This window comes from Streptomyces sp. NPDC001985 (genome assembly GCF_040296845.1).
Classification (GTDB): domain Bacteria; phylum Actinomycetota; class Actinomycetes; order Streptomycetales; family Streptomycetaceae; genus Streptomyces.
Genome location: NZ_JBEOYB010000057.1, coordinates 1 through 55,633, shown reverse-complemented (window position 1 = coordinate 55,633; position 55,633 = coordinate 1). Strand labels below are relative to the sequence as shown.

The window sequence follows — 55,633 nt, the reverse complement described above, 5'->3', positions numbered from 1 at the left end:
GGTGGCCGCGGCCGGCGCGCCACCCGTGGCCTGGGGCGAGCGGCACCGGCTCGCCCCCTGGCGGGCGGCCGGACGCGGAGCCGGAGAGCATGCCCGGGCTCGCCGGCGACCGGCGGGGCGGGCGCCCGCACGGCCGCGAGGCGGCGTGAGGGCTGCGGGGTGGCCGCACCCGGGCGGCGCGCTCCGTCCTGGTGCGGGCGATGACGGCAGTGGCGCCGTGGAGCCGTGGGGCAATGAGGCAGTGGCGCCGCACGCGCTGGACGCCCTCGGGGAGTCGGGTGGGCGGCGCCGCGTGGCATCCTGGACCGGTGTTCTCCTCCGGCCCTGTGGGCGCTGTGTTCTTCGACGTCGACGGAACTCTCGTCCCCGGGACGAGTTCGTCGGTCTTTCTCGCCGGATTCCTCGGCCACCGGGACGAGTTGGCCCGGGCCGAGGACGCCTACGCCCGCGGCGACCTGGACAACCGGCAGGTGTCCGAACGGGATGCCCGGGGCTGGGCGGGCGTGTCCGAGGAGCAGATCCTCGGCCGGCTCGACGGGCTTCCCCTGGTCCCGGGCATCACGGAGACCGTGCGCTGGTGCCGGGGGAACGGGCTGGTGCCCGTGCTGGCGACGCTGGCCTGGTCGCCGGTCGGCGGATATCTGGCCGGCCGCTTCGGCTTCCACGCCTTCAGCGGACCCCGCCTGGAGAGGGCCGGCGGCCGGTTCACGGGCCGTGTCGCCCGCCACCTCGACGAGTACGGCAAACGGGACTTCGCCCTCGCGCTGGCCCGGGAGCTGGGGTTGCCACCCGGCGTGTGCGGGGCCGTCGGGGACAGCCGTTCCGATCTGCCCCTGTTCGCCTCCGTCGGGCTGAGTGTGGCGTTCAACGCCTCGGCGGCGGCACGGGAGGCGGCGACCGTCACGGTGGACGGCGGCGATCTGCGAGACGTACTGCCCGCCCTCAGCGGCCTGGTCGCGGCGGCGCGCTGACGGCCTCGCGCCGACGGCCGGAAGGGACCGGCCCGCGGCGCTCGCCGCGGGCCGGCCCCTCTTCGGGACGGCGCGCCGGTCAGACCCCGGCGAGGGACTGAATCCACGAACGGTACGCGGTCACGTTCGTGTAGGCGGTGATGGTCTGCCGGTCGCTGGTGGAGGCGACACCGACCTGGATGCCGTTGGCCATCATCGGACCGCCCGAGTCGCCGCCCGCAGTGATGCCGTCGCCGCGGCGGGCGCAGATCGCGGTGCCGTTGTAGGCGTCGCGGCAGGCTCCGCTCACGATGACGTTGGCGACCTTCAGATAGCGGGACTGGCAGTTGATCTCGGAGCCGCACTGGGAGGTGGCGCCCCAGCCGTACACCTGCACGGTCTGGTTCACGGAGACCGAGCCGGGCTGTCCGAGGCGGGCATAGGTCGCCGTGACCGAGCGGTCGAGCTTGACCAGGGACAGGTCGGAGGAGGAGTGGTTGTGGACAGCCGAGGCGTTGGCCGAGATGCCGCCGCTGGTCTGGTCGAGGCTGCCGATACGGAACGACAGCCCGCCGCCGGTGACACAGTGCTTGGCGGTGAGTATCCAGGTGGGCGCGATGATCGAGGCGCTGCACGTCTGCCGGCCGTTGGAGAACAGCCGTGCCGCCCAGGGGGCGTTGCTCGCGTAGCCCCCGCCGATGATCGGCAGGGCGGCCCGGCCTTCCGCGGCGCCGGAGGCTCTCTCCGCGGCCGGGGCGGCGGCCGGGGCCGGCGCGGGCGCCGGTGTCTGGGCCGTGGCGGTGGGGGCGAGGGCGACTACGGAGAGCGCGGCGGTCGCGAGGGCGGGTATGAGACGGGTGATACGCACGTGGTCTTCTCCATCGTGTGGGGGTGGAGCCCTGCCGGGATGCGCAGGAAGGGCAGGACGCACCAGAGGGTGTCTTGTTGCGTCCATGACACAAGTGGCTGCGGAGAATCTGGCAGACGCCGTGTCGCCGGCACAAGGGGTTGACGGAGGCGACTTGGACGCGGAGAGCCGGACCGTGCCCGAACTGTCCGGACAAGGTCCCGTACGGCACGGCGCCGCTCCTCACCGGTACCGGAGCAGCGCCCCGCCCGCGCCACCGCCCGTCGTGCCCCGCGCCACCGCCCGTCGTGCCCCGCCCTGCCCCGCCCCCGCGCCGCCCGCCGCGTCGGGCGCCGCGCCCCACCCGCGTACCCCCTTCCCGCGCGGTCCCCTCGGCCCGGCCGGCCCCGCGCCCCGCGGCGCGGTCCGTGCCCTCAGGCGCCCGGCGCGGTCGCCCTGTCCCACCGGGTGCGGAGCGCGGCCAGCCGGGCCCTGAGTCCTTGCAGCGGTGTGGGCGGCAGCGCGCGGGCGGAGCCGCGCGCGTAGTGCCGTTCGACGTAGAACTGTCCCGTGCTGAGCACCGTCGTGACGGCGATGTACCAGACGGTGGCGACCAGCAGCAGCGGGATGACCTGATAGGTCTGGTTGTAGACCAGCTGCACCGAGTACAGCAGATCGTGCACGGCCAGCACACTGACGATGCTGGTGCCCTTCAACGTGCCGATCAGCATGTTCCCCGCCGTCGGGACGATGGAGCGCATCGCCTGCGGGATGACGATCCGGCGCAGGGTGCGCGCTCTGCCGATACCGAGGGCCTGGGCCGCCTCCGTCTGGCCCGACTCGACGGAGAGGATGCCGCCGCGCACCACCTCGGCCGCGTAGGCGGCTTCGTGCAGGGTCAGTCCGATGACGGCGGTGAGGGTGGGCCCGAGCAGATGCACCGTCTCGACGGTGACGAACTGCGGTCCGAAGGGGATGCCGAGACCGAGCGTCGGGTAGAGGGCGCCGATGTTGAACCAGAACAGCAGCTGCACCAGCAGGGGAGTGGACCGGAAGATCCAGACGTAGCCCCAGCTGAGGGTGCGCAGCACCGGATTGACGGAGAGCCGCATCACGGCGAGCGGAATGCCGAGCAGAAAGCCGAGCACCATCACCGCACCGGTCAGCCAGAGGGTGAGCAGCAGCCCGTCGAGCACGGCGGCGGTGGTGAAGTACCGGCCCACGACATCCCACTGGAACGCGGGGTTGCGGACGACGGAGTTGACCGCCATCGCGAGCAGCAGCAGCGCCACGACGGCCGTCAGCCGCCGGCCGGTGTGCCGGCGCGGCACGATCCTCGGCAGCTCCCCGCCGGGGGCCGCGCGGTGGACCGGCCTTTCCGGGCTGTCCGGGCTGTCCGGGCCGGGGGCGCGCGCGGGGCCGGGGGCGGAGGAGAGGGGCGGCGGGACGGAACCGTTGACGCGGGAGGGATCGGTGAGATCGGACGGCGGGACCATCAGAAGGCACTCCAGGGGAGGGACGCGCGGGCGCCGGTGACCCACCCGGCGGCGCGTGTGCGTGGACGCCGCGCGGGCACAGCGGCGCGGCGGGCGGTGGAATGGCGGCCGGCTCACGGGCGTCGTCGTGATCACCGCGTCCCTCAACGCGGCCGGCGCGGCTGCCGTGCCCGGCGGAGCCCGTCCGGCCCCGATCGTATGTATCCAACGCCCTTGTGTGTCAACCTCGGTGGCGGACCGTTCATTGGTGTTACATCACCTGGAACACAGTTGACGAGCGGCGAGTTGTACTGCTCAATTGGTCGCATGATTGCCGGTCTGCGCCTGGTTACGCGTGATCACATCGACTTCGGTCGGGTGTGGTCCGCGGCGTGTTGCGCCTGACGCGACAGCGGGCGGCCCGACCGGCCCCTCCCTCCCTCGGCGACCCCGTCGCGGGCCGGAATCCCTCTCCGCACACCGTCGTCCTCCCGCGCTGAGCACCCGCTGAGTCCGCGCGCGGACACCGCTGCGAGAGCCGGCACACCGCTGCCGCCGCCCGACCGTGCCCCTGGCCCGTGCCCGGCGTCGTCCCATCCGCTCACCATCTCGTTCCCCGCCTCCTGACGCGCCGTCCTCCGACGGCCGCAGGCTGCCGCACCGCCGTGCCCGGATACCGACCGGGGCACGGTCCCATGGACTTGAGGAAGGTCATCTCCCGTGCCGGTTGAGTTCCTTGGTATCGCCGCGACCAACAACGGCTCCGAAACCACCCCGCGCTCCGGCGCCGCGTTCGACAAGGAGTACACACTCCGGCTCGCCCGGGCACACGAGGACCACGACTGGGACCGGGTGCTCTTCGCGTACGGCTCCGGATCGCCCGATCCCGCACCGGCCGCCGCCTACATCGCGAGCAGGCTGGACCGCCTCCAGCTCCTGCTCGCCCACCGGCCCAACGTCTCGTACCCGACCTACGCCGCCAAGACCTTCGCCACCCTCGACCGCATCAGCGAGGGCCGGCTGGCCGTGCACTTCATCACCGGCGGCAACGACCGGGAGCAGGGCCGCGAGGGCGACACCCTCACCAAGGACGAGCGCTACACCCGCACCCGTGAGTACATCCGGATCGTCAAGAGGATCTGGACCACCCACGAGCCCTTCGACCACGAGGGGGAGCACTACCGCTTCCACGACTTCGTCAGCGATGTCTTCCCGGTCCAGCAGCCGCGCCCGGACGTGTCGTTCGGCGGCTCCTCGCCCGCGGCGTACGCGGCCGGGGGAGCCGAGGCCGACATCTACTGCCTGTGGGGGGAGCCGCTGGCCAGGACCGCCGAGCAGATCGAGGCCGTGAAGGCCGCCGCGAAGGCGGCGGGCCGCGCCGACGTGCCCCGTATCCAGGTGGCGTTCCGGCCCATCATCGCCCCCACGGAGGAGCTGGCGTGGGAGAAGGCCCACCGCACCGTGGGCGCGATCAAGGACCGCAAGGAGCGCGGCGATCTGGTCACCCGGCGGCACAACGGACACCATCAGCCCGAGAACACCGGTTCGCAGCGGCTGATCGCCATCGCCGAGGCGGGGGAGCGCTACGACCGCGCCCTGTGGACCCCGACAGCCGCCGCCACCGGTGGCGCGGGCAACTCCAACGCCCTGGTCGGCACGCCGGAGACGGTCGCCCAGGCGCTGCTGGACTACTACGACCTCGGCGTTGACATCCTCTCCGCCCGGGGCTACGACCTGCTGGGCGACGCGATCGACTTCGGCCGGCACGTCATTCCGATCGTCCGCAAGGAGGTCGCCAAGCGCGACGCCGAACGCCGGAACCAGCATGCCGCCGGGTCCGCCGGGTCCGCCGGGTCCGCCGGGTCCGCCGAGCCCGCCGGGTCCGCCGGGTCCGCCGAGCCCGGCGCCGAGCCGGCGGCGGCGCACGGCGGCTCCCGGACCGCCGCGGCGGTGAACAGATGACCTCCTCCACCCGGCCCCGGCTCCGGCCCCGGCACGCCCCGGCCGACCGGGCCATCGTCCATGTCACCGTCTCCGACCCGAGGACCGGACCCCTGCTGCGCGAACTCGGCGACGAGTACTCGGCGCGCTACGGCAAGGACGCCCACGCCGAGCTCGCCCGCTACCCCGACGAGGAGTTCACCCCGTCCCACGGCGGTGTCCTGCTCCTCCTCGTCGAGGACGGCGAGCCCGTCGCGGGCGGCGCGTTCCGCCGGTACGACGAGACCACGGCCGAGCTGAAGCGGATCTGGACGCACTCCGCGCACCGGCGGCGCGGTCTGGCCCGGCGGATCGTCGCCGAGCTGGAACGCGAGGCCGCCGCCCGCGGCTACCGGCGCATCCGTCTGACCACGGGGCCGCGCCAGCCCGAGGCCCGCGGACTGTATCTGACCACCGGCTACACGCCGTTGTTCGACACCGGCGCGGACCCCGAGACCATCGGCCTCCTGGCGTTCGAGAAGCGCCTGCCCACCCCCGCGCATCACGGAGAGGCGGCGGTCCTGTGACCATCCGCGGCATCGGAACGCGACTGCGCGCCGGCACCGGCATCGCGCTGCTGTCCGCACTGGCGCTGACCGCGTGCGGCTCCGGCGACACCCCCGGCGCCGCCCCGGCGGGAGCCGGGGCGTCCCGCGCGCCGGCCGACGACCCGGTGGCCGCCGTGCGCACCGTGGCGTCCGCCGCCGCCCTGCTCCCCGCGGACGTCCGGGCGTCGGGGAAGCTGCGGGTCGGCAGCTCGATCGGCGCCCCGCCCGGGGCGTACTACCCGAACGGGTCGAACCAGCCGCCCGCGGGTCTGGACATCGACCTCGCGAACGCGGTGGCCAAGGTCCTCGGTGTCGAACTGGAGCGGCAGGACGCCTCCTTCGAGACGATCCTGCCCGCCCTCGGCAGCGGCAAGTACGACTTCGGCACCGGGAACTTCGGTGTCACCGCCGAGCGGCTGAAGACCATCGACTTCGTCACCTACATCAACGACGGCCAGGGCTTCGCGGTGAAGAAGGGCAACACCGAGCTGACCACGAAGGTCACGGACCTCACCCAGCTCTGCGGACTGACCATCGGCACCGGGGCGGGCACCACCTTCGAGGCGACCCTCGCCGCCCAGCGGGGCGTCTGCGCCAAGGCGGGGAAGAAGCCGTACGAGGTCAAGGTCTACTCCGAGAACGGGGCCACCCTCACCGCGCTCCAGCAGGGCCGGACCGACGTGATCATGTCGACCATCAACGGGCTGCGCCACCAGGCGTCCCGGTCCGCCTCGGGGACCACCTTCCTCGGGGAGTACCACCGTCTCGATGTCGGCTTCGCCTTCGACAAGGGCTCACCTCTCACCAAGGCGTTCCGGGCCGCGGTCAACGAGCTGATCGCCGGTGGCACCTACGCCCGGATTCTCAAGAAATGGGGCACATCCGCCTCCGCGATCGAGACATCGCGCATCAACCCGCCCGAGCACGGCTGACGAGTGAGCAGGAACGCCACGATGGGACTCACCACCGATTCCACCGCCGCGCCACCGGGCGCGGCCTCCCCGGGCCCCGGCCCCGGCACCCCGCCGGGCCCCGGTGATCCGGCCCGCCTCCGGGTCGTCCCCGCCCGCCACTACGCCCGCTGGGCGGCGGGTGCGGCCGTGACCGTGCTGGTCGTCCAGTTCGCGCACGGGATGGCCACCAACCCGGTCTGGGAGTGGGGTGTCTTCAGCGACTACATCCTCTCCGAGACGATCGTGGACGCGGTGTGGGTGACCCTCCAGCTCACCGCCTACGCGACGGTGCTGGGCTTTCTCCTCGGCACCGTCCTGGCCTTCATGCGCCTCTCGCGCAGCCCGGTGCTCCAGACCGTCGCCTGGACCTATGTCTGGATCTTCCGCTCCATTCCGATGATCGTCCAGCTGGTGTTCTGGTTCAACCTCAGCGCCCTGTACGCGAGTCTGGGCGTCGGCATCCCCTTCGGCCCGGTCTTCTGGTCCGTCGACAGCAACAGTCTGATCGGCACCATGGGCGCCGCCGTCATCGGGCTGACGCTGCACCAGGCCGCGTACGCCGCCGAGATCGTCCGCGGCGGCGTCATCGCCGTCGACCACGGCCAGTCCGAGGCCGCCGCGGCGCTGGGCATCCCCCGGCTGCGCCAGATCCGCCGGATCGTGCTGCCGCAGGCGATGCGCGCCATTCTGCCGACCGCCGGGAACGAGATCATCGGACTGCTCAAGGGCACGTCGGTGGTGTACGTGATGGCCATCGGCGAGCTGTTCTACCAGGTCCAGGTGATCTACGGCCGCAACGGCCGGGTGATCCCGCTGCTCCTGGTCGCGACCGCCTGGTACGTGGTCCTCACCTCGGTGCTGTCGGTCGGCCAGTACTACGTGGAGCGGCACTTCGCCCGGGGCGCCAACCGCACCCCGCCGCCCTCCCCGATCCAGCGCGCCCGCCGTTTCGTACGGAATCTGCGCGCGGCGGCCTCCCGGCCCGACCGGCCCGTCATCCCCCTGAAGACCCTCGGAGGCAGCCGATGAGCGAGGTGACGGTGGACGCCGGCAGAACGGCGGCCCGGGCCGCCGAGGCGACGCCCGCCGCGGAGGAGGTGATGGTGGACATCCGCGGTGTCCACAAGAGCTTCGGCGCCCTGGAGGTGCTGCGCGGGGTCGATCTGCGGGTGCGCGCGGGGGAGGTCACCGTGATCCTCGGTCCGTCCGGCTCCGGAAAGTCCACGCTGCTGCGCACCATCAACCACCTGGAGAAGGTCAACCGGGGCTGGATCAGCATCGACGGCGAACTCATCGGCTACCGCCGCTCCGGCGACAAGCTGCACGAGCTGAAGGAGAAGGACGTTCTGAAGCAGCGCACCCACATCGGGTTCGTCTTCCAGAACTTCAACCTCTTCCCGCATCTGACCGTGCTGGAGAACCTGGTGGAGGCCCCGGTCTCCGCGCTGCGGCTGCGGCGCGGGGAGGCACAGGAGCGGGCCCGGCGGCTGCTGGACCGGGTCGGGCTCGCCGACAAGACCGACGCCTATCCGCGGCAGCTCTCCGGGGGCCAGCAGCAGCGCGTGGCCATCGCCCGCGCGCTCGCCCTCGAACCGAAGGTGCTGCTCTTCGACGAGCCCACATCGGCGCTCGACCCCGAGCTGGTCGGTGAGGTCCTGGACGTCATCAAGGACCTGGCCCGCACCGGCACGACCATGATCGTCGTAACCCATGAGATCGGCTTCGCCCGCGAGGTCGCCGACACCGTGGTGTTCATGGACGACGGAGTCGTCGTGGAACGGGGCTCACCCGCCGCCGTCCTGGACGACCCGCGCCACGAGCGCACCCGTGCCTTCCTCTCCAAAGTCCTCTGACCGCGCCTCACCCCTCCCACAGGCAAGGAGCACCGCCATGTCCCTCTCCCTCTCCCTCTCCCGCCGCACCGGCGCCGCCGCGCTCGGCATGACCGCCGCCCTTCTCCTCGCCGCGTGCGGCAACCCCTCCGAGGACGGCACGACCGGGACGGGGGAGGCCAAGGACACGGGTACGAAGATCAATCTGAGCCCCGACCAGAACCGCGTCACCACCGGGAAGGTCGACTCCATCGCCGCCGGGGTTCCCGAGAGAATCCGCAAGAGAGGCACCCTGGAGATCGCCAGCTCCTCCGGCTCCGAGGCGCCCCTGGGCTTCCACGCCACCGACAACAAGACCGTCATCGGCGCCGAGCCCGACATCGCCCATCTGGTCGCCGATGTGCTCGGCCTCGAACCGCGCATCAACACGGTCTCCTGGGAGAACATCTTCGTCGGCCTCGACAGCGGCAAGTACGACGCCGGCTTCAGCAACATCACCGACACCGAGGAGCGCAAGGAGAAGTACGACTTCGCCACCTACCGCAAGGACAACCTGGGCTTCGCGGCGAAGAAGGGCAGCGGTCTGAAGATCAGCGGGCCCAAGGACGTCGCCGGCCGGACCGTCGCCGTGAGCAGCGGCACCAATCAGGAGAAGCTTCTGGTCGAGTGGAGCAAGGAGGCCGAGAAGGCCGGCCTCGCGCCGGTGGACATCAAGTACTACCAGAACGAGAGCGACACCTACCTCGCCCTCCAGTCCGGCCGGATCGAGCTCTACCTCGGCCCCAACCCGACCGCCGCCCACCACGCCGCCACCACGGGCAAGACCGAGGTCGTCGGTGTCCACTCCGGAGCCGGGGCCACCCTCCAGGGTCTTATCGCGGCCACGACCAAGAAGGACAACGGCCTGGTCAAGCCGCTCGCCGACGCCCTCAACGAGATCATCCGCAACGGTACGTACACCAAGGTGCTGAAGCGCTGGGGTCTGACCGACGAGGCCGTGACCACCTCGCGGATCAACCCGCCCGGACTGCCCAGGACCAACCAGTAGCCGCCGCCGGGACAGCGGTGACGCGGCACCCGCGTCACCACGCCGGCCCCCGGCCCGATCCCCCGCCGATCCCACGCTCCCGAAAGGGCCGCCATGGCCACCGTCCTGTCCGTCTCCGGAAGCCCCTCCGCCGCCTCCCGCACCGCCCGTCTGCTGCGCCATCTCGACCGGCGGCTCACGGCCCAGGGACACGAGGTCATCCCCCTGGACGTCCGCGCCCTCCCCGCCGACGCCCTGCTCGGCGCCGACTTCCGGCACCCGGCGATCGCCGAGGCGGCCGGGCTGTTCGAGCGCGCCGAGGGAGTCGTCATCGGCACGCCCGTCTACAAGGCCGCCTACTCCGGGGTGCTCAAGTCCCTGCTGGACCTGCTGCCGCAGCACGCCCTGGCCGGCAAGACGGTTCTGCCGCTCGCGACCGGCGGGACCGCCGCGCATGTCCTGGCGATCGACTACGCCCTGCGCCCGGTGCTCAGTTCCATGGGCGCCGCGCACATCGTCCAGGGCTGGTTCACCCTCGACACCGACATCGTGGTGGGCGACGAGGGCGCCCTGACCATCGCCCGGGGCGCGGACGAGGCCGTCACCCGTGTCGTCGACCGGTTCTCCGAAGCCCTCGGCGGCCGCCCGGCCCTGCTGGCGGCGGCGGGCTGCGCGCGGTAGCCGCGTCCGCCGCCGCGGGGGAGCGGGCCGCCCGGCCCGGCCCCTGGCGGACGCGGAGGGCGCCGCACCCCCGCGGCATCCGCCACCACGCCATCACCCCGTGGCCGGCGCGGGCCCCCTTGACGAAACGCGCCGGCCGCCGGACACTCCAGTACGGATTCCCCACCGGACAGGCAGGACATGACGGAGCGCCTGGAGTTGCCCGCCGGCCGGGCCGCGTGCGGCGCCCGGCCGCCCCTTCTCCTGACCTCCCGCCGCCATATCGACCTTCTGCGCGTCTGCAGCGCGGCGAGCCCTCTGCGCTGAACCGGCGGCGCCCACCGGCACGGTGACCTCACCGGGCACGCGGACACCCGCGGCCCTCGCCTCACGCGTGCCGCCCGCCGCTCCTCTCGACCGGAAGCCGGACCCGTACCCAGGGAGACCCATGCCCGCCGCGCCCCCGTCCACCGTGCCCTCCCACATCTCCCCGCCGTCGCTGCGGGGCAGGATCGGCGGTGACGCGAGAAGTGGCTACTTCGCCGCCCCGCGCCGCTACCGCCTCCATCTCTCGCCGTCCTGCCCGCACTGTCTGCGCATCGCCATCACCCACAGCCTGCTCGGTCTGGACGAGACCCTCCCGGTCGTGCAGCTGCCCCCGGTGCCCGACGGCCCCGACGGCGGACACTCCGCCTTGCGCCCCCTGTACGAGGCCAGTTCGCACCGGCATCCCGGACCGGCCACCGCCCCCGTGCTCAGCGACGACTGGACGGGACGGGTCGTCAGCACGCACACCCCGGACATCCTCCGCGACCTCGCCCGGAACTTCGGCGGCCACGGCCCCGGCCGGCCCGTCCTCCGGCCGCACGGCTCGGCGGAGGAGATCGAGGCCGTCACCCGTCTCTGCGAGGACCGCGTCAACCGCGCCGCGCAGAACGCCGGGCGGGCCGACACCGACGCGCCGGCGCGCCGGACCGCCCTCGGCTCCCTGCTCCGTGCCCTGGGCTCGCTGGAGGAGCGCCTGGCCGGCCGGCGCTTTCTCCTCGGCGACGACATCACGGCGGCGGATGTGGAGCTGTGGGTGACCCTGGTGCGGCTGGACACCGTGCACCGGCTGCATCTCGACGCCGCCGCGGTCCACCGGATCGCGGACCATCCCCAGCTGTGGCACTACGCCCGGCGACTGGCGGCGCACCCCGCCTTCGGCCGCCCTCTCGACCTGGACGCCATCGCCCGCCGGCACCACGCGCACTGCCGGGGGCTGGAGGCGGCCGGGGCGGCCGTGCAGATCCTGGACTGGGCCGGGCACACCCCGGCCGGACCCGCCGCCGAGCCCTCCCGGAGGTACACGGCCTGCTCGCTGTCGTGACGGCGGACGCCGGACAGCGGGCACCGGCCCGGGCGAGCCGCGGAGTGTGCGGACCGCCCGGGCTCAGGGGGCGGGAGCCGGGGCGGCGGCCGGGACCGCCGCCGCGGTGGCGTCGGCCACGATGCGCTTGAAGCCCTCGGCGTGGGCACAGCCGGCCCGCTCGCCGAAGGCCCGCATCCGCTGGAACACCCAGGCGATGTCGGCGCGCGGGTCGGCGGAGTCACGGAACTGGCTGGCGTGGCAGAGGATGGCCTCGGCCTTGCGCTCGGCGTGCGGACCGACGTCGACGAAGAAGTCCGTGTGCTCGTGCCCGGGAACCCAGACCTCCGCCACCCGGTGCGGCGCGAGCCCCGCCGCCAGGAGCTCGGGGAAGGCCCGGGGGTTCCGGGCGTCGGGGTAGACGGCGCTGAGCGCGGCCTCGCCCACGGCGAGGTGGTCCGGGTGGGACGCGCCCATGGGGAACTCCAGTGAGCGCAGCGGCTGGTGGGTGAGGACCAGCTGGGGGCGCACCCGGCGGATGGTCTCGACCAGGGCGCGGCGGAGGGTGAGATCCGGCGTCAGCGTCCCGTCGGGAAAGCCGAGGAAGGTCACCTCGTGGACGTCGAGGAGAGCCGCCGCCGCGCGCTGTTCCCGGTACCGGGTGGCCGTCAGCTCCTCCGCCGGCTCCTCGGGGTCCTCACCCCCCTGGGACCCGTCCGTGCAGATCGCGTAGTGCACCCGGCTGCCCTCCGCGCTCAGCCGGCCCACCGTGCCGCCGAAGCCGAACTCGGCGTCGTCGGGGTGGGCGGTGATGACCAGAACGCGTTCATGGAACGCGGGTAAGGGGAGAAGCGGGCCGGCGGACCGGTTTCTGAATGCCAAGGTCGCCCAGCTCCTCCGCGCTGTCCGCGCCGCAGTCGAACCCCAGTGAAGTGAATCGAGAACGGTATTCATCGGCCGATATGCATGATTGGGCGGAAATTATTCAGAAGAATTGACGGGGTGTCAATAAATCCCTGATGTGACGTAGGTCATAGTTGTGCTTTCTGTTGGTCGGGGCCGGGAATCGTGCAGGATTCTCCGCCTACGGCGCAAGAACTTCCCACTCGGCCCGGCGGTCGTCCCGACCGCCGCGGTCGAGATGACCTGTGGGTGAGTAGGGGTGAGTTGACCGGATCTCCGGACCGTGTCCCGGGCGGGGCGGGTGAGAACCCCCGGGCCCGCCCGGCAGTGTGTCCTCGGGCAACGGCGCGCCGCGCGACGCGCCGCCGCCCGCCGCTCGGCGGTGCGCGCCGGCCGCCGGTGACACCTCTTCCGCCGTGTCGAATCCGGCCGCGCCTCCCCGGCGGGACCGCCACCGCGCGGCTCCTTTCCCGCACGCTCTCACCGGCAGCTCGAACCCCCTTCGGAAAAGGAGAGTCCCATGAAGTTCGTCATCCCCGCCAAGCGTTCGTCGAGCAGGGTTCCCCATAAGAACTTCCGTGAATTCGCGCCGGGCGAATCGCTGCTGGACATTCTGGTGAAAAAGCTGGTGCGGCTCGGGGAGCCGGGCGATGTCCATCTCTCCTCCGAGGACGAATCGGCACGCGAAGTGGCCGACAGACACGGAGTCTCCTTCCTGCCGAGGGCCAAGCACCTCACCGAGAACTCCTACCCTTTCCAATCGGTCGTCAACGAGGTGTGCGGACAGCTCCCGGGCGACGACGACATCATGTGGTGTCACGCGACGGACCCGTTCTTCGACGAGCACCCGGCCGTTGTCGAGGCCTGGCGGAAGCGCGAGAATCCGGACGCCGACTCGATCACGGTTGTCTATCCGATGCGCGAGTACCTCCTCGATGGGAACTTCAATCCGATGGGATTCGGATTCGGTTCCTGGCACCGCCCCTCGCAGGAGCTCCCGACCTACTACCAGCTCGGATTCACCTGCTCGATCATGACCAGGCACACCGCGACCAACATCGGGCTCGTGGGCGCGCGTCCCCTGTGGTACGAGGCCGCCAACCTCACCATCGACATCGACACCCAGGCCCAGTTCGACTTCGCCGCCCGTCTCTACCGGGTCGCCTCCGAATCCTGACAGCGGTTCACCGGCGCCGCGCGGACGGCGCCAACCCCGTGGGGCGGGCCGGTCCCGCGCGCCCAGAGGGCTCAGCCGGCCCGGACATGTGCGACGACTGTGGAGTGGTGAGGTTCCGGGATGGACACAGACAGCCGGACGCTGGCGGAATCGGTCGCCGAACTGGTCCGGATTCCGAGCGTCAACCCGCTCCACGCCGGACCCCGGGCCGAGGAGCACGGCCCGGTCGGCGAGGGCGCCCTCGCGGCCCGGCTCGCCGAACGCTTCGACGGCTGCGGCGCGGACGAGACCGTCCTGGACGAGGTGCTGCCGGGCCGGCCCAATGTGTACGGGCGCTTCCCCGGACGGTCCGGCCGGCTCGTCGTGGTGGACGTCCACACCGACACCGTCACCGTCGAGAACATGACCGACCCGCCTTTCGACGGACGCATCGAGTCCGGCTCCGTGTGGGGGCGCGGAGCGCTGGACACCAAGGCGACCATGGGCGTGCTGCTCGCGCTGCTCGAAGCGTGGCACCGCGACGGGCTGCGCCCCGACCCGACCCTCCTGCTCGTCGGTTCGATCAGCGAGGAGGTCGGGGGACTGCTCGGCGCGACCCGGTTCAGGCCGTGGGCCGAGCAGCAGGGGCTGCTGATCGACCAGCTGCTGGTGGCGGAACCGACCGGGTTCCGCCCCGTCCACGGTCTGAAGGGCCTCGTCCTCGTCCGGGTGACGGCGCTGGGCACGGCGGCGCATTCGGCGCTGCCGGACTCGGGGGTGAACGCCATCGAGGCGATGGCGCCCGTGATCGACGCCTTCGTCGCCGAGAACGCGCGGCTGCGGGCCCTCCCGGCCGCCACCGAACTGGGCACCGGCACCGTCTCGGTCACCCAGATCTCGGGTGGCACCGGCAGCAATGTGATCCCGGACCGGTGCTCGATCTCCGTGGGCCGCCGGATCGTCCCGGGCGAGGACCCGGACGAGGTCCTGGAGCGGATGGCCGCCGTCGCCCGCGCCGCCTGCCCCATCCCCTGCGAGATCACCTCGCTGCTGCCCACCACGCCGGACGGCCGGGCCGGCTCGCCGGCGTTCTACCAGCGCCCCGACTCCGCCTTCGTCCAGTTCCTGGCCCGGGCCGCCGGCACCGAGCCCGCTGTCGCGCCCTTCGGCGCGAACGTCCTGCGGTACTCGGGCCTGGCCAGGGAGCTGGCCGTCTTCGGCCCGGGCTCCATCGACCACGCCCACCAGGCCACCGAGCGGGTCGCCGTCGCCGATCTGGTGCGCCTCGCCGGCATCCTCGGGTCCTGGCTCTCGCCGGCCTGAGAGCGGACGACCCCGCGCCCACAGGAGCCCCGCCGCACCGGCCGGGCCGACCACCGAGAGGGGAAGAGATGGCGACCGCCACCACCGCGACGGCCGCGGAGACAGTCGAGCGGCTCAAGGAACCGGTCCAGCTCTACAGCCGCGGCTGGATGCTGGCGGACTCCACCGACGCGTACGGAAAGGGGCTGGGCTTCGCGACCGGCGCGCAGTTCTGGGTCGTGGGCCGTGCCGGTGTCCTCGGCAGCTGTCCGGCCGAGGTCGCCGCGGCGGCGATCGCCTTCGAGCCCCTGGAGGAGGTGCGGAAGGCCTGGGACCGGGTTCCGGCGGGGCTGACCCACTACGAGGTCGCGCTCCACTACCGGGATGTCATCACGGCCTGGGGGGAGCGGGTTCTCGCGGCCGTTGACCCCGGAACCCTCCGTACCGTCGACGGGCTGGGGCGCCGGATCGCCGGCGCGGCCCCCGACGCGCTGGGCGCCCTCTTCACCGGCTGGCGGCGGCTCCCGGCTCCCGACGGGCTGCCCGGCCGGGCCGCGCTCACCCTCCATGTGCTGCGCGAACTGCGGGGCGCAGCCCATATCGCCGCGATCCTGGCCTGCCGGCTGACACCGCTCGACGCGATTCTCGCCGCCACCCACGCACCCCCGCGCACCGGCCCCGGATACGCCGAACGCATGGGGCACCGGGGGCCGTTCCGTGATCCCGAGGAGGTGCGGGAGCAGCGCGTCGAGGCCGAGGAACTCACCTCGGCGATCACCGTCCCCTTCTTCTCCCGCCTCACCCCGGCGGAGCTGGCGCTCTTCGGCGACGCCGTCGAGCGGGTCTGTGCCACCGCCCGCGACCGGGCCGCCGGGGGCGCGGCGCCCTAGGTCGTCTCCTTCGGTTCTCGCCGGGCTCGCGAGCCCCGGCACCGCGCCTCGCCGCGCTGTCGTCCGTCGCCGGCGCTCCGCGTGGGCTCCCTCCTCCGCCTCGCGAGCCCCGGCACCGGACCCCGCTCACCGATCCGGCCCGATCCGAAAGAAACTCCCCGGGCCGCGGGTGTGCGCGGGGTCCGGCCCGCGCCGCCCGGGCGGCTACTCCGCCCTGGTCCCGGAGGACTCGCCGCCGGAGGCCGGCGGCGCGTGGGCCGGGGCGGTCGCCCGCTTCCCGGAGGCGGCGGGCCGGCCCGCCGCGCGGGCGTGCACGGCGAAGTAGAGGGCGGCCGCGACCATGGCCAGGGCCGAGATCCAGTACATACCGGTGGCCATCGGCCAGGAGAGCCCGGCGGCCGTCACCAGCGCCATCCCGAGCCAGGTGCCCCCGGACTCCGCGACACCCCAGGCCAGACCGGCCAGACTGTACGCGGTCACGTTCGTCATCCGGCCCTTCACCTCGACGACCTTGGTGTGGTAGATCGGCCCCCACACCAGCTCCGAGAGGGTGAACAGCAGCACGGCGACATACCCCACGACGACCGGCGACCGGACGACCAGGGCGAAGACCACCACGCTCACCGCCATCAGCAGATGGGCACCGGGCACCACCCACAACTCCACCGCCCCGGGCCTGCGCGCCTCCAGCCGCTGGACGAACGAGGTGACCGGCGTCTGGAGGACGATGATCAGCAGCGCGTTGGCCACGAAGAGCAGGGAGACCTGCTGCGGACCCGGCGAGTCGGCGGCGTAGGTGGGCAGGACGTCGAAGACCTGTGCGTACGCCACCCAGGTCAGCATGGTGACCCCGAGGAAGACGAGGAACGGCCGCCGCGTCCGCCCCGCGCCGCCGGCCCCCTCCACGGCCCCGGCGTCCTCCGTGCCGGGCGCGGCCGGGCGCGGGAGCCGCAGCGCGGCGAGGGTGGCGCAGAGGTAGAGCACCACGCCCAGCACCGGCAGAGTGGACGGGAAGTGGGTCAGCAGGACGCCTCCCGCCGCCGAGCCCAGAGCGGCACCCGCGTTCACCGCCAGATTGAGATGGGAGAAGCCGCGCAGCCGCTCCTCCGCGCTGTGGGCCGCCGCGACCAGCGCCTTGAGGGCCGCCGTCGCCGCAGAGAAGGAGAGCCCGAGCAGCGAGGCGAGAACCACCCAGACCGGCAGCGCCCGCCCCTGGTAGGCGACCATCAGCAGCAGGGCCGTCGTGGCGATGACATAGGAGACCAGCACCGAGCGCCGCAGACCGAGCGCGGTGATCAGACGGGAGACCAGCAGCCCTCCGGCCTTGCCGAACAGCAGGCACGCGGCCACCACGGTGCCGCCCTCCACGCCGTCCATGTCCCGGGTCCTGATGAGCCAGAGACCGAGGAAGGGCACCAGGGTGAAGTAGGCCGCCGAGCTGAACCCGCGTACCAGGAGGAACGCGACGACGGTCCTGCGCGGGACGGCGCCGGTGCCCGCCGTCATCCGCTCTCCGCTCCGTCCTCGGAGGTCTCCAGGTAGAAGGCGTCCGAGAGGAGCCGGTGGCGGGCGAGGACCTCCGCCTCGTCACCGGCGGTGTAGAAGACCCGGCCGGTGGCCGACGCGGCGGTGAGATCGGTGGAGACCGTGTCGCCGACGGCCTTCAGCATGCGCACCTCCACCGTGCCCGGGAGCGCGGCGAGTTCCCCGCCGGTGACGAGGCGGGTGATGCGCCCCGGACGGATGGGCAGATTGGCGTTGACCACGATGTCGGGACGCCGCCGCTGGGTGACCTCCGGCGCGCGGCCGAGGGATGTGGCCAGGAACGCCTCGTGCAGATCCACTCCGTACTGGAGCCGCACGGCGTCGACGATGCCCGCGCCCGCCGGGCGGCAGGCCACCTCGCCCACCAGCAGCCCCTCAGAGGTCTTGAACAGCTCCAGATGGGTGACCCCGGAGCGCAGGCCGAGCGCCTGGAGGACCCGGGAGTTCAGCTTGAGCACCGGATCGTGATCGGGGTGCGCGGCCGGGAGGCAGTAGGAGCCGCTGACGTTGTCGAGCTGTCCCAGCGACGGGGCGAAGTACCGGGAGGGGGCGGCGAAGACGACCGCGCCCTCGTGCACGACGGCGTCGCAGTGGTACTCCCCCTCCATCTCGACGAAGCGCTCCACGGCCAGCGGGAACCGGGCGGCGCGCAGTCCGTCCGCGGCGGGCGAGGAGGCGAAGGCGCCGAACTCCTCGGGCGAGCGGAACACCTTCACATTCATGCACCCGCCGCCGAAGGTGGGCTTGACCACGCAGGGCCAGCCGGTGCGCTCGGCCGCGCCGGGCACCTCGGCCACCCCCGCGGCCTGGGCGAACCGGGTGACGGGGAGCCCCGCGTCGGCCAGCCGCCGCTTCATGACGTACTTGTGGGAGAAGGCCAGCGCCGTCTCGAACCCGGTCCCCGGCAGACCGAGCACCGACCGCACGTATCCGCCGGTGGCCTGGCTGAACTCCACGGCGGCGACGACATGGCCGACCGGCTGCCGGCGGTCGAGCTCCAGCACGGCCCGCAGCACCTGGGTGGGGTCCTGGATGTCGCCGATCTCGCGGACGGTCACGCCGGGAGGGAAGGTGTGGCTGTGGCCCTCCTCGGTGACGACCGAGACCCGGTCCAGGAGCGGCGAGTCGAACAGCCGGTCCGCCAGCGCGCGGCGGCGTGAGCAGAGCACAACGGTGTGGGTGGTCATGGGCGTTCCTTGGACTCGGGGAGTGTGCTCCAGGCGGCGAGGGAGGTGTGGACCTCGGCGGCGAGGGCCGCGGCCTCCCTGGCGGGCAGCCCCGCGGTGAGCGCGGCGAGCTGTCGCCCGATCCGGTCGGACGGGCCGCCGTCCGGCCCCGGGGGCGCGGAACCGCCGGAGGTGACCGCCCACAGGGGCCGGACCCGGGCGCCCCGGCGGCACTTGGCGTCGTACGAGGAGGTGCCCAGGTGGAGGCGGGTCAGCCCGCGCTCGTAGCAGTACCGCAGGGGCGCGTACAGCAGCAGTTGCGCGTACTCGTCCGCGCCGGGCAGACGCGGGTAGTCGAATCCGATCAGCCGCAGCGCCAGTTCGTCGCCCGCCTCGTAGCACAGCGAGAAACCGATCAGCCGGCCGCCGTCGTGGACCGCGAACACCACGGCCTCCCGGTCCAGATGCTCGGCCTGCCGTCCGAGGAAGCCGCGCAGCCGCTCGTCCGACATGTCGTGTCCGTATTTGCGCTGCACCTGCCCGAGCAGCGGGGCACCCCGCTCCCAGATGTCGGAGAGGCTCATCCGCCGCACTTCCAGGCCGCTCTCGGCGAACCTGCGGATCTCGCGGCGGGCGTTGGTGCGCCGCTGCTTGGGGGAGAGCGCGCCGACGAAGTCGTCCAGCCCCGCGCCGACGGTCTCCACCGTGCAGTCGGCGCGCAGCAGATGGAGGCCGGGGGCGATGCCCGGGGTGAGGGTCCGGGCCGCGGCGATGACCTCGGTGGCCGCGTCGGTGGGGAGGTTCGGCCACCACCAGCGGCCACCGGCCTCCGGGACGGCCCCGGCGGCTGCGCCCAGCAGCGCCGCCAGCTCCTCCGTCGCACGGCCCGGTCCGGGGACGGCGCTCCGCCCCTGGGGGACGCCGGGCAGCAGCACATCGGAGCGGAAGCCGCGCCTGCCGCCCAGGAGCAGCATGGGCCCGGCGTCCCGGGGCTGCCCCAGGACCCGCGGCGCCCGGTAGTCCTGGTGCCCCTCGTCCGGGTTCCAGTGCGCGACCAGCCCCGCCGAGAGGCAGTCCCCCCGACGGGAGGACAGATAGTGCGGCTCCGCCCCGCCGTCGGCGTCCACGAAGCGGAGCCAGTTGGCGGTGAGGTAGAAGGACCTGGTGGCGGCCAGCCGATCCCAGCCGGCGGCGGACCCGGGGTCGCCGTGCCGCTCGATCGCGGTCATGCGGACCCTCCCGTCACCGTGACGGTTCCCCCGTGCCGGGGGCCCGGTCTCCCGTCCCGGCGACCGGCCCCCGTCGTGCACCGGAGCCGCCCTCCGCGCTCTGACGCAACTCCCATTCCCCCTCCAGCCGAGCCCGCGACCCACCGCAATCTCTTCTCCTCCGTTCTCTTCACGTACAGGAACTCCGCGGGGTTCACCGGCGACCCCATTCATCTTCACGCGTGCTCTCCCGCAGGCCGCGCGGCCAAGGAATCACAGGTTCCCCCTTGCTGCGGAATGGAGAATTCCGATACCGATCGGCGCATCCCCGTCGCGTCGGCCGTGTCACGACGAGTAACCCCGGGCACACGGAAATCAATCGCTTCAACGCAAACAGGAAATTTTGCCCTCTGTGCGGAGAGAACCGAAAGATGGCTCCCTAGTGATCTGTGTCACCTTACATGCCCTTTGACGGTTGGTGAAGGGACATGGCACCTTGTGGAGATATCGACCGCCGGTTGCACAAATCGCTCTGTCTGTAACGGTCTTCGGGACTCCGGCATCAGCGGGCCCGGCGGTAATAGCGATCACGCAATGCCGAACAGTGAACTGTGGTGCACAAGCGAGGGTGCTCTAGGAGACCTGCGTGAAAACAGTGATCGAACCCGTGCAGTCGTCCTTCGTCGCCAAGGTGACGGGATGCGACCTGGCCAGGCCGCTTTCGGATGAGGTCTTCGCCGAAATAGACGCGGCCTTCACCAAGTACGCCGTTCTGTACTTTCCGGACCAGCCGCTCACCGACGACCAGCAGATCGAATTCAGCAAGCGCTTCGGACCGCTGGAGACGGCACCGAACTACGCCGGAAAGGAGTTGCGTCTGCGGAATGAGTTCACGGACATCTCCAACCTCGACCACGCCGGAAACGTCCTTGACCCGGATGACCGGCTGAACCGCTACAACCTGGGCAACCAGATGTGGCACACCGATAGCTCCTTCAAGGCGCGCCGGTCGAAGTGCTCGCTGCTCTCCGCGCGTGAGGTCACGCCGACCGGTGGGGAGACGCAGTACGCGGATATGCGCGCGGCGTACGACGCGCTTCCCGGCGAGCGCAAGAGAGAACTCGCCGGGCTGGTCGCGGAACACAGCATCGCCACCTCCCGGAAGAAGTCCGGATTCCATGACTTCAACGGTGACATCGCCGCACAACTGCCGCCGGTTCCGCAGAGACTCGTCGACTTCTACGCGGCCTCGGGCCGCACCAGCCTCTATCTCGCCTCCCATGCCTCCCATGTGATCGGCTGGCCGGTGGAGAAAGGGGAGGCGCTTCTCGACGAGCTGATCCGGTTCGCGACGCAGGAACGTTTCGTCTATACGCACGACTGGACGGTCGGCGATCTGGTGATGTGGGACAACCGCTGCACCATGCACCGCGGCCGGCCCTACGACCTCGCGCAGCGCCGGGTTCTGCACCGCACCACGGTCTCCGATGTGGAGACGGCTTTCGTGTAACCGGCACCGCCGGAGATGTGAACGACCGCCTCGCCCAGGGGATCGAGAGGCCGGTCCGCATCCGACGAGAAGACACGTCAATATCCGGGGGATGCTCGATCGACCGTGCTCGCGGCACCCCCGGGAAGTCGACAACTGGGGGAATTCAGCTATGACGCGTGCTGCGCGCTTGATCATGGTCGGCTGCGGCCACATGGGATATGCGATGGTCCGAGGGCTTCACGGCAGGTCGCCGTGGGCCGAAATCGTCGTCGTCGAGACCAGTCCCGAGCGGCGCACAACCCTGTCCGAGCGGGACGGACTGACGGTCTCCGCCGATCTGGAGATCGCCGAGGGCGACTTCGTCGTCCTCGCCATCCCGCCGCAGGCCTTCGAGGCATTCGTCAGGAGCCGGCGCCACACATTCACCCCCACGACGCCCGTGCTGTCGGTCATGGCCGGTCTCACCGCCGACTCCATCGCTCGGGACCTGGGCACCTCACAGGTGGTCCGCTCGATTCCCAACACGCCGTCCGAGATATTCGAGGGAATGTCCGTCTACTTCGCGGACACGGCGGTGTCGAAGGAAACGATCGCGCAGGCCGATCTGCTGCTGGGTTCCATCGGAAAGACCCTGCGCGTCGCATCGGAGAAACTGGTCGACGACGCCACGGCGCTCTGCGGAGGAGGACCGGCGTTCGTCAGCTACATCATGGACGCCTTCTGCCGGTTCGCCGTCTCGCGCGGATTCACCCCGGAGGCCGGCCGGGACATGGCGGTCCAGGTGTTCAGCGGAACCGCCGCCCTGGTGGCGGGGAGCGGCAGGCCGCCGATGCAGCTCTGCCGCGAGGTGATGACACCGAACGGCACCACCGAGCGCGGGGTGGATGTCTTCGACCACGTCGGTATGAAACAGCATATCCACGACGCGCTCACCGCGTCGGCGGAGCGTTCGGCGGAGCTGGGCACCGCCCTCAGCGGAGGCAGATGTCCCGGTGACGCCGATGTTTGAGAGAACATACGGCGGCGGTGACGCCGTCGCGCCGCCCCGCGCCGCCGGACCCCGGGGACGCGAGACCTACGATGTGCGCTTCGCCGGCGGACGCCACTTCCGGATGTACGACGACCCCGGAACGTTCCGTGTCAGCCGGGCGGGCATCGCACTCGGCAACCATCTCGTCCGCGGCCTGGACGGCAGCGAGAGCACTGTACGGATTCTTGAGATCGGCACCGGGAGCGGTGCGATCGCCATGCTGCTGCGCGCCATGGGATTCACCTCGGTCGTCGCCACCGATGTCTGCCCGGCGGCGGTCTCCACCGCCCGGCGCAACGAACGCGTGAACTTCGGCGACTCGGTCATCGACTTCCACCAGAGCGATCTCTTTCCGCGCCCCGCGTCCGCGCCCCCGGAGCTCTACGACCTCATCGTCTTCAACCCGCCCGGCTGGCGCACCCCGTCGGACGCCCTCCGGGCGCAACTGGAGAGCAGACAGCCCTCGCTCAACCTGGAGGCGATGTTCTACGGGGACAGTGTCCTGCTGCGATTCCTGCGGCAGCTCCCGGACCATCTGGCGCCCCACGGGCGCGCGATCGTCGGCCTGAACTCCCTGCTCGGCATCGCCAGCATCTTCGCGGCCTCGCAGCCGCCGGACCGTCCGCCGGGCGCCGGCCTCGCACTCCGCTCGCAACTCCTGGAACGTCTGGAATTCCCGCTGCTCTTCTACACCGAGGAGTGGCTGGAGGCCCGCGAGTTACTCTTCGCCGAGTTCCGGCAGGGGCGTCGGGACTACGCGGCGACCTATGTCACCAAGGGCGAGACCATCCACTGGTTCTACGAAATCACGGAGGTCACCGTGGACGCCCTGGGAACGGACCGCCCCCCGCTCCAGCCCCTCCAACCCTCCCGTCCCGTATGAGCGGCCTCAGCGGCCGGCCCTTCCGCCCCACCTACGACGCCGTGGTCGTCGGGCTGGGCATCATGGGAGCGGCGGCGCTCTTCCACCTCAGCCGCCGGGGGGTGCGGGCCCTCGGAGTCGAGGCCCGCGGCCCGATGCACGACCTGGGCTCCTCGCACGGCCAGAGCCGGATCTTCCGCCGCGCCTACTGGGAGGGCGGGCAGTACATCCCGCTCCTCGACCGCTCCTACGACGGCTGGTGGGAGCTGGACGACGCGACCGACGGCACGGTCGCCCTCAGGACCGGCGGTCTCTTCATCGGCCCGTCCGATTCGAAGCTGGTGCACGGCGCCCGGACGACCGCGACCGGGCACGGGATCGCGCACGAGTGTCTGGACCGGGCGGAGATATCCGCCCGCTATCCCGCCTTCCGCCCCGGGCACGGCATGGTCGCCGTCCACGAGCCGGACGCGCTGATGCTCTTCGCCGAACGGGCACGGCTCAGCTATCTCTCACGGGCGGCGTCCGCCGGCGCGCACCTCGTCCACGGCCGGGCCGTTCGCTCGCTGGAATCCGGGAGCGGCGGCGCTGTCACGGTCACCGGTGACGGATGGCGGGTGAGCTCCGGCGCGGTCGTGCTCACCGCAGGGGGCTGGATCAGCGGGTTCCTGCCCGAGGAGACCGGCGCCCTGCTCACCCCGATGCGGATACCCGTCTACGAGTTCGACGTGGCGGAATCCGCCGAGCGCGACCACCTTCCCGGCAGGTTTCCCGTCTTCCTCCACGAGGACGCCGGAGGGACCCTCGTCTACGGGCTCCCCAAGTGGCGCTCCCCCGAGGGCGGCCTGCGGGTGGGCTTCCACAACCGCCAGCTCTCGCCGCTCGACATCGACGGCGCCAGACGCCCTCCCACCGACACGGAGCGCCTGGAGCTGTGGCACGCCGTCAAGGAGCTGCTGCCCGGCATCCGGAGCACCGGGCGCGGCACCTCCTGTGTGTACACCATGTCCAGGGACGAGAGCTTCCTCATCGGACGGTCCCGGGAACGGGAGGGCGTCGTCTACGCGAGTGCCTGCTCCGGCCACGGTTTCAAGTTCGCGCCGGGCATCGGCGAGATCCTCGTGGAACTCGCGCTCGACGGCCGCTCGTCGATGGACATCTCGGCCTTCGACCCCGAACGCCTGCGCTGACCCGCGAATCCGATCCCGGACCCGCCCGGACCCGCCTCCGGGCGGGGCCGGCCGGGTCCGTCACGCGGCCCGCGGTACGGAGGGCTCCGCGACCGGGTGCAGCGCGGCGTACTCCAGCGGCGCGGACGGGTCGATGGAGACAGTGAGCCGGGCGGGGTCGGCGTCCGCGCGCACCAGCAGGTCGCCGACCGCGGCGATCATCGCGCCGTTGTCGGTGCACAGCGACAGCGGCGGCACCCGCAGCTCCACCCCGGCGGCGGCGCACCGCTCCTCCGCGAGCGCCCGCACCCGGGAGTTCGCCGCCACCCCGCCCACCACGACCAGGGTCCGCACGCCGTACGCCCGGCAGGCGGCCAGCGCCTTGCGGGTGAGCACATCCGCGACCGCCTCCTGGAGGGAGGCCGCGCCGTCGGCCAGCGGCAGCTCCTCGCCCCGGACGCGCCGCTCCTCGGCCCAGCGCGCCGCGGCCGTCTTCAGGCCGGAGAACGAGAAGGCGTACGGATCGTCCTTCGCGCCGGTCAGCGGGCGGGGGAAGGCCACCGCGCACGGATCGCCGCCCCGGGCCGCCCGGTCGATCGCCGGACCTCCCGGATAGGGCAGACCGAAGACCCGGGCCACCTTGTCGAAACACTCCCCGGCGGCGTCGTCGACGGTGTCGCCCAGATGGAGGATGGGGTCGCGGACGAGATCGCGCACCAGCAGCAGCGAGGTGTGGCCGCCGGAGACGATCAGCACCACGCACGGGTCGGGCAGCGGGCCGTGCTCCAGGGTGTCCGCCGCGACATGGCCCGCCAGGTGGTGGACCCCGTACAGCGGCACCCCGGCCGTGTAGGCGAGGGTCTTCGCCCCCGCGAGCCCCACCTGGAGGGCTCCCGACAGGCCCGGACCGGTGGTGACGGCGACGGCGTCGAGGTCGGCGACGCGCAGCCCCGCCTGGTCCAGCGCCTCCCGCACGACCGGACGGAAGGCGTGCAGATGGGCCCGCGCGGCGATCTCGGGGACCACGCCGCCGAACCGGGCGTGCTCGTCCATGCTCGACGCCACGGCGTGCGCGAGCAGCCGCCCGTCGGACACGATCCCGGCCCCGGTCTCATCGCACGACGACTCGATACCGAGCACGATCCGGCCTCGCGGCATGGTCTCTCCCTCACGACACGGTCACACTGCACCTTCATTGTAGTTGCACATCATGTGCAATAAGGGCGTACGGCGGCGGGCGCCGCTGGGGACACCTGTACGGGCGGGGGCGCTGTCGATCTGCCAGTGCCGCGCCCGCTCCTCCGGGCGGCCCAGCCGTGCGGACACCCCGCCCGCGCGGCAGCTCCCCGCGCGTACCGGACCCGGTGATCCGCCCGCCGCCGAGGGAGACCACCCGGTCCGCGCCGGCCGGGGTGGCGGGAGGGCGGGCGATGACGATCACGGTGTGCTCCGGGTCGTCGCCGAGGCCGGCGACGGCCCGCGCGAGGCCGGCCTCGTTCTCGGGGCCGGGCGCGGAGGCCGCCGCGTCGACGAGCGTCCGCCGCGCGATCTCGGCGGCGGCGCCACAGGGCGCGATCCCCGCGCCGCCGCGCCCAGGGCCGAGAGGAGCGCGCAGAGCGCGAGGCGGGTCCGGACCGGGGCGAGCGGCCGCGACAGGGCGCCGGTACTCGCGAGTCCGGCCGGCCGGTCCGCGTCCGGCGGGTGGGGCGGTGGTGCGCCGCCGCGCGGGCGTCTGTCGTGTCGGAGGCCATGCCTCCTCTTCCCCCCGGGGGCGGGCGGCGTCGCCGGGACCGCGGCCCCGTTGCTCCCGACACCCGCCGCCACCGGCATCCCGGGGCGCGGCGGGCCCGGTCGCGATCTCCTGTTGAGACGTCGAGGCGACATGATGTCAACTGGCCTCATGAACACTCCTCTTGGTGTCTCGATCGGCCAGGCAGCGGCTCTCTTCGGACTCGCGCCGTCCACCCTGCGATGGTGGGAGTCCCAACGGGTGCTTCCCGAGCCGCCCCGGGTCAACGGTCAACGGATCTACACCGAGACCGGACTCCGCCGCGTCGGCCTGGCCTACCTCTGCTGTGTGGTGGGGGCGATGCCGCTCGAACAGGCCGCCGTCGTGACCGCGGGTGGCAGGGAACAGCACTGGCAGAGCACGGTGCGGGACCAGGCACGGCTGATCGAGGAGAAGATCGGACAGCTGCGGAGCGCGCACGCGTATCTGCTGCACCTGGTGGAGTGCCCCGACGACGACATCGTGGGGCTCTGCCCGGATCTCGATCTCGAACTGGTCGACCACACCCCGCGCGGGCGCGTCGCGACCCATGGCCTCGTCGCCGCGGCGCGGTCGATCCCGCGCCGTGCGGCGGGCCGCCGGCAGCGTGATGAAACGCCGCCGCAGCGTGAGGAAATTCCGGTGCCTCCGCCGCGCTGCGCCGTCTGTGCGGGGCCGGTCGCCCGGGCGGCGCGGGGGCGGCGGCGCACATACTGCTCGCGCGCGTGCCAGCAACGCCGGTACCGGGCGAGCCGGGAGAGCCGCGAGAGCGGTGCCGGGGGTGTCCGCGGGGACGGCGCCCGTCCCCGCCGTCTCCCTGTGGCCGGCCGCCCGCCCGGGACGCGATGATCTCCGGCCTCCCGGCCGCGCCGGGGCCGGCCGGGTCCCGTCCGGTCACGCCCTGGTCTCCGGCCGGTCTCCGCCGTGCGCGGGACAGTTGAAGACCAGGGCATTCCGGAGCGGCGCCGGACCCCTGCCTATGCTCGGGCCAAGGCGGCGCCGGCCAGGCGCGGATGAACTCAGCTCGGCCGTTTCCTGATGTCCCGCATTCGTGAGAAGGGGTCTCTGTGGCACGCTCATCCCTGAGGGAATTCCTGCCCGCGTCGACCGGAACCGCACCGAGTGCCTGCTCGATCGTGCTGGTCGGCCCCTGGTCCGCCGATGCCGCCGCGAGAATCGAGGAGGGCGCGGGGGCGGGTGTCCACCACTGTCCCGATCGCCAGGACCTGCTGGCGACCGTGCACGCCCGGCGGGCGGACTGGATACTGGCCGGGGCGGAACTCGACGACGGGGACATCCAGTACTTCTCCACCCGGGCCAACACGGTCCGCGAGAGCGTCCGGCTGGCGATCCTCGGCCGGGGACAGGACTGGCGGCGGTGCGAGCGCTGGATGCGGCGCGGGTGCCGTGTCTATTTGGACGAGACCGTCACGGGGCAGCGCGCGATCGCCGCGCTGCGGGCCGCGCACACCCTCGGCGTGAATGTGATCGACGGGGTCTTCTCCGAGGCGCTGCGGGCCCGCGCCGCCGGGCCCGCGCCCCATCTCACCCGCCGGGAGAGGGACGTTCTCGATCTGCTGCGGAGAGGGCTGCGCAACAGGGAGATCGCCGGGGCGCTCTTTCTCAGCGAGAACACGGTCGAATACCACATGCGCCATCTCCTCACGAAGTTCAGCGCGCGCAACCGGGTGGAGGTCGTGGAACGGGCCACCGCACTCGGCCTCGCCTGAGTTCCTGAGCGCCTGAGCGCGCCTGAGCGCCTGAGCCGGTCCCGCCCCGAGCCGGCGCTCGCCCTGAGCCGTCGCCCGCCCGGACCGGCCTCCCCCGAAACGGCGTTCCCCGCGGAGACACGGAGACTACGGCTATCCGGGATGTGACCTCGGTACCGCTCCGCATAATCTTCTGCCGTACGCCAAGGAATTCCCGGACGAAAGGACGGAAGAGCCATGGAAGACATCACGTTCGAGATTGTCGAGGAACAGGTGTCCAGCCTGGAGTCGATCGGTGTCGACGAGGGGTGCTCCACCTCGTCCAGCAGCTCCTCGCTCGACATCTCCGAGGTCGAGTTCGAGTAGTCGGACCCGTCTCGCCGAAAGCGCGCCCACCATCCGCCCGTTGGCGGACCGTGGGCGCGCTTCCGTGCTGTTCGCACCCCGGGGCAGCCGGCCGGTGGGGCCGGTGGAGAACCCCCGGAATTCCGTGGTTCCGTACTACGGGAAATCGGTATCGGGAGGCCGGTCGATCGTCGCTAGGTTGGGAGCATGACCCAAGTCGAAGCGGCAGGGGACTCCATTGTCGGAGCGGTCGATGTCGAATGGAGGAAGCTGGGTGAATCACGCTGGGAAATCCTGGCGGGCGCCCGGAAGTTCGTTGTCGAGACAAGCGGCGAGAAGGCGGCCGGCCTCCGTCGCGTGATAGCCGATGTGCTGCCGAAGCTCACCCGCACCGCCGCCCTGCGCGAGCAGCTCTCGGCGGCCGAGATCGAACGGCTGCTGCCCTACGCGGAGAAGCTCACCGCCATGGGCGTACTGCTCCGGCCGAAGGAGCCGATCGGCACGGAGGCGGAGCTGCGCCTCTACTCCTTCATCGCCCGTCGCACCACCGCTCCCGACGCGGTGTACGCGTCCGTCCGCAGGGCCATCGGCCTCACCGGCCCCGCCCGGGTGACCGACGCGCTCGGCGCGGCGCTGCTGCGGCAGGGACTGCGGGTGCGGGCCGGCGACGGCGAGGAGGGCGCCCTGAGCGCGGTCGTATCCCTCGCGGACGAGGCCGGACTGCTGCGGTCCTGCCATGAACTCTGCGCGGCGGGGCGCTCCTTCCTCCCCGTGCTGGTCACCCCGGCGACGATCAGGCTCGGTCCCTGGACGATGCCCGGCGAGTCCGCGTGCCCGCGCTGCTCCGAGCCGTACGACACCACCGTCACGGCACGGGACAGCGGGGTCGCGCGCGACAGCTGGCCCACGCTCCAGTCCGGCTGCCTCGACTGGGCCGCCGGACTCGCCGCACAGCTCACCCTGCGCGCCCTCCTGCCCCAGGGGAGCGAGCACCCATGGGGACGGATCGTCACCCTCGACCCCGCCACCTGCGAGCAGACAACCATGCACGCATGGCGCGACCCCTACTGCGCCTCCTGTGCCGCCACCGGCCCCACCGCCCAGGAATGGCTGGAGTTCTGACCCATGGCCGACCTTCTCGCCCTCCCGGCCGAAGCTGCCGTGACCTCGCTGGGCTACGGCGTCCGCGCCCTGCCCCTTCCGCTGTACGTACGGGCCCACGCCGCCGCGCTCGTCCCCCTCGGGCACGCGGACGAACGTCTCGACCTCGCCGCCGCCGACATTCCGGTGCTCGATGTCGCCGTCGCCGCCGACCGGGCGGGGGCCGCGCTCCTGCTCGTCGCCGCGGCGGCCCGGGCACGGCTCGCACGGGCGGGGGAGCCCGCCGACACGGGAGCCGGGGCCGGCCGCGACGAGGCCCTGGCCCGGGCGGTGACCACCGGGCTCGCGCGCCGCCGGGACCGCGCGGGCGCCGTCGGGGGCACCCCTGTCGAAGGCATCCGTATCGAGGGCTGCGAGCCCGCCCGGACGGCCCTGCGCGGCACCGGCGCCCGTATCGAATGCCATCTGCTGGGGGAAACGGCCTCGGTGCCGGTCATCGGAGCGGTGCTCCGCCTTCCCCGGCTGGCCCGTCCACTGCGCGCCGAGGTCTGCGATCTCGACCCCCGCCGGGGCGTCCGGCGCGCGGTGCGCGCGGTGCTGCGGCTGCTGGCCCTCGCGGAGCTGGCCGCGCTCGCCGGCCCCACGGCCCCCACGGCCCCCACGGCTCCGACGGACCCGGTGCGGGGCTCCGTCCCCCCGGCGGGCGGTGCCGGCCGGACCGGCGGGATCACCGGGCCCGGGGACATCATCGAGACCGGTGTGATCGCCCACGAGGATCTCCCCGAGGGGCCCGCCCCCGGGACGGAAACGGCGCTGCTCCGCTCCGCGCTGGCCCGCCACGGGCTGCGCGCACGGGTCCGGACCCTGAGCCCGGCCGGCGCGGGTGTCACCGTCGTGGCCTGCCGCATCACCCCCGCGCGCGCGGAGACGGCCGAGGAGCCCCGGACCGGCACCGACGCCCCGCCGCCCCCGGGTCTGCGCGCCCCGCGCCAGCTCTCGCTCTCCTACCGGCCCGGCGATGTGCGGCTCAGCCGGATCTTCCACGAGAACTCCAAGATGCGCACCGCCTTCGGCACCCTGCCCGCCGTCGACATCGCTGGCATGGCCCCCGGCGCCCGCCGGCTCATCGGCCGGGCCCACCGGGACTTCCGCGACACCGCCCGCACCTACGACCTCACCGGCACACCCGCGACCGCCACGGCCACCGGGGAGCGGAGCACCGCTCTCGCGCCGCTGGACGAGTGTGTGCGCCGCCGCCGCTCCTGGGCGGCCATGGGCGGCGGCGCGCTGACCCGGGACCAACTGGCCCGGTTGGTGAGTCTCACCTGCGGGACCACGGGCAGCGGGGTCGCGGGGCCCGATGTCCGACTGCCGCTGCGGGCCACCCCGTCGGCGGGCGGGCTCTACTCCTGCGATCTCTTCCTGCTGGTCAACCGGGTCACCGGTATCGAGCCGGGGCTGTACTACGTGCACCCCGGCCGCCAGTGCCTGCAACTCGTCCGCTCCGACCGGACCTGGTCCGAGGTCACGGCGCGGACCGGCTACCGGGACCGGGCGGACCAGGCCGCCGCGATGGTCATCTACACCGGCGCCTTCCGCCGCAATCAGTGGAAGTACCGGGAGCGCGGCTACCGCACCGTCCTGCTCGACTGCGGCCATCTCGCGCAGAGCGTCGTCCTCACGGCCACCGCGCTCGGCCTGGTCGCCCACCCGATGATCGCCTTCATCGATGACTACTTCAACGACCTGGTGGGCGTGGACGGCGTCGACGACGCGGTCCTCTACCTCACCCTGCTGGGCCCTCCCGCGGGCCCCCGTTCCCGCACCGAGGAGACGGTATGACCACCGAGGCGCCCCGCGTGCTCCACCCGCTGGACGACGAGAACGGCTTCATCGAGACGGCCGCCGAGGTGCGCCGGATCAGGGGCACCGGGCTGCTCCGGCTCGCCGGGCGGTCCGCCGCCGCGCCGCCCCCGCCGAGCACCGGACCCGGGAGCCCCGGCGGCGGCGTCCTGGTCCTCGGCCCGGCCGCGCTGACCCGCCAGGCCGGCGCGGTCCTCGCGGAGGTGCCGGGACCGTCCCCCCGGATCGCGGACGAGGACAGCGAACCCGAACCCCTCATCACCCCGGGGGACGGACCGCGTCCCCCGCTGGCCGTCATCGCGACCCTCTCGCTCTTCGACCCCCGGACGGCACGCGCCGCCGAGCACTGCGTCCGCGCGGGCCTGCCGCATCTGGTGTACGGAGCGGCCGGCGCCGATGTGACCTTCACCGGACCGCTGTGGACCCCGGGGCGGACCGTCGCCTGCCATGAGTGCCTGCGCCTGCGGGTCAGCTCCAACTCGCCGCACGGCACGACCTGGCGCGCCTACACCCGCCATCTGGCACGGACCGGGGGACGGCCGTACGAGCACGAGGTGCGGCCCTGGACATCGGCACGGCTCGCGGGTGCCGCCGCCGGCCGGATCGCCGAGTGGGCCGCCGATCCGGCCCGGGCCCGCGACACCGTCCTGTGGCAGGACCCCGGCAGCCCCGACCGGGTCGAACGCCATCTGGCGATCGTGCCCAACTGCCCGGTGTGCGACGGAGGGCCGCCATCGCCCGAGCCGCCGGAATCGCCGGAGCCCCCGGGACCACCGGCTTCCGCTTCCCCTTCCCCTTTCCCTTCCGCCTCCGGTCCCGCGTCCCCGGGCCTGCGGGACGCCGAGGACGACCGTGTCGGCATCGTCCACGCGGCGAGCGTGCGCCGCGCGGAGAGCGGTCCGCCCGTCTATCTCAGCGGCAGCACATCCGCGGATCTCTCCCTGCTGCGTCCCTCCCTGCGGGTCACCCGCAACGGCGGAGCCGGATTCTCCAAGAGCGAGGCGGTCGAGGCGACCCTGGGGGAGTCCCTGGAGCGGTACGCCGCCGGTTTCTACCGGCCCTCCCGGCTGCGGCTGGCCCGCCGCCGCGAACTCGACGTCCCGGCGGTCGCCCCGGACGCGTTCGCGCTCTTCGCCCCGGAGCAGTACGCCCAACCCGGCTTCCCCTTCGTCCCGTTCGACGAGGACACCCCGGTCCGCTGGACGCCCGCGACCGATCTGGCCACCGGCGCCCCCGTCCTCGTACCGGCTTCCCAGGTCCATATGCACTACCGGCGGCTGCCCGGGGAGAGCCCCATCGCCCCCTCCGTCTCCACCGGTCTCGCCGCCGCGCCCACCTACCGGCAGGCGCTGGTGGGCGGCCTCTGCGAGATCATCGAGCGGGACGCGCTGGCGATCTCCTGGCTGCACCGGCTGCCCCCGCGCCCGGTCGCCCCGGAGGTCGTCGCCGCCTCCTCCCGCGTCTCGTATCTGCTGGAGCAGGCCACGGCCTGGCGCGTGCGGTTCCACGACCTCTCCCTGGACCTCGCGCCCTCGTCCGTGGTCGCGGTGATGGAGCACGGCAGCGGTGCCGACCGGGTGATGTCCTTCGGCAGCGCCTGCCGGCTCTCGCCCGTGAAGGCGGTGGAGAAGGCGTTCCTGGAGGCCGCGCAGGGGCTCACCTATGTCCGCCGGCTGCTGCGGCGGTACGAGGACTGGCAGGTCGCGGAGGACTTCTCCGATGTCGACGACTTCAACAAGCACGCCGTTCTCTACACGAAGCACCCGGCCCTGCGCGAACGGGCCGGCTACCTCGTCCACCCCTCGTCGCCGGCGCCCCGCACCCGCCCCGCGCGCCCCCCGTACGACGAGTCCGCCGCGCCCGCCGACCCGCTCGACACCCTGGTCGAGGCGGTGCGCGCCGCCGGGCACTCCGTGTACGCGGTGGATCTGACGACCCCCGACGTCCGCCGGCTCGGTGTGCGCGTCGTACGCGTCCTGGTGCCCGGCCTCCAGCATCTGGCGGGCAGCCACGGCTGCCGGATGCTCGGCGGGCGCCGGCTGCGCGAGGTCGTGGCCCGGCTCGGCCACGACTCCGCGCCGGACAACCCCTATCCGCATCCGCTGCCGTGAGCACCCGCACCCCGTTTGTGGAGGAGCCCGCCATGTCCGCGTCGTTCACCCTCACCCCCGCGATGTCCGTCGTACGGAACACGGACTTCGGCGGCACCGCCGACATCGCCGCCGTCTTCGGCGCGCACACCGAGAGCCGGCAACTGCCCCCGGGAGCGACCCCGCTGGAGTGCGCGATCGCCACCGAGGCGGTCGGCGGCGGGGTACGGCTGACCTTCACCAGCGCGGTGGGCGCCGCGCCGCCCGCCCCGGGCACGGTCGTGGCGCACAAGTTCTTCTTCGTGGACCGCGAGGAGTGCCGGGTCCGGCTGCACGAACTCACCCCCCAGCAGCCCTCCGCCACCACGGAACTGCTGGTCCTGCTCCCCGAGGGGCAGGAGCGGGACTACTGCCACGCCTCGGTCTACGACGCGGAGAACCGGCTGCTCGCCACCCACGCCGTGGTCTTCGACCGGCGCGGCCGGCATGTGCAGTACGCCTTCACCGGGCAGTACGTCTCACCGCTGCGGGTGGACCGGGCCGAGCTGCGACTGGTCCGCGATAACGCCGGGCGCCGGGTGGCCCGCTGGTGCGTCGGTCTCGAAGGGCTGGACGCGCCGGAACCGGTCACCGTGGCCTGGGAGGCGTCCGGGCTGGTGCACACCACCGAGCTGGTCTGCACCCCGGGGCGGCCCCGGGTCCACCACGACATGCCGCTCGACGACAACCCCCGCCTCGCCCCCGGGGACTGGGTGGTCATCGCCACCGACGAGAAGGGGCGGCTGCTCGCCCAGACCCTGGTGGCGCTGACCCCCGCGGAGGCCGCCGCGTGGCCGTCCTGAGCGCGGCCGGGCGCGCATACCCGGCCGGGCCCCGGTCCACCGGCCGGGGCCGCCCCGAAACGATCGGCGTCGAGCGCCCCGGGGCGCGGCTCGCGGCCGTACGGCTCCAGGTGCGGGTGGGCAGCGCCGACGAGGGGCCCGGTGAGCACGGTCTCGCCCATGTGGTGGAGCACCTGGTCGTACGCTCCCTGCCGGCCGGCGGACGGACCGGCCCGGGTGTGCTCGCCGACGCCAGGACGGGCCGCGAGCACACCGCGTACAGTGCCCTGGTCCGCCGCGCCGACGCCCCGGCCGCCCTGGTCACCCTCGCCGCCGCCCTCGGTGAACTGCGGCTGCCGCCCGGGGCGCTCGGCGCGGAACTCGCCGGAATCCGCCAGGAGACCGCCCAGCGGCACGCGGACCCGCGCTGGCGTCTCCAGGAGGCCCTGCTGGGGGCTCTCTGGGCGGGCACCTCCCACGCCCACTCGCCGCTCGGCGACCCCGCCGTGCTCAACGCCCTCACGGAGGAGAGAGTGCGCCGCTTCCACGCACGCTGGTACCACCCGTCGCGCGCCACGGCGGTGGTGGTGGCGGACCGGCCGGGCGAGGTGCTGACCGCCGCCGGCGCGTGGCCCGGCGACCGGGCCGGGCACGGCGCTCCCGCCGACTCGGCGGCCCGGGGCGCGGGACCCGCCGCGCGCGGTGTGCGCCTGGCCCTCCCCGCCGCGCCGCCCGGTCCGAGGCCGTCCCGCCCGCCGTCCCGTCCGGCGGGGCGCCGGACGGTGGGGCTGGCCTTCGTGGCCGGGCCCCGCGACCCGTATCTGCGTGCCTGCCAGGACCTCGCCCGGCGCGCGGTGCGGGCGGAGAGCGGACTCGACGTCCAGGTGGGGGAGTTCGGGGGGTACGCGTGCGTGTGGGCGATGCTCGCCGCGCCGGACGCCGAAGCCGGCACCCTGGCCCTGCGCCGGGCCCTGCTCCGGACCCGGGAGCGGCTGCTCGGCCCGGACGGTGAGCGGCTGCTGCGGGCCGGGGCACTGATACCCGCCCTGCGGGCGGCCGACGCCCCCGACGCCGTCGCGGCCGGCGCGGCCGGGGCGGCCGTGGCCGCTCCCGAGACGGTGCGCGCGGCCGATGCCGCCGCGGTGACCGAGTCGTGGGAGCGGCACATCGGGGAGATCCCGTGAGCGAGGGGCCGGTGGTCGTCGGCGACGCCGGCGGGAGCAGGGTGATCGCGGCCCGGGAGCGGGGGAGCGCGGTGGCCGCCGCGACCCTGGCCGTGCCGCTCACCGACGACCGGCCCGCCGCCGTCGCGGCGCCGCTCCTCGCGGCGTGCTGGGCGCGGGAGGTGGCGCGGGCCGCCCGGCGGGCCGGTGCGGCCGTCCGGGCCGACCCCGTGACCACGCCGGACTGGGCCGGCGTCACGGTGGAGAGCCTGCGCGCCGACCATCCGTGCCTCCGCTCGCTGCCGGAGTGGTTCGCCGGGGCGGCGCGGGTGCCGGAGTCCGGGTACGAGGAGGTGCGGGCCGCGTGCCTGGCCCGCCTCGCGGCGGAGGACCAGCGGTCGGACGGGGTGCGGCGGGCGCTGTTCGGCCCGGCGCACCGGTACGGCATCGGCCACGCCGAGCGCGTCCGGGCGCTCGCCGGCTGCGGACCCGACGAGGCGGCCGTGCTCTCCGGCCGGGTGCTGGGGGCGGCGCCACCCGTGCTCGCGCTCTCCCACGCCGACCCGGCGGACCTGCCGGGGCTGCTCACGGCCCTCTCCACCGGGCGGCGGCCGGTGGCCCGCCCCGCCCCCGGGCCTGCGCGCGTGCCGGGCCCCGTGACGGTCTCGGTCCCGGCGGGCACCGGCCTCGTCCACCAGCTCCGCGCCACCCCCGGGGTGGGCCTGGGCAGCCCCGACAAGGCGGCGGTGCATCTGGCGTGGGCGCTGCTGGGCGGCCGTGACGGGCTGCTCGACCGGGAGTTGCGCGGTGAGCGTGCCCTCACGTACTCGCTGGCGGCCTTCAGCCGGGAGTTCGCGGCCGGGGGGTACGGGCTGACGGTCGCCACCTGCGCGGAAGGGGCGCGGGAGGAGGTGGCGGCGCGGACTGTGGCGGTGATCGGGGGGCTGGGGCGCGGGGAGTTCGCCGGGGGGCTTCTCGCGGCCGCGAGGGAGCGGCTGATGGTTCGGTACCTCGGGGCGGAGCACCGTGCCCGGGGGTGCACGGAGCGGCTCTGCGGGTACGCGGTGGCAGGGCTGGACCCGGAGGAGAGCGCGCGCTATCCGAGCGCGCTGCTGCGGGTGACGCGCCGCGAGGTGTGCGGGGTGGTCCGGCACTACCTCCGCCCGACTGCCGACGGGGAGGCGCCCACCCCCGCCACCACATGAGCCCGCACCCGCCCCCGGTGCGGCCGGCCCTGCCCGGGCTGGGGGAGTTTGAGGACGGAACCCGCACCACAGGGTGCCGCACCCTGCAACCACCAGCCCGTCTGGGGGCACCTCCCAGAGGCAGCTCTGGGGGAGTTTGAGGACGGACCCCGCGTCACGGACGGCCGCACCGTGCAAGATGCAGCCCGTCTGGGGGCACCTTCCAGAGGGAGCTCTGGGGGAGTTTGAGGATGGAACCCGCACCACAGGGTGCCGCACCCTGCGACCACCAGCCCGTCCGGCGCTTGAGGACGGACCCCGCGCCACAGGACACCTGCACAATCCCAGCCCGCCCGGCAAACCCAGCCGGTCTGGGGGTACCTCCCGGAGGCAGCTCTGGGGGAGTTTGAGGACGGCCCCTGTGCCACAGGACCGCGCACAGTGCGGGCCACGGTCGGGGGCCTGCCCCCGAACCCCCGCTCCTCAATCGCCGGAGGGGCTGGGTTTGCTCAGGTCGCCGGAGGGGCTGGGTTCTTGTGCCTTGGCCCGGCGGTGGGGCTGGGTTCTTGTGCCTTGGCCCGGCGGTGGGGCTGGCTCTCGTGCCTCGGCCCGCCAGCCGGGCCGGAGGTTCTGCCTCGGCCCGCCAGCCGGGTCGGAGGTTCTGCCTCGGCCCGTCCGGTGGAGGAACCCGACCTGCCCGGAGGCACCCCTCCCCGAGGCAGCTCCGGCCCCGCGCGCCGCGGGACCGACCCGCCCCGGGGCTCACGGTCTGCGGGTGCGGAAGGTGCGGCGCAGATCGCTCACCCACGCGTCCGGGATCTCCCACGGAATGAAGTGACCACCCCGCTCATGCGCGTTGACATTCACATGACGGAAGTACTCGCCCTGCGGGCCACCCCGGAACCCCCGGACCCGCTCCGCGGCACCACGCACCCCGGGCGGATTCTCGTACGTCACCAGCGTCACCCCCACGGGCGCCTCCACCACCGGCGTGCGGTCGTGGGCGGGGACCCACGGGTAGCGGTTGGCGTTGGCGTAGTACCGCATCGATGTGGCGATGGAATTGTTCACCCAGTAGATCGTGGCGTGGGTCAGCAGATCGTCCCTGGTGAAGACGGACTCGACATCCCCGCCGTTGTCGCTCCAGCCGTTCCAGCGTTCCAGCAGCCACGCGAGCAGCCCGGCGGGTGAGTCGCTCAGCCCGTGGGCCAGCGTGGCACCGTCCAGCATGTGCACCGCGAGGTGCGACGCCCAGCGGTGGTCCAGTTCGACGACGCGCGCGCGGACATCGGCGGGCTGGTCGTCGGTGAGAGGGCGATGGCGGGCGAAGTCCCAGGCGCGGGGGCCGGAGAAGAAGTCGAGCGGCAGTCCGGAGCCGATGTGGATGCCGTACAGCTCGTCCGCGTACTTGTGGCCGAGCTGCCCCGCCACGATCCCGCCGATGTCGCAGCCCCCGGCGGCGTACTTCTCGTACCCCAGGGTCTCGGTCATCAGGGTGTGCCAGAGGTCGGCGACCTTCCAGAAGTTGACGTCGGGGAAGCCGGTGAGCGGGCCGGGGAAGCCGAAGCCGGGCAGTGACGGCACGATGACGTCGAACGCGTCGGCGGGGTCGCCGCCGTGCGCGGCCGGGTCGGCGAGCGGGTCGATCACCTTCGACCAGTGCCAGAACGTCCACGGCCAGCCGTGGGTGAGGATCAGCGGAACCGGGCGGGGGCCCCGGCCCGCCCTCCGCAGGAAGTGGACCGGGACACCGGAGACGTCCACCCGGTAGTGCTCATAGGCATTGATGGCGGTCTCGGCGGCGCGCCAGTCGTAGCCGTCCCGCCAGTGGGCGACCAGTTCACGGAGATAGCTCTCCGGGACACCGTAGGACCAGTCCTCGTTCCCCTCGTCCAGCGCCGGCCGGGTCGAGGCGAGACGGACGCGCAGGTCGTCGAGGACCTCGTCCGGCACATGGATCGGGGTGGGCTCCAGAGGGAAGGGGCGTGCGGTGGTCATGGCGTGGTCCTCACCGGGTCGGGGGAACGCTGTCGTCGGGCCGGTTGCCCAGGGTGCCAGCCGACGACGCGCTCCGCGTACCGGTTTACGCCGCGGGCGCGTCCCGCCGGGAGAGGAGGACCACCGCGAGGGCGGCCGCGAGACCGCAGGCGACCAGGGTGGTGGCGGGGACACCCGCCGCTTTCGCGGTGGCGCCCGCCAGCAGTGGCGCGGCCGCGAGTCCGCCGGTGTAGGCGAGGTTGTAGAGGGCGTACGCGGCCCCGTACGCGGCCGGCCTGGTGTGCTCGGCGAGCGCTCCGATGAGGACCAGGGTGGGCGCGAGGACGAGTTGCGCCCCGAAGCCCACCACGACCAGGCCGGTGACGGACCACCCCGTCGAGTCGCGCCCGGCGAGGAGGAAACCGAGGGCGGCGACGAGCGCCCCGCAGGCGGCTATGCGGTGCGCACCGGCCCTGTCCGTGAGCATCCCCGCCACCGGGGCGGCCAGGCTGCCGCCCAGTGCCGCGGCGGCGAAGACCAGACCGATGCCGGTGGTGCCGAGACCGAGACCGTCCAGATGCAGCGGCAGCACCGGCTCGGGGAAGGCGATCGCCCCCGCGCCGAGGGCGGTCAGCGCGATCAGCAGGGCGACCCGGGGCCCCCGGACCACCACCCGGTAGGGGGTGCGCACATCGAGCGCGGGGGTCTCCTTGATGAGGACGAGGCGCGCCACGGCGTCCCCGGCGGCGAGCGCCGCGATGACGAGGAACGGGGCGCGCGGGCCCCAGGCGTCGCTGAGCACTCCGCTGACGGCGGGGCCGAGCAGCACTCCCGCGCCGATGGCCGAGAGCGCGATCCCCATGACCCGGCCGCGCCGTTCGGGTGCGTGGGTGGCCGCGATCAGAGCCAGCCCGGATGTCCAGGAGGCGGCCGCCGCGATCCCCTGCGCGGCGCGGGCCAGGAGGAGCAGGGCCAGTCCCGCCGCGCCCTCGCTGTCCACCGCCGCGGCGAACAGCACGGTGGCCGCGGCGAGTCCGGACAGCCCGGCGAGCATCGGCGCCCGGGGGCCGCGCCGGTCGACCCAGACCCCGACGAAGGGGGTGGCCGCGAGCAGCGCTAAGGCGTAGACGGCGAAGAGCAGCCCGGCGACGAGCGGCGAGCCGCCGACGGCGGGGAGGTCGGGCAGCAGCGGGACGATGCTGCCGTACAGGAACATGTCGACGCCGAGCGCCAGCGCGGTGACGGCGACTGCGGCACCGGGACGGGTGCCCGTGCGGGTCTCGGTCATGGCAGGAGTCCTCTGACGAAGGGGGCGACACCGGAGGCGTCGTCCGGTGGGAGGAGGGCCGGGTCGGCGGCGGCGAGCAGGGCCGTGCCGCACAGCCAGGCCAGCACGTCGGCGGCCGCTCCGGCCGGTGGGACCGCCGGGGCCGGCCGGGGGTCCGCGTCCGCGAAGAAGGCTTCGAGTTCGCGCCGCCACTCGCCCAGCGCGGACGCCTTCGCGGCCCGCCCCCCGGGCAGGGCCGCCGCGTCGGGCGGACCGTCCAGTGTCAGGGTCAGCAGGGCGCGGAACCGGGCGTCGTGGCGCAGCAGCCGCAGCCAGGTGGTGAGGAAGCCGCGCAGACGCTCGTCGTGCGGCGCGTCGGAGGCGAGGACGGACCACACCGGGTCGCTCACGGCCGCCCAGGTGTGGGTCATGACGGCGGTGTGGAGATCGGTCTTGTCCCGGAAGTGGTGGTAGAGCGCGCCGCGCGTCAGCCCGGCCCGCTGGGCCACATCGGCCAGTCGCGCCGACGCGATCCCCTGCTCGGCGAAGAGGAAGAGGGCCGCTTCCATCAGGGAGGCCCGGGTCTGAGCGGCTTCTTCCGCGGTTCTGCGCACCCGGGCAGCATACATGCGTGTACGTATGTATGTCCCCCGGACCGGACAGCCCGGGCCCCCACAGCCCGGGCCCCCGCCGCGAGACCTCACGTCCCGAACCCCGCCTCGTCCCGGTCCGCGTCCTCGCTCGCGTCAGCGTCAGCGTCAGCGTCCGCGCTCCGTCCCCACGCGCGCACCACCCGGTCCAGCCGCACCAGCGGAACCGGCGGGGTCTCCGCCAGCGCCAGATACTCCGTCGCGCACCCGCCGTCGCGCGCCTCCGGCAGCGGCCCCGCCATCCCCCGCGAGGACAGCGCCCGCCGGGCCAGTTCCCCGGCCCCGAGGCCGGTGGCGGTCTCCAGGAGGAGGGCCCGGTCCCGCAGATGGCCCGACACCTCCGGCTCCCCGTCGACCCGTCTCAGCCACTCCACGACCAGGGTGTGCGCCACCGCGCGGTCCCGGGCCGGCCACCCCGTCCGGGCCACCTGGCACTCCAGGGTGTCGCGGAAGCCGTAACGATGGCCGAACGCCTCGCCGCCACCGGCCCGGACCAGCACCCGCCGGCCGACCAGCTCCTCCAGCAGACCCGTCGCCTCCGCCTCGTCCAGCCCGCAGGCCGCCGCCACCGCCCCGGGCCACGCGGCCTCACCGATGACGGCCACCGTCTCCGCCGTCCGCCGCAGCACCCCGGGAAGCGCGGCCGGACCCACCCGGGCCCGGTGGCGCAGCCCGGCGGGGAGGACGACACCCCCGGCGGTGCCGCGCCGCCGGGCGCCGCCCGCCGTCACCAGCTCCGTGTACGCCTCCACCACCCGGGGGTTGCCGTCCGCCACCTCCGCGAGCAGCCGCGCGAACCGCCCCGTGAGCGGATGCCCCCCGCTCCGCTCCGCCACATACCGCGCGACCGTCGCCGCGTCCCAGGGCCGGAGCGCGAACACCCGGCACACCCCCGGCAGCCGCCAGCCCGGTCTCCGGTCCAGCAGGCCCGGGCGCGCGGCGGCGACCACCACCGGGGAACCGCCCTCCCCGGCGCAGCGCTCGACCAGATCGAGCACCGCGTCCTCGGCGAGGTCGAGATCGTCGACGAGCACCAGCACCCGACGGCCCGGTGAGCGCACCGACATCACCAGCGGCCACCAGGCGGCCAGGATCTCCGCCGGAGCGAAGAGTCCCCCCTCCGGGCCCGCCCCGCCCACCAGCGGACCCAGCCGGGACAGAATCCGGTCGGGGTCGTCGAGGCCGCCGGGGCCGGCCCGGCGGACCGTTCCGACGAGCCTGCCGAAGGCCACCGCGTCGGAGTCCCCCTCCGCGATCCCGCAGCACGCGCGCAGCCCGGCGGCGAGCAGCCGCAGCGTGCCGCCGTCCACGGCGGCCACCGGGGCCCGCACCACCAGGGGAGGCCGGCCACGGCGCCACGGCGCCCGCTCCACCTCGCTCAGCAGCCGGCTCTTGCCGAGCCCCGCCTCCCCGGTCACCAGCACCAGCCGGCCCGGCGGTTCGTCCCCGCCCTCCGCCAGCAGCTCCCGGAGCGACTCGGCCTGCCGCTCCGGAACACCGGGGGTGACGACCGCGCCCACCGGCGCCGGCCGGGCGCGCGCACCCCGGGCGGCCCAGACCCGGGGCTCCCGGCCGGCGGGCCGGAACTCCAGCCGCTCCGCCGTTCTGCGCCGGGTCTCCTCCGTCACCCACACCTCCCGGTCGCCGGCCCGGAGCACCAGCTCCTGGGCCTCGTCCACCGCGCGGCCGGTCACCGAGAGCGGCGCGCCGACCCGCGCGGGACAGTCGATCGCCACCTCCCCGGTCGCCACGGCCACCCCGACCGCCACCGGCGGAGCGTCCCAGTGGTCACCCGAGAAGTGATGGCGCAGGGAGAGCGCGGCCGAGACGGCGCGCCACGCGTGGTCCCGGTCATGAGGACCCGTATCGGCGAACACCAGCAGCCAGAAGGCCCCGACCCGGGCCGCCACCCCGCCGCCGAAGCGCCCGGCCTCCGCCCGCACCCGGCGGCCCACCTCGTCCGGCGCGCTCTCCCCGCCCGAAACGTCCCAGCCGCCCGAAACATCAGAACCGTCCCAGCCGTCCGCACCATCCGAGCCGCCCCCGCCCGGCCCCGGGCGCCGGGCCGTCGCCCGGAGCAGCACCACCGTCACCTCGCCGCGGACCTCCGCCGGACGGGCCGGAGGGACCGTCCGAAGAACCGGATGCTCCCGCTCCGGGCCGGACGCGGACACCGGCGGAAGCAGGGGCCGCCGGACGGAGCCCCCGTCGAGCACCACCGACTCGTGCGAGGGACGCAGCAGCCCCGGATCGTGCGAGAGGACCGCCCGGTACAGCTCCCGCACCTCGCGCCCCGGCTCCAGCCCCAGCTCCCGGTCGAGGAAGGCGACGAACTCCTCGTACGCGGCCAGCGCCTCGCTCTGCCGCCCGCAGCGGTAGAGCGCCGTCAGCAGATGCGCCAGGAGCCGCTCCCGGTGCCGCGCCCCGCGCACCGTCCGCTGAATCCCCGGCAGTACGCGATGGTGGTGCCCGAGCCGCAACTCGGCGTCGAAGCAGTCCTCCAGAACATCGAGCCGGGCCTCCTCCAGCGCCCGCAGCTCCGGCCAGGAGACCCCCGCCTCCACCAGATCGGACAGGGCCGGGCCACGCCACAGCGCGAGCGCCTCCCGCCACAGACCGGACGCCGCGGACAGCAGCCCGTCCGCGCTCCGGGCCCGCCCCCGGGCGGCCAGCTCCTGGAAACGCAGCAGATCGACCTCGTACGGCTCGGCCCGCAGCATGTACCCGGGCGCCCGGGTGAGCAGCCGGGGGCCCGGCCCCTCCGGCCCCTCCTGCCCCTCCGCGAGTGCCGTCCGCAGACGCCAGACCGCGTTCTGCACCGACTTGCGCGCCGACGGCGGCGCGGAGTCCCCCCAGAGCGCGGTGATCAGTCTGCTGGCCGGGACGACCTGATTGCTGTGCAGCAGCAGACAGCCGAGGGCCGCCCGCCGCCGGGGGCCGCCCAGCGGAAGGACATCGGAGCCCCGGGTGACCTCCAGCGGCCCCAGCAGACGCAGCCGGACCGAGGGGGAGGCGCGCGTCCCCGGTTCCGGATCAGGGCGGTTCATGCGACTCCCCCGGATCGTGGCACTTCGCCGCTCACGGACGCGCGGGCTCCACCGGGCGGTGGAAGGGCAGATAGGGGCCGAGCAGCGCCGGGTCGTGACGGAGCACCGCCCGCTGGAGCCCGCGCAGCTCCGGGCAGGGCTCGCCACCGCCGCTCCGGACGAGCGCGTCCCGCGAACGCCGGTACACCCGCGTCGCGTCGACATGCCGGCCCACCCGGTACAGCGCGAGCATCAGCGGCCCGGTCAGCCGGGCGCGGCGCGGCTGCTCCTCGGCCGCGACCGTCAGCTCACGGACCACCTCGTGGTTGCGGCCCAGGGCGAGATCGGCGGTGACCCGCCCGTACAGCGCGGCCCACCGCTCCTCGCGCACCGCCTCCGGCTCGGGCCACCACGCGCACTCGGCGCCCAGATCCGCCAGCACGTCACCGCGCCACAGGCCCAGCGCGCGCCGCAGCGTGGTCGCCGCCGACGCCCACTCCCCATGGGCGAGTTCACGCCGGCCCCGGGCCGCCTCCCGCCGGAACCGGAGCAGGTCGACCCGGTCGTACGGCACCGTCAGCCGGTATCCGCCGTCCCCGTCCCCGGCCCCGGGGGAGGGCGCCGACACCGCGAGACCCCGCCCGGACGGCAGCGCGTCCCGCAGCGCCGACACCGCGCCGTGCACCATCCTCCCGGCCGTGGCCGGTTCCTCGGCAGGCCAGAGGGCTCCGGTCAGCGAGGCCGGGGAGACGTCCTCATTGGCGTGCAGCAGCAGAAAGCCGAGCACGGTGCGGACCCGCCGGCTGCCCAGCGGCGCGGACCGGCCGCCCGCCACGACCTCCAGCGGGCCCAGCACCCTCAGCTCCGGCTCCGCGCCCGGACGCGACCGCACCCCGCCGGCCGGGGCGTGGCGCCGGTCCCGAGGGCGCGCCGCCCGGAGCGCGGAGCCGCTCCCCCGGACGGTACGGGCGGTACGGGCCGTCTCCGTCGCGCTCACGCGGGCTCCGCTCCCCGCCTCACGGCTCCACCACGATCTTGCGCCCCCGCCCGGCCCGGAAGTCCCCGATGGCCTCGGGGTACCGGTCCAGGGGGAGCCGGTCGCTGATGAAGACGGCCGGGTCCAGGACGCCGGCCGCGAAGAGCGCGGCGGCCCGCTCGTAACTGTGCAGCACGGCCATGGAACCCGTGATGGTGATCTCCTGGTTGTAGATGCGGTACGGCTCGATGACCGCGGTCGTCGCGTAGTCGGCGACCCCGAACTGGAGGAAGGTGCCGCCCTTGGCGACGCGGCCCAGGCCGTCCTGGATGGCGGACGCGCTCCCGGTGGCGTCGATGACGATGTCCCACCCCCGCCGGTCCAGTTCGCCGGCGTGCGCCCCGGCCCCCGACACCCCCAGCTCCCGCGCGGTGGCGAGCCGCGCGGGATTGATGTCGAGGACGTCGACACGGGCGGCTCCGGTGCGCTTGGCCAGCTCCAGCATCATCAGACCCATCGTCCCCGAGCCGTAGATGAGGACCTCCGCGCCGAGGGTGCCGTTCAGCACGTCGTACCCCCGGATCGCGCAGGAGAGCGGTTCGATGAGCGGGGCGTCGCGCGGATCGATGTGCTCCGGCAGCCGGACGCAGTTGGCCACCGGGGCGAGGGCGTACTCGGCCGCGCCCCCGGCCACGGTCACCCCGATCGCCGCCCACCGGTCGCACAGATTGCCCCGCCCGGCCCGGCAGTAGCGGCACTCGTGGCAGGAGAGGGAGGGGTCGACCGCCACCTGGTCGCCCGGGGCCAGCTCGGAGACCTCCCTGCCGACGCCCACCACCTCGCCCGCGAACTCGTGCCCGGGAACGATGGGCAGCGTGGGGGCGAACTCGCCCTGGAGGATGTGCAGATCGGTGCCGCACAGCCCGCAGGCCGCGACCCGCACCACCACCTCGCGCGGCCCCGGCACCGGATCGGGGACGGTGGTGAGGGAGATGGTGCCGGGCGCCTCGATGACCGCAGCCCTCATTTGACCGCTCCTAGGGAAAGGCCCTGGACGAGTCTGTCCTGGGCGGCGAAGCCGGCGGCGAGCACCGGCAGGGACACGACGACCGAGGCGGCGCACAGCTGGGCCAGGAAGAGACCCTGGCTGGTGACGAAACCGGTCAGGAACACCGGGGCGGTCTGGGCGGTCACCGAGGTGAGCACCCGTGCGAAGAGCAGCTCGTTCCAGCTGAAGATGAAGCAGATCAGCGCGGTGGCCGCGATACCGGGGCCGGCGATCGGCGCCACGACACGGACGAGGACGGCCGGCACCCCGGCCCCGTCCACCCGGGCGGCCTCGATGACCGCGACCGGCACATCCGCCAGGAAGGACTGGAGCATCCAGACCGCGATCGGCAGATTCATCGAGGTGTAGAGGATGACCAGCAGCCAGATGTTGTCCAGCATCCCGGTGTCCCGGGCGAGGAGATAGACCGGCAGCAGCCCCGCCACCACCGGCAGCATCTTGGTGGAGAGGAAGAAGAACAGGACATCCGTCCACCGGCGCACCGGCCGCACCGAGAGCGCGTAGGCGGCGGGCAGCGCCAGCACCAGGACGAGCAGGGTGGCTCCGAGGCTCGCCGTGACCGAATTGATCAGTGGCGGCCAGGGGGTCGCGCCGCCGCCGTCGAAGAACGCGCGGTAGCCGTCCAGGGTCAGCGGCGCGCCGAGCGCCGGCGGGACGGCCGCCGCGTCGGTCTCGGAGCGCAGCGAGGTGAGCGCCATCCACAGCGCCGGCAGACAGAAGGTGATCCCGGCCCCCCAGGCCAGCAGGGTGAGCGCGGCGCCGCGCCGTCCTCTGCGGCGCGCGGCCCCGGACCGGGCCCGGGAGTCCGGGCGCGGGGCGGGTGCGGCGGCGGTCATGAGCGGATCACCCCTTCGCGGCGGCGTCGTGGAGCAGGGAGGAGACCACCCGCAGGGCGAAGGTCGCGATCACGATCGTGCCGATCACGACCACGACGCCCGCGGCCGAGGCCACTCCGTACTCATGGGCCTGGTAGAACGTCTGGTAGACGGTGTACGGGAGGTTGGCGGTGCCCAGCCCTCCGGAGGTGAGGGTGAAGACCGCGTCGAAGTTCTGCACGATGTGGATCGAGCCGAGCAGCACGCCGAGTTCGAGATAGCGCCGCAGATGCGGCAGGGTCAGATGGCGGAAGAGCTGCCAGGCGTTCGCCCCGTCGAGCCGGGCCGCCTCCATCGCGTCGGCGGGCCGGCTCTGCAGCCCGGCGAGCAGGATCAGCATCATGAAGGGCGTCCACTGCCAGACCAGCGACGCCTCCACCGCGATCAGCGGCATGGCGGAGATCCAGTCGGCGCGCGCCGGGGTGTCGTCGCCGAAGAGCCCGGTGAACCATGTCCACGCGCCGTTGAACAGCCCGTACTCCGGGTTGTAGAGGGCGTGTTTCCACAGCAGCGCGGCGGAGACGGGGACGAGGAGGAAGGGGGTGATGAACAGGGTCCGCACCAGCCCCCGGCCCCGGAAGGCGCGGTTCAGCAGCAGCGCGAACAGCAGGCCGAGAACCACACTGGCCACCACCACCGTCGCGGTGAGCAGGGCCGTGGTGAGGACCGACTCCCGAAGGGCGGGATCGCGGGCGACGGCGGCGTAGTTGGTGAACCAGGCGAAGCGCCGGTCGTCGGGGGCCAGCGCGTTCCAGTCGAAGAGCGAGATCACCAGGGTCGCCACGAAGGGCAGTTGGGTGACCGCGACCAGGAAGACGAGGGCGGGCAGCAGGGGCGCCCGGGTGGCCCACACGCGCGGGCGGCCCGCCCGGGGACGGACGGCCGACGGCGCGCGGGGGGCCGAGCGCGCGGGAGTGGCCGGCGGGGCGCTCACCGCCGGTACCCCTCTGCGACCTTCTCCGCCAGTTCCTGCGAGGTCCGCAGCGCCTCGCCGACGGACTGACGGCCCGCGATGGCGGCGCTGATCTCCCGCGACACCCGGGTGCCGAGATCGGTGAACTCCGGGATGCCGACGAACTGCACGCCGGGGGCGGGGCGCGGCTGCGTGCCCGGATTCCGGGGGTCGGCGCTCTCGATGGCGCCGCGGGTGACGGCCGCGAAGGCGGCGGCCTCCCGGAGGTAGGCGGGGTTGCGGTAGGTGGACGCCCGCTTCCCGGCCGGTACGCGGGCCCAGCCCAGCTCCGCGCCGACCAGCTCCTCGTACTCCTTGCCGGCGGCCCAGGAGATGAACCGCCAGGCGCTGCCGGGGTTGGGGGACGCCTTCTGCATGGCCCAGGCCCAGGTGTAGAGCCAGCCGGACGCGTCCGTCCGCTCGACGGGCGCCGGGACGTACCCGATCTTTCCCCGGACCGGTGAGTCCTCGGCCTCCAGGGACCCGGCGGCGGCCGTGGCGTCGTACCACATGGCCGTCCGGCCCTGGATGAGGCTGTTGAGGCACTCCGCGTAGCCGGACTGCGCGGCTCCCGCCTGCCCGTGCTCACGGACCAGACCGACGTAGAACGCGGTCGCCCTGGTGAACTCGGGCGAGGTCAGCCGGGCCCGCCAGTCCTCGTCGAACCAGGTGCCGCCCATCGTGTTGACGACGGTGGTCAGCGGGGCGATCATCTCGCCCCACCCGGGGAGCCCGCGCAGACAGATCCCCTTCATCCCGTCCCGGGCGCCGTCGGCCCGCTCCGCGAGGCCGGCGACCTCACGCCAGGTCGGCTTCCGGGGCATCGTCAGCCCCTTCTCGGCGAAGACGTCCTTGCGGTACATGAGAAACGACGACTCGCCGTAGAAGGGTGCCGCGTAGAGCTTGCCGTCCTCGGCGGTGAGCGAGGTGGTCAGCGGCTGGAGGATGTCCTTCCGGTCGAAGGGCGTGTCCTTGGCGATGTAGTCGTCCAACGGGCGCAGCCACTGGTTCCTCGCGTAGATGGGGACCTCGTAGTTGCTGATGGTGGCGATGTCGTACTGACCGGCCTGGTTGGCGAAGTCCTGGCTGATCTTGTCGCGTACATCGTTCTCCGGCAGGACGGTGAACTCGACCGCGATACCGGTCTCCCGGGTGAAGTGGTCCCGGGTGAGCCGGCGCAACTCCATCATCTGCGGGTTGTTCACCATGAGGACATGGAGGGTGCCCGGCCCCGATGAGCCGCCGCCCGCCCCCGTGTATCCGCATCCGGCGACCAGCAGCACAGCGGCGGCGATGGCTCCGGCGCGCCTCATCACGGATCGTCGCCTCCGAGCGGGCATGACACCTCCTGGGTACGGGTGTGGAGGGGCGGGCGGTCACACGGGCAGGACCCTGGGGCCGAGCAGGGAGTAGCGCCGCACCTCCGTCCGCGGCACATCCGTGTCGGTGACGATGGCCTCCAGATCGCGGACGGCGGCGTAGCGGCAGCGGCGCACCCTGCCGAACGCCGTGTGCGCCGCCACCAGGACGCGGCGCCTCGACCCCCGTACGACCTGGGACCTGACCGCGGCGACCAGCGGGTCGGTCACGGTGAGACCGTGTTCACGGGAGACACCGCCGCCGCCGAGGTACGCGAGGTCGATCACGAACCCGGCGAGCATCCGGGCCGCCTCCCGGTCGGCCGTGGCGAGGGTGGCGGCGCGCACCCGGCCGCCGAGCAGCAGGACCGTGAACCTCTCCGCGTCGCCGAGCGCGTGCGCCGCGGTCAGCGACGGCGTGACGACGGTGAGGGCCCGCTCCCTGGGCAGCGCCCGAGCGATGAGCTGCTGGGTCACGCCCTCGTCGATGAAGACCGTCTCGGCGGGGCCCAGCAACCCGGCCGCCGCCGCCGCGATCCGCGCCCGGGCCGGCGCGTCGGCCGCGGCCCGGGGCGGGAGCGGCCGGGGCGGCTCCGCCCTCCCCACCGGGTGCGCCCCGCCGTGCGTCCGGCGGATCAGCCCCTCGTTCTCCAGCACGGTCAGATCCCGGCGCACGGTCTCCCGGGCGACGGTGAACCGCGCCGCCAGATCCGCGACGGCGACCGCGCCCGCTCCGCGGGTGAGGTGGAGAATCCTCAAACGCCGCTCTTCCGCGTCCACGTGGCCGCTCCCGACATCGCCTGGACAGACTGCCCGTTCGGGCCCTGGACTGTTTCTACCGTCCGGTGACCGGCTGTGACCAGGCGGTTCGTGACAGGAATGATGTCCGTTCGTGCCCGTTTCGTACCAGCCGTAACCGCTGGTCAGACGATCAACGGGAGCGGAGGGGAGGCGTTCGCTTGCCCGAAGGCGCGGTGGGCCGGGCCCGTTCCCTGCCCGTTCGCCGGCGCGGAGCCATCGGTCCGCCGCCGGCCGGCCGGGCTCGTGGCCGGTGCAGCCATCATGGTCAACACCCCGTGGGGGCGGGGAGAATGTGCCCTTCGCGCGACATCCGCCGGAGTGTCGCCCCGGAGAAGAGAGGAGCGCGGACCGTGGACGCCGACAGCCGCCGACAGGAGATCCTCACCGTGGCCCGCCGGGACGGCTCGGTCTCCGTCACCGCGATCGCCCGGGTGCTCACCGTCTCGCCGGAGACGGTACGGAGGGATCTGCGGGCCCTGGAGGCGCTCGGGCTGGTGCGCAGGGTGCAGGGCGGCGCCCATCCGGTGGAGAGCGCCGGGTTCGAGACGACCCTCGCCACGCGCACCCGCCAGTGGGTGCCGCAGAAGACCAGGATCGCGGCGGCCGCCGCCGATCTCCTCGGGGAGGCCGAGACGGTCTTCATCGACGAGGGCTTCACCCCGCAGCTGATCGCCGAGGCACTGCCCGGCGACCGCCCGCTGACCGTCGTCACCGCCTCCCTCGCCACCGCGTCCTGCATGGCCCGCCGGGAGAGCGCGCAGGTGATCCTGCTCGGCGGGCGGGTGCGCGGCGGCACGATGGCCACGGTCGACCACTGGGCGACGGCGATGCTCGCCGAGTGCGTGATCGACCTCGCGTACATCGGCGCGAACGGCATCTCGCGCGAGTACGGCCTCACCACCCCCGATCCGGCGGTCGGCGCGGTGAAGGCCCAGGCCATCAAGTCGGCCCGGCGCCATGTCCTCTTCGGCATCCACACCAAGTTCGGCGCGGTGAGCTTCTGCCGCTTCGCCGAGCCCGCGCAGTTCGAGACCATCGTCACCGACTCCGCGCTCCCGGCGGCGGAGGCCCAGCGCTATGCGCTGCTGGGCCCCCAGGTGCTCCGGGTGTAGGGCGCCCGCCGTCCTTCCGGGCCGGGTGTCAGGACGCCGGGGCCCGGCCGCCCAGCGGCTGGGCCAGCCGTCCCAGCAGGGCGGCGACCAGGGCCGTCTGGGCCGGCACCGTGTCGGGGTAGATGAACTCGCCCTGGGCGTGCGCGCCGTCGCCGACCGCGCCCATGCCGCACAGGACGGGCAGACCGAGGGCGGCGACGAAGTTGGCATCGCTGGCGCCGCCGACGGAGGCGGCGGGCAGCTCCCCGCGGCCCTGCTCACGGGCGACCTCACGGGCCAGGGCGAGCAGCGGGGCGGAGGCGGCTCCGAGGGTCATCGGCGGCCGGTTCCAGGCGTGTTCGATCTCGATGCGGACGCGGGGGTCGCTGACCCTGATCGCGTCCAGCTCCGCGTCGACACGGCTCTGTTCGTCCTCGCTGCTGATCCGGATGTCGATACTGGCGCCGGCCCGTCCGGCGACCACATTGGTGGCGGAACCGCCCGTGAACAGACCGGTGTTGATCGTGGTGCCCTTGCCGGGGTCGGCGACCCCGGCGGCGGCGATCACGAACTCGGCGAGCGCGGTGATCGCGCTCGCCCCGTCCTGCGGCGCGAGCCCGGCGTGCGCCTCGACACCGACCGCCGTGACCTGGAAGATCCCGGACCCCTTGCGGGCGGTCTTGACCGCGCCGTGGGCGCTGGGCTCCAGGACCAGCGTGGCGTCGGCCCGCCGCGCCAGTTCCTCGATCACCGGCCGCGACGACAGGGAGCCGATCTCCTCGTCGCCGTTGAAGAGGAAGGTGACGGTGGGCACGGGCCCGCCGCTCTCCCGGGCCAGCCTCAGCGCCCAGACTCCCTGGAGCAGTCCGGTCTTCATGTCGAAGATCCCCGGCCCGCTGAGCCTCTCCCGGCCGTCGCCGGCCGGCGACGGCTGCTCCCAGCCGGCGAGGGTGCCGGCCGGCCACACGGTGTCGTAGTGGCCGATGAGCGCGACATGACCGGGACCCGTACCGGTGTAGGTCAGGGCGAGGGTGTCGCCGCACTGGCCGCCGGGGTGGCGCTGTTCGTGGTCGGGCCGGCCGAGCCGGAGGACGGCCAGTTCGCGCAGGAGGTCCAGGCCCGCCGCGAGACCGGGCAGATCGTAACTGCCGGTCTCGTGGCGGACGAGCCGCATAATGTCGGCGACGATCTCCGGCGACACCTCGTGGGCGCGGGCGGTGAGGACGGCTGCGGGCGATGCGGTCATGATCTGCTTTCTCGTACGGGGTCGGGGTGCGGGAGCGCGGGGCTCGGCCGGCGGCGGGAGCGGGTCAGCTGATGCCGAAGGGGATGCCGAGCAGGTACCAGGCCACGAAGAACGCCATCCAGGCGACCCAGACGACGGCGGCGATCGGGATGGTGAAGGAGGCCAGGGTGCCGATCCCGGCGGACTTGCGGTACTGCTGGATGAAGCCCAGCGCCATCACGAAGTACGGGCTCATCGGGGTGACGCAGTTGGTGACCGAGTCGGCGACCCGGTAGACGGCCTGGGTGGTCTCGGGCTCGATGCCGATGAGCATCAGCATGGGCACGAGCACCGGCGCCGCCAGCGCCCACAGCGCGGAGCCGCTGGTGATGACGAGGTTCATGAAGGTGATGAGCACGGCGATGCCGACCAGCACCGTCCAGCCGTCCATGTCCAGGGCGCGCAGTGTCTCGGCGCCCTTGACGGCGAGGATGTCGCCGATGTTCGTCCACTTGAAGTAGGCGAGGAACTGGGAGATCGCGAAGAACAGCACCAGGATCGGCGCCATCGACCGGGTGCCGTCGACCATCGCCCCGATGATGTCGCGCGCGGCGGAGAAGGTGCCGGTCATCCGTCCGTAGACGGTGCCGAGCACCGCGAAGAACAGGCCCAGGACGAGCGCCATCCCGCCGATCACGGGGGAGTTGACGATGCCGCCGCCCTCTCCGCGCAGCGGAGACGAGACGGGCGTCATGGCCGCGATCAGGAGCGCGATGAAGCCGAGGGCGACCAGGCCGGTGGCGCGGAGCGCGCGCTGCTGCCGCCCGGTGACCTCGATGGCCTCCAGCTCCCCGGCCTCCATGGCGCCCAGGGGCTCATCGGGCTCCAGGTCCGAGCGGCGGGCGATGACCTTGTCGACGACCAGGGTGATCACCAGGGCCACCAGGACCGATGAGCCGATGCCGAAGAAGTAGTTGCCCACCGGGGTGACCACATACCCCGGGTCGATGGTCTGCGCTGCGGCGGTGGAGATGCCCGACAGCAGGACGTCGGTGGTGGTCAGCGACGGGGAGGCGTTGTACCCGGCGGAGATCGAGACATACGCCACGATGCAGCCGAGCACCGGGCTGCGGCCGGCGGCCCGGAAGATCAGCGCGCCGATCGGGACGAGGGTGAAGTAGGCCGCGTCCCCCGCGACATGGCTGACCATCGCGGTCAGCGACAGGGCGAAGGTGAGGTACTTGCCCGGCACCCTGGCGACCATGCGGCGCAGCAGGGCCGAGAAGAGCCCGCTCTTCTCGGCGACCACGATGCCGAACATCACGGTGAGGATGGTGGCCAGCGGCGGGAAGGCGGCGAAGTTGTCCACCGCCCCCTCGATGGCCATGGTGAGACCGGCGTGGCTCAGCAGGCTCTCCACCGTGATGGTCTTGTTCGTGCCGGGGTGCACGGCGGTGACATCGGCCGCCGCCAGCACGGCGCTGAGCACGGCGACGACCCCGGCGAGCATCCAGAACAGCCAGAACGGATGCGGGAGTCTGTTGCCGACCTTCTCGATCGCCGCGAAACCCCGGAACGCGATACGCAGGACTCTCGACTCCGGCTCGGTCGGCCGAGGCCCGGCGGAGGTGGCGCTCATAGGTACCTCTTTGTGCAGGTGAAGGATGTTCCTGCGAACAATGGCACCTGAGTGGGAGATTCTCTAGTCTTTAAAGGTAACGGTGGGATTAACCAGCGGGCTAAGGTGAGGCGCTATGACCCGCCCTCTCCTCGACGAGCTCGACCGGCGCCTCATCGGCGCGCTGCATCTGGCACCCCGGGGCACCTGGGACGACCTCGGCGGAATCCTGGCCGCCGACGCCAGCACGCTCAAACGCCGGTACGACCGGCTGCGCGAGGCGCGGATGGTCCGGGTGATCGGGCAGGCCGACTGGGGCATGCACACCACGGCGATGCCGGTCCATGTCTTCCTGGACATCACCGGCGAGACCCCGCTCGCCGTCCTCCAGCGCCTCCGCGATCTGCCGCATCTCCAGCTGATGGCACAGATCTCCGGCGACTACCCCCTCTACGCCGTGGTCCACGCCCCCTCCGAGGCCGCCACCAGCCAGGCGATCGATCGGATGTTCTCCATCCCGGGCGTACGCCGTGTCAACGCCCTGCCCGCCCTGAGCACTCTGCGCCGGGGCATCACCTGGGACCCCCGGTTCCTCACCGGCACCGAACGCGACGCCCTGCTGACACTCACCGGCACCCGGCCCGGCGGCACCGCGACCGCCACCGCGACACCGCCCGCCAAACCGCTCAGCGAGGCCGAGCGCACCGCCGTCGCCGAACTGATCCAGGACGGCCGCGCCTCCGCCGCGGGCATCGCCCGCACCGCCGGCCTCGCCACCTCCACCGCGCACCGGGTCGTCCGCCGCATCCTCGACGAGGGATGGGTCAGACCGCGCCTGGAGATCGTGTCGGAGTGGCTCGGCTTCCAGACCCCGTTCATGCTCCGCCTGCGCGTGGCCCCCGGTGAGACCCCCGATGTCATGCGCCGGATCGACCAGCTCCCGCAGACCCGCCTCGTCGCCCAGGTCGCCAGCGACCTGTCCGTCCTCGCCACCGGTCTGGTCACCGACCGCGCGGCCCTGGCGCTCTTCATCGACGGCGAGCTGGCCGAGATCCCCGGCATCCTCGCCGTCAGCGTCGATGTCATGTTCGTCGAGCCCCGCCGCTACTGGGTCGACCGGGAACTGACCTCCGGGCTGGGCGCGTTCCACGCGCCGACGCTCCTGTGAGCGGCCCCGGGGCCGCCGCTCCGGGGGCTGGGTGAGGGGCACCCGGGGCCGGATGTGAGGATGCCGCCATGACGAACAATCAGACGAACCATCATCTGACGCACATCGCCCGACCGGGCGGCATGCCCGCCGGTACGGGATACACCCATGTGGTCACGGGAACCGGCCGGTGGGTCGCCGTCTCGGGCCAGCTCGCGCTGGACACGCGGGGGCGGCTCGTGGGCCCGGACGATCCGCTGGCCCAGGCCCGGCAGGTGTTCGCGAACCTGGGGCGCTGTCTGGAGGCCGCGGGGGCGACCTTCGCGGATGTGGTCAGGCTGACCTACTACATGGCGGATGTCTCCCATCTGAAGCAGGTGGCGGTCGCCCGCAACGAGGTCATGGACCCCGCCAGGCTCCCCGCCTCCTCCGCGTTCCAGGTCGTCTCGCTGGTCTCACCGGAGTTCCTGATGGAGATCGAGGCGGACGCCGTCGTCCCGGCCGGCCGGGACATTCCGTGAGCCGCTGAGACCGCCGCGCCGACGGGCGCGCAATGCCCCCGCCGGCGCCCGGGGCCGCTTACTCTGCCCCGGGGCCCGACACCGTGGGCCGCCGCCCGCCCCGCCGGAGCCCGGCGGCCGAAGGAGGTCCGGGAGACGTGTCCGTCCACCGCGTAGTCACGTTGCCCTTCACCGAAGCCGACCGGTGCCGGGCGGCCTTCGCCGACGCGAAGCACCTGCCCGGACTGCACCAGGCGGCGGTCATCGAACGCGCCGCCGACGGCACCCTCGACATCCCCGAGAACCACGCGGTCGGCACGGGTACGGCCACGGTCGGCGGGAGCGCGGGCGGCGGCCTCGTCGGGCTCATCGGCGGACCCCTCGGCGTCTTCGTCGGCATGACCGCCGGTGCCCTGCTGGGCGACGCGGTCGAGGCCCGGCGCGACACCGAGAACACCGCCGGGCTCATCCTCCTCAGCGCCGGTGTCCAGGACGGCACCAGCGTCCTGGTGCTCGACATCCAGGAGGCCTCGGACGACCCGGTGGACGACCTGGCCGCCCGCCACGGCACCACCGCCGGCCGCGAGTCCGCCGCCGGCTTCACCGCCCGGGTCCGCGCGGCCTGGAAGTCCGCCGACTCCTGACCGCCCGCCCGCGCGGACCGGCCGGGCGCTCACCTTCCCGGTGGCGGGGGGGGGGCGGGGGGCCCCCCCC

Annotated in this window: 48 protein-coding genes; 29 read left to right on the top strand and 19 right to left on the bottom strand. The window is 73.4% G+C overall.

The genetic code is table 11. The features are described from left to right. The first annotated feature begins 335 nt into the window (after positions 1 to 335). A complete protein-coding gene (locus ABT122_RS24180; RefSeq protein WP_351555951.1) occupies positions 336 to 971 on the top strand; it encodes an HAD family hydrolase in 636 nt (211 codons plus the stop codon). A gap of 79 nt (positions 972 to 1,050) precedes the next feature. On the opposite strand, the gene ABT122_RS24175 is transcribed toward ABT122_RS24180, so the two are convergent. Further along, positions 1,051 to 1,818, bottom strand: coding sequence for a S1 family peptidase (locus ABT122_RS24175; RefSeq protein ID WP_351555945.1), 768 nt, complete (start codon positions 1,816 to 1,818; stop codon positions 1,051 to 1,053). 413 nt (positions 1,819 to 2,231) lie between these two features. Then, the gene (locus tag ABT122_RS24170; protein ID WP_351555942.1) at positions 2,232 to 3,293 is read right to left on the bottom strand and encodes an amino acid ABC transporter permease; all 1,062 of its coding nucleotides are present in this window, start codon (positions 3,291 to 3,293) and stop codon (positions 2,232 to 2,234) included. Between the two features lie 699 nt (positions 3,294 to 3,992). On the opposite strand from ABT122_RS24170, the gene ABT122_RS24165 reads away from it, so the two are divergent. From ABT122_RS24165 to ABT122_RS24130, 8 genes are all read left to right on the top strand, one after another. After that, a complete protein-coding gene (locus tag ABT122_RS24165; RefSeq protein WP_351555939.1) occupies positions 3,993 to 5,234 on the top strand; it encodes an LLM class flavin-dependent oxidoreductase in 1,242 nt (413 codons plus the stop codon). Next, the gene (locus ABT122_RS24160; RefSeq protein WP_351555936.1) at positions 5,231 to 5,779 is read left to right on the top strand and encodes a GNAT family N-acetyltransferase; all 549 of its coding nucleotides are present in this window, start codon (positions 5,231 to 5,233) and stop codon (positions 5,777 to 5,779) included. Before ABT122_RS24165 ends, ABT122_RS24160 begins: the two co-directional genes overlap by 4 nt. 2 nt (positions 5,780 to 5,781) lie before the next feature. Next, complete coding sequence (locus ABT122_RS24155; RefSeq protein WP_451068336.1) at positions 5,782 to 6,732, top strand: ABC transporter substrate-binding protein; 951 nt, start codon at positions 5,782 to 5,784, stop codon at positions 6,730 to 6,732. A gap of 21 nt (positions 6,733 to 6,753) precedes the next feature. Further along, positions 6,754 to 7,782: an amino acid ABC transporter permease gene (locus tag ABT122_RS24150; RefSeq protein WP_351555930.1), complete on the top strand. Its 1,029-nt coding sequence runs from the start codon at positions 6,754 to 6,756 to the stop codon at positions 7,780 to 7,782. Positions 7,783 to 7,853: 71 nt separating this feature from the next. After that, entirely contained in the window at positions 7,854 to 8,606 is a 753-nt protein-coding gene (locus ABT122_RS24145) for an amino acid ABC transporter ATP-binding protein (protein WP_351555948.1), read from the top strand. A gap of 37 nt (positions 8,607 to 8,643) precedes the next feature. Continuing rightward, positions 8,644 to 9,633: an ABC transporter substrate-binding protein gene (locus ABT122_RS24140; RefSeq protein ID WP_351555927.1), complete on the top strand. Its 990-nt coding sequence runs from the start codon at positions 8,644 to 8,646 to the stop codon at positions 9,631 to 9,633. Positions 9,634 to 9,726: 93 nt separating this feature from the next. Continuing rightward, positions 9,727 to 10,293 carry an NADPH-dependent FMN reductase gene (gene ssuE, locus ABT122_RS24135; RefSeq protein ID WP_351555924.1) on the top strand — a complete coding sequence of 189 codons (567 nt, stop codon included), beginning with the start codon at positions 9,727 to 9,729 and terminating at the stop codon, positions 10,291 to 10,293. A 427-nt stretch (positions 10,294 to 10,720) separates the two neighbouring features. After that, positions 10,721 to 11,641, top strand: coding sequence for a glutathione S-transferase C-terminal domain-containing protein (locus ABT122_RS24130; RefSeq protein WP_351555921.1), 921 nt, complete (start codon positions 10,721 to 10,723; stop codon positions 11,639 to 11,641). Positions 11,642 to 11,704: 63 nt separating this feature from the next. Here ABT122_RS24130 and ABT122_RS24125 read toward each other — a convergent pair whose 3' ends face one another. Next, on the bottom strand, positions 11,705 to 12,502 hold the full coding sequence (locus ABT122_RS24125; protein ID WP_351555918.1) for a PIG-L deacetylase family protein: 798 nt from the start codon (positions 12,500 to 12,502) through the stop codon (positions 11,705 to 11,707). Positions 12,503 to 13,043: 541 nt separating this feature from the next. Here ABT122_RS24125 and ABT122_RS24120 point away from each other — a divergent pair. The 3 genes from ABT122_RS24120 to ABT122_RS24110 all read left to right on the top strand — a co-directional run bounded on the left by ABT122_RS24120 (position 13,044) and on the right by ABT122_RS24110 (position 15,871). Then, entirely contained in the window at positions 13,044 to 13,700 is a 657-nt protein-coding gene (locus ABT122_RS24120; protein WP_351555915.1) for a cytidylyltransferase domain-containing protein, read from the top strand. 120 nt (positions 13,701 to 13,820) lie between these two features. Then, positions 13,821 to 15,002, top strand: coding sequence for a M20 family metallopeptidase (locus tag ABT122_RS24115; RefSeq protein ID WP_351555912.1), 1,182 nt, complete (start codon positions 13,821 to 13,823; stop codon positions 15,000 to 15,002). Between the two features lie 68 nt (positions 15,003 to 15,070). Continuing rightward, positions 15,071 to 15,871, top strand: a complete 801-nt coding sequence (locus ABT122_RS24110) for a helix-turn-helix domain-containing protein (protein ID WP_351555909.1) — start codon at positions 15,071 to 15,073, stop codon at positions 15,869 to 15,871. Between the two features lie 204 nt (positions 15,872 to 16,075). Here the strand turns inward: ABT122_RS24110 and ABT122_RS24105 are convergent, their stop codons facing one another. From ABT122_RS24105 to ABT122_RS24095, 3 genes are read right to left on the bottom strand one after another with little or no spacing between them, the layout of a single operon-like run. Then, positions 16,076 to 17,377, bottom strand: a complete 1,302-nt coding sequence (locus ABT122_RS24105) for an MFS transporter (RefSeq protein ID WP_351555906.1) — start codon at positions 17,375 to 17,377, stop codon at positions 16,076 to 16,078. Continuing rightward, positions 17,374 to 18,603, bottom strand: coding sequence for an ATP-grasp domain-containing protein (locus ABT122_RS24100; RefSeq protein ID WP_351555903.1), 1,230 nt, complete (start codon positions 18,601 to 18,603; stop codon positions 17,374 to 17,376). Before ABT122_RS24100 ends, ABT122_RS24105 begins: the two co-directional genes overlap by 4 nt. Continuing rightward, positions 18,600 to 19,811: a GNAT family N-acetyltransferase gene (locus ABT122_RS24095; protein WP_351555900.1), complete on the bottom strand. Its 1,212-nt coding sequence runs from the start codon at positions 19,809 to 19,811 to the stop codon at positions 18,600 to 18,602. Before ABT122_RS24095 ends, ABT122_RS24100 begins: the two co-directional genes overlap by 4 nt. Before the next feature lie 625 nt (positions 19,812 to 20,436). On the opposite strand from ABT122_RS24095, the gene ABT122_RS24090 reads away from it, so the two are divergent. The 4 genes from ABT122_RS24090 (at position 20,437) to solA (ending at position 24,364) form a co-directional block, all read left to right on the top strand. Next, positions 20,437 to 21,300, top strand: coding sequence for a TauD/TfdA dioxygenase family protein (locus tag ABT122_RS24090; RefSeq protein WP_351555897.1), 864 nt, complete (start codon positions 20,437 to 20,439; stop codon positions 21,298 to 21,300). 151 nt (positions 21,301 to 21,451) lie between these two features. Continuing rightward, the gene (proC, locus tag ABT122_RS24085) at positions 21,452 to 22,291 is read left to right on the top strand and encodes a pyrroline-5-carboxylate reductase (RefSeq protein ID WP_351555894.1); all 840 of its coding nucleotides are present in this window, start codon (positions 21,452 to 21,454) and stop codon (positions 22,289 to 22,291) included. Then, positions 22,284 to 23,195: a methyltransferase gene (locus ABT122_RS24080; RefSeq protein WP_351555892.1), complete on the top strand. Its 912-nt coding sequence runs from the start codon at positions 22,284 to 22,286 to the stop codon at positions 23,193 to 23,195. The genes proC and ABT122_RS24080 overlap by 8 nt, the downstream gene beginning before the upstream one ends. Then, positions 23,192 to 24,364, top strand: a complete 1,173-nt coding sequence (solA, locus tag ABT122_RS24075) for an N-methyl-L-tryptophan oxidase (protein WP_351555889.1) — start codon at positions 23,192 to 23,194, stop codon at positions 24,362 to 24,364. Before ABT122_RS24080 ends, solA begins: the two co-directional genes overlap by 4 nt. A gap of 60 nt (positions 24,365 to 24,424) precedes the next feature. Here solA and tsaD read toward each other — a convergent pair whose 3' ends face one another. Continuing rightward, positions 24,425 to 25,501 (bottom strand): tRNA (adenosine(37)-N6)-threonylcarbamoyltransferase complex transferase subunit TsaD, encoded by a 1,077-nt coding sequence (gene tsaD, locus ABT122_RS24070; protein WP_351555886.1) that lies wholly within the window; start codon positions 25,499 to 25,501, stop codon positions 24,425 to 24,427. A gap of 742 nt (positions 25,502 to 26,243) precedes the next feature. Here tsaD and ABT122_RS24065 point away from each other — a divergent pair. From ABT122_RS24065 to ABT122_RS24025, 9 genes are all read left to right on the top strand, one after another. After that, positions 26,244 to 26,960 (top strand): MerR family DNA-binding transcriptional regulator, encoded by a 717-nt coding sequence (locus ABT122_RS24065; RefSeq protein WP_351555883.1) that lies wholly within the window; start codon positions 26,244 to 26,246, stop codon positions 26,958 to 26,960. A gap of 218 nt (positions 26,961 to 27,178) precedes the next feature. Then, complete coding sequence (locus tag ABT122_RS24060; protein WP_351555881.1) at positions 27,179 to 27,841, top strand: response regulator transcription factor; 663 nt, start codon at positions 27,179 to 27,181, stop codon at positions 27,839 to 27,841. 216 nt (positions 27,842 to 28,057) lie between these two features. After that, on the top strand, positions 28,058 to 28,186 hold the full coding sequence (locus ABT122_RS24055) for a hypothetical protein (RefSeq protein ID WP_351555879.1): 129 nt from the start codon (positions 28,058 to 28,060) through the stop codon (positions 28,184 to 28,186). 186 nt (positions 28,187 to 28,372) lie between these two features. Next, positions 28,373 to 29,287, top strand: coding sequence for a hypothetical protein (locus ABT122_RS24050; protein ID WP_351555877.1), 915 nt, complete (start codon positions 28,373 to 28,375; stop codon positions 29,285 to 29,287). 3 nt (positions 29,288 to 29,290) lie between these two features. After that, the gene (locus ABT122_RS24045) at positions 29,291 to 31,108 is read left to right on the top strand and encodes a SagB family peptide dehydrogenase (RefSeq protein ID WP_351555875.1); all 1,818 of its coding nucleotides are present in this window, start codon (positions 29,291 to 29,293) and stop codon (positions 31,106 to 31,108) included. After that, positions 31,105 to 33,240 carry a YcaO-like family protein gene (locus ABT122_RS24040; protein ID WP_351555873.1) on the top strand — a complete coding sequence of 712 codons (2,136 nt, stop codon included), beginning with the start codon at positions 31,105 to 31,107 and terminating at the stop codon, positions 33,238 to 33,240. Before ABT122_RS24045 ends, ABT122_RS24040 begins: the two co-directional genes overlap by 4 nt. Positions 33,241 to 33,272: 32 nt before the next feature. Next, positions 33,273 to 34,061 carry a DUF5944 family protein gene (locus ABT122_RS24035; RefSeq protein ID WP_351555870.1) on the top strand — a complete coding sequence of 263 codons (789 nt, stop codon included), beginning with the start codon at positions 33,273 to 33,275 and terminating at the stop codon, positions 34,059 to 34,061. Next, positions 34,049 to 35,224, top strand: a complete 1,176-nt coding sequence (locus tag ABT122_RS24030) for a M16 family metallopeptidase (protein ID WP_351555867.1) — start codon at positions 34,049 to 34,051, stop codon at positions 35,222 to 35,224. Before ABT122_RS24035 ends, ABT122_RS24030 begins: the two co-directional genes overlap by 13 nt. After that, positions 35,221 to 36,408, top strand: coding sequence for a peptidase M16 family protein (locus ABT122_RS24025; RefSeq protein ID WP_351555864.1), 1,188 nt, complete (start codon positions 35,221 to 35,223; stop codon positions 36,406 to 36,408). The genes ABT122_RS24030 and ABT122_RS24025 overlap by 4 nt, the downstream gene beginning before the upstream one ends. A gap of 741 nt (positions 36,409 to 37,149) precedes the next feature. Here the strand turns inward: ABT122_RS24025 and ABT122_RS24020 are convergent. From ABT122_RS24020 to ABT122_RS23975, 10 genes are all read right to left on the bottom strand, one after another. After that, the gene (locus tag ABT122_RS24020; protein ID WP_351555861.1) at positions 37,150 to 38,385 is read right to left on the bottom strand and encodes an epoxide hydrolase family protein; all 1,236 of its coding nucleotides are present in this window, start codon (positions 38,383 to 38,385) and stop codon (positions 37,150 to 37,152) included. An 85-nt stretch (positions 38,386 to 38,470) separates the two neighbouring features. Next, entirely contained in the window at positions 38,471 to 39,652 is a 1,182-nt protein-coding gene (locus ABT122_RS24015; protein WP_351555858.1) for an MFS transporter, read from the bottom strand. Beyond that, positions 39,649 to 40,245, bottom strand: a complete 597-nt coding sequence (locus ABT122_RS24010) for a TetR family transcriptional regulator (RefSeq protein WP_351555856.1) — start codon at positions 40,243 to 40,245, stop codon at positions 39,649 to 39,651. Before ABT122_RS24010 ends, ABT122_RS24015 begins: the two co-directional genes overlap by 4 nt. Before the next feature lie 86 nt (positions 40,246 to 40,331). Next, positions 40,332 to 43,328: an ATP-binding protein gene (locus ABT122_RS24005; RefSeq protein WP_351555854.1), complete on the bottom strand. Its 2,997-nt coding sequence runs from the start codon at positions 43,326 to 43,328 to the stop codon at positions 40,332 to 40,334. Between the two features lie 31 nt (positions 43,329 to 43,359). Further along, on the bottom strand, positions 43,360 to 44,304 hold the full coding sequence (locus ABT122_RS24000; protein ID WP_351555851.1) for an AfsR/SARP family transcriptional regulator: 945 nt from the start codon (positions 44,302 to 44,304) through the stop codon (positions 43,360 to 43,362). Between the two features lie 19 nt (positions 44,305 to 44,323). After that, complete coding sequence (locus tag ABT122_RS23995; protein WP_351555848.1) at positions 44,324 to 45,310, bottom strand: zinc-dependent alcohol dehydrogenase family protein; 987 nt, start codon at positions 45,308 to 45,310, stop codon at positions 44,324 to 44,326. Beyond that, on the bottom strand, positions 45,307 to 46,188 hold the full coding sequence (locus ABT122_RS23990) for a carbohydrate ABC transporter permease (RefSeq protein WP_351555845.1): 882 nt from the start codon (positions 46,186 to 46,188) through the stop codon (positions 45,307 to 45,309). Before ABT122_RS23990 ends, ABT122_RS23995 begins: the two co-directional genes overlap by 4 nt. A gap of 7 nt (positions 46,189 to 46,195) precedes the next feature. Beyond that, a complete protein-coding gene (locus ABT122_RS23985) occupies positions 46,196 to 47,161 on the bottom strand; it encodes a carbohydrate ABC transporter permease (protein ID WP_351555843.1) in 966 nt (321 codons plus the stop codon). Then, positions 47,158 to 48,519 carry an ABC transporter substrate-binding protein gene (locus ABT122_RS23980; protein ID WP_451068290.1) on the bottom strand — a complete coding sequence of 454 codons (1,362 nt, stop codon included), beginning with the start codon at positions 48,517 to 48,519 and terminating at the stop codon, positions 47,158 to 47,160. The genes ABT122_RS23985 and ABT122_RS23980 overlap by 4 nt, the downstream gene beginning before the upstream one ends. 36 nt (positions 48,520 to 48,555) lie before the next feature. Beyond that, positions 48,556 to 49,317, bottom strand: coding sequence for a DeoR/GlpR family DNA-binding transcription regulator (locus tag ABT122_RS23975; RefSeq protein WP_351555837.1), 762 nt, complete (start codon positions 49,315 to 49,317; stop codon positions 48,556 to 48,558). Positions 49,318 to 49,688: 371 nt separating this feature from the next. Here ABT122_RS23975 and ABT122_RS23970 point away from each other — a divergent pair, with 371 nt between their 5' ends. Next, positions 49,689 to 50,450 (top strand): DeoR/GlpR family DNA-binding transcription regulator, encoded by a 762-nt coding sequence (locus tag ABT122_RS23970; RefSeq protein WP_351555834.1) that lies wholly within the window; start codon positions 49,689 to 49,691, stop codon positions 50,448 to 50,450. Between the two features lie 28 nt (positions 50,451 to 50,478). Here the strand turns inward: ABT122_RS23970 and ABT122_RS23965 are convergent, their stop codons facing one another. Next, a complete protein-coding gene (locus ABT122_RS23965) occupies positions 50,479 to 51,675 on the bottom strand; it encodes a M20 family metallopeptidase (protein ID WP_351555831.1) in 1,197 nt (398 codons plus the stop codon). Positions 51,676 to 51,739: 64 nt separating this feature from the next. Next, positions 51,740 to 53,293: an AbgT family transporter gene (locus ABT122_RS23960; RefSeq protein ID WP_351555828.1), complete on the bottom strand. Its 1,554-nt coding sequence runs from the start codon at positions 53,291 to 53,293 to the stop codon at positions 51,740 to 51,742. 115 nt (positions 53,294 to 53,408) lie between these two features. On the opposite strand from ABT122_RS23960, the gene ABT122_RS23955 reads away from it, so the two are divergent. The 3 genes from ABT122_RS23955 to ABT122_RS23945 all read left to right on the top strand — a co-directional run bounded on the left by ABT122_RS23955 (position 53,409) and on the right by ABT122_RS23945 (position 55,563). Continuing rightward, positions 53,409 to 54,440 carry an Lrp/AsnC family transcriptional regulator gene (locus tag ABT122_RS23955; protein ID WP_351555825.1) on the top strand — a complete coding sequence of 344 codons (1,032 nt, stop codon included), beginning with the start codon at positions 53,409 to 53,411 and terminating at the stop codon, positions 54,438 to 54,440. Between the two features lie 68 nt (positions 54,441 to 54,508). Then, positions 54,509 to 54,940, top strand: coding sequence for a RidA family protein (locus ABT122_RS23950; RefSeq protein WP_351555822.1), 432 nt, complete (start codon positions 54,509 to 54,511; stop codon positions 54,938 to 54,940). Positions 54,941 to 55,077: 137 nt separating this feature from the next. Next, the gene (locus tag ABT122_RS23945) at positions 55,078 to 55,563 is read left to right on the top strand and encodes a histidine kinase (protein ID WP_351555819.1); all 486 of its coding nucleotides are present in this window, start codon (positions 55,078 to 55,080) and stop codon (positions 55,561 to 55,563) included. Positions 55,564 to 55,633 lie beyond the last annotated feature (70 nt).

Excerpts from the sequence above, each read along its gene's own strand:
- ABT122_RS24130 (WP_351555921.1), top strand. The coding sequence starts at position 10,721 with ATGCCCGCCGCGCCCCCGTCCACCGTGCCCTCCCACATCTCCCCGCCG.
- ABT122_RS24160 (WP_351555936.1), top strand. The coding sequence starts at position 5,231 with ATGACCTCCTCCACCCGGCCCCGGCTCCGGCCCCGGCACGCCCCGGCC.
- ABT122_RS24170 (WP_351555942.1), bottom strand. The coding sequence starts at position 3,293 with ATGGTCCCGCCGTCCGATCTCACCGATCCCTCCCGCGTCAACGGTTCC.
- tsaD (WP_351555886.1), bottom strand. The coding sequence starts at position 25,501 with ATGCCGCGAGGCCGGATCGTGCTCGGTATCGAGTCGTCGTGCGATGAG.
- ABT122_RS24050 (WP_351555877.1), top strand. The coding sequence starts at position 28,373 with ATGACCCAAGTCGAAGCGGCAGGGGACTCCATTGTCGGAGCGGTCGAT.
- ssuE (WP_351555924.1), top strand. The coding sequence starts at position 9,727 with ATGGCCACCGTCCTGTCCGTCTCCGGAAGCCCCTCCGCCGCCTCCCGC.
- ABT122_RS23950 (WP_351555822.1), top strand. The coding sequence starts at position 54,509 with ATGACGAACAATCAGACGAACCATCATCTGACGCACATCGCCCGACCG.
- ABT122_RS24045 (WP_351555875.1), top strand. The coding sequence starts at position 29,291 with ATGGCCGACCTTCTCGCCCTCCCGGCCGAAGCTGCCGTGACCTCGCTG.
- solA (WP_351555889.1), top strand. The coding sequence starts at position 23,192 with ATGAGCGGCCTCAGCGGCCGGCCCTTCCGCCCCACCTACGACGCCGTG.
- ABT122_RS23965 (WP_351555831.1), bottom strand. The coding sequence starts at position 51,675 with ATGACCGCATCGCCCGCAGCCGTCCTCACCGCCCGCGCCCACGAGGTG.
- ABT122_RS24100 (WP_351555903.1), bottom strand. The coding sequence starts at position 18,603 with ATGACCACCCACACCGTTGTGCTCTGCTCACGCCGCCGCGCGCTGGCG.
- ABT122_RS24105 (WP_351555906.1), bottom strand. The coding sequence starts at position 17,377 with ATGACGGCGGGCACCGGCGCCGTCCCGCGCAGGACCGTCGTCGCGTTC.
- ABT122_RS24005 (WP_351555854.1), bottom strand. The coding sequence starts at position 43,328 with ATGAACCGCCCTGATCCGGAACCGGGGACGCGCGCCTCCCCCTCGGTC.
- ABT122_RS24065 (WP_351555883.1), top strand. The coding sequence starts at position 26,244 with ATGAACACTCCTCTTGGTGTCTCGATCGGCCAGGCAGCGGCTCTCTTC.
- ABT122_RS24055 (WP_351555879.1), top strand. The coding sequence starts at position 28,058 with ATGGAAGACATCACGTTCGAGATTGTCGAGGAACAGGTGTCCAGCCTG.
- ABT122_RS24110 (WP_351555909.1), top strand. The coding sequence starts at position 15,071 with ATGGCGACCGCCACCACCGCGACGGCCGCGGAGACAGTCGAGCGGCTC.
- ABT122_RS23955 (WP_351555825.1), top strand. The coding sequence starts at position 53,409 with ATGACCCGCCCTCTCCTCGACGAGCTCGACCGGCGCCTCATCGGCGCG.
- ABT122_RS23980 (WP_451068290.1), bottom strand. The coding sequence starts at position 48,519 with ATGCCCGCTCGGAGGCGACGATCCGTGATGAGGCGCGCCGGAGCCATC.
- ABT122_RS24095 (WP_351555900.1), bottom strand. The coding sequence starts at position 19,811 with ATGACCGCGATCGAGCGGCACGGCGACCCCGGGTCCGCCGCCGGCTGG.
- ABT122_RS24120 (WP_351555915.1), top strand. The coding sequence starts at position 13,044 with ATGAAGTTCGTCATCCCCGCCAAGCGTTCGTCGAGCAGGGTTCCCCAT.
- proC (WP_351555894.1), top strand. The coding sequence starts at position 21,452 with ATGACGCGTGCTGCGCGCTTGATCATGGTCGGCTGCGGCCACATGGGA.
- ABT122_RS24150 (WP_351555930.1), top strand. The coding sequence starts at position 6,754 with ATGGGACTCACCACCGATTCCACCGCCGCGCCACCGGGCGCGGCCTCC.
- ABT122_RS24080 (WP_351555892.1), top strand. The coding sequence starts at position 22,284 with ATGTTTGAGAGAACATACGGCGGCGGTGACGCCGTCGCGCCGCCCCGC.
- ABT122_RS23995 (WP_351555848.1), bottom strand. The coding sequence starts at position 45,310 with ATGAGGGCTGCGGTCATCGAGGCGCCCGGCACCATCTCCCTCACCACC.
- ABT122_RS24020 (WP_351555861.1), bottom strand. The coding sequence starts at position 38,385 with ATGACCACCGCACGCCCCTTCCCTCTGGAGCCCACCCCGATCCATGTG.
- ABT122_RS23960 (WP_351555828.1), bottom strand. The coding sequence starts at position 53,293 with ATGAGCGCCACCTCCGCCGGGCCTCGGCCGACCGAGCCGGAGTCGAGA.
- ABT122_RS23990 (WP_351555845.1), bottom strand. The coding sequence starts at position 46,188 with ATGACCGCCGCCGCACCCGCCCCGCGCCCGGACTCCCGGGCCCGGTCC.
- ABT122_RS24040 (WP_351555873.1), top strand. The coding sequence starts at position 31,105 with ATGACCACCGAGGCGCCCCGCGTGCTCCACCCGCTGGACGACGAGAAC.
- ABT122_RS24140 (WP_351555927.1), top strand. The coding sequence starts at position 8,644 with ATGTCCCTCTCCCTCTCCCTCTCCCGCCGCACCGGCGCCGCCGCGCTC.
- ABT122_RS24015 (WP_351555858.1), bottom strand. The coding sequence starts at position 39,652 with ATGACCGAGACCCGCACGGGCACCCGTCCCGGTGCCGCAGTCGCCGTC.
- ABT122_RS24145 (WP_351555948.1), top strand. The coding sequence starts at position 7,854 with ATGGTGGACATCCGCGGTGTCCACAAGAGCTTCGGCGCCCTGGAGGTG.
- ABT122_RS24035 (WP_351555870.1), top strand. The coding sequence starts at position 33,273 with ATGTCCGCGTCGTTCACCCTCACCCCCGCGATGTCCGTCGTACGGAAC.
- ABT122_RS24115 (WP_351555912.1), top strand. The coding sequence starts at position 13,821 with ATGGACACAGACAGCCGGACGCTGGCGGAATCGGTCGCCGAACTGGTC.